The 56,228-nt window shown below is 63.4% G+C and carries 59 protein-coding genes (2 of these 59 cut by a window edge); 44 read left to right on the top strand and 15 right to left on the bottom strand.

Annotated elements, in window-relative coordinates; genetic code table 11:
• The 3 genes in view from FQP90_RS16915 to FQP90_RS16905 are tightly spaced (at most 1 nt apart) and all read right to left on the bottom strand, a layout consistent with a single transcriptional unit that may run on beyond the window.
• Positions 1–224 carry the 5' end (the start) of a carbohydrate ABC transporter permease gene (locus FQP90_RS16915; protein ID WP_439898659.1) on the bottom strand. The gene continues 682 nt to the left of window position 1, outside the view, so only the first 224 of its 906 coding nucleotides appear in the window; its start codon is at positions 222–224; the stop codon falls past the left edge of the window.
• A gap of 1 nt (position 225) precedes the next feature.
• Positions 226–1,155 carry a carbohydrate ABC transporter permease gene (locus FQP90_RS16910; RefSeq protein ID WP_144652231.1) on the bottom strand — a complete coding sequence of 310 codons (930 nt, stop codon included), beginning with the start codon at positions 1,153–1,155 and terminating at the stop codon, positions 226–228.
• A complete protein-coding gene (locus FQP90_RS16905; protein ID WP_144652230.1) occupies positions 1,152–2,477 on the bottom strand; it encodes an extracellular solute-binding protein in 1,326 nt (441 codons plus the stop codon). Before FQP90_RS16905 ends, FQP90_RS16910 begins: the two co-directional genes overlap by 4 nt.
• Positions 2,478–2,726: 249 nt before the next feature.
• On the opposite strand from FQP90_RS16905, the gene FQP90_RS16900 reads away from it, so the two are divergent.
• Positions 2,727–3,800: a LacI family DNA-binding transcriptional regulator gene (locus FQP90_RS16900; RefSeq protein WP_144652229.1), complete on the top strand. Its 1,074-nt coding sequence runs from the start codon at positions 2,727–2,729 to the stop codon at positions 3,798–3,800.
• Here the strand turns inward: FQP90_RS16900 and FQP90_RS16895 are convergent.
• Positions 3,768–5,228, bottom strand: coding sequence for a lipase maturation factor family protein (locus FQP90_RS16895; RefSeq protein ID WP_144652253.1), 1,461 nt, complete (start codon positions 5,226–5,228; stop codon positions 3,768–3,770). The two genes, FQP90_RS16900 and FQP90_RS16895, sit on opposite strands and share 33 nt — an antisense overlap.
• Before the next feature lie 76 nt (positions 5,229–5,304).
• Between FQP90_RS16895 and dxr the strand changes: the two genes are divergently transcribed.
• The 6 genes from dxr to FQP90_RS16865 all read left to right on the top strand — a co-directional run bounded on the left by dxr (position 5,305) and on the right by FQP90_RS16865 (position 11,063).
• Positions 5,305–6,492: a 1-deoxy-D-xylulose-5-phosphate reductoisomerase gene (dxr, locus tag FQP90_RS16890; RefSeq protein WP_144652228.1), complete on the top strand. Its 1,188-nt coding sequence runs from the start codon at positions 5,305–5,307 to the stop codon at positions 6,490–6,492.
• Positions 6,493–6,525: 33 nt separating this feature from the next.
• On the top strand, positions 6,526–7,857 hold the full coding sequence (locus FQP90_RS16885; RefSeq protein ID WP_144652227.1) for a M50 family metallopeptidase: 1,332 nt from the start codon (positions 6,526–6,528) through the stop codon (positions 7,855–7,857).
• Between the two features lie 43 nt (positions 7,858–7,900).
• Entirely contained in the window at positions 7,901–8,194 is a 294-nt protein-coding gene (locus tag FQP90_RS16880; protein ID WP_144652226.1) for a YciI family protein, read from the top strand.
• Between the two features lie 48 nt (positions 8,195–8,242).
• Complete coding sequence (gene ispG, locus FQP90_RS16875; RefSeq protein WP_011774258.1) at positions 8,243–9,409, top strand: flavodoxin-dependent (E)-4-hydroxy-3-methylbut-2-enyl-diphosphate synthase; 1,167 nt, start codon at positions 8,243–8,245, stop codon at positions 9,407–9,409.
• Positions 9,372–10,250 (top strand): GNAT family N-acetyltransferase, encoded by an 879-nt coding sequence (locus FQP90_RS16870; protein ID WP_144652252.1) that lies wholly within the window; start codon positions 9,372–9,374, stop codon positions 10,248–10,250. Before ispG ends, FQP90_RS16870 begins: the two co-directional genes overlap by 38 nt.
• Before the next feature lie 75 nt (positions 10,251–10,325).
• Positions 10,326–11,063 carry a hypothetical protein gene (locus tag FQP90_RS16865; protein ID WP_144652225.1) on the top strand — a complete coding sequence of 246 codons (738 nt, stop codon included), beginning with the start codon at positions 10,326–10,328 and terminating at the stop codon, positions 11,061–11,063.
• Between the two features lie 60 nt (positions 11,064–11,123).
• Here the strand turns inward: FQP90_RS16865 and FQP90_RS16860 are convergent, their stop codons facing one another.
• From FQP90_RS16860 to FQP90_RS16850, 3 genes are read right to left on the bottom strand one after another with little or no spacing between them, the layout of a single operon-like run.
• Positions 11,124–11,735: a TetR/AcrR family transcriptional regulator gene (locus FQP90_RS16860; protein WP_144652224.1), complete on the bottom strand. Its 612-nt coding sequence runs from the start codon at positions 11,733–11,735 to the stop codon at positions 11,124–11,126.
• On the bottom strand, positions 11,732–12,475 hold the full coding sequence (locus tag FQP90_RS16855; RefSeq protein WP_144652223.1) for an ABC transporter permease: 744 nt from the start codon (positions 12,473–12,475) through the stop codon (positions 11,732–11,734). Before FQP90_RS16855 ends, FQP90_RS16860 begins: the two co-directional genes overlap by 4 nt.
• Positions 12,476–12,483: 8 nt before the next feature.
• Entirely contained in the window at positions 12,484–13,233 is a 750-nt protein-coding gene (locus tag FQP90_RS16850; RefSeq protein ID WP_144652222.1) for an ABC transporter ATP-binding protein, read from the bottom strand.
• Between the two features lie 190 nt (positions 13,234–13,423).
• Here FQP90_RS16850 and FQP90_RS16845 point away from each other — a divergent pair, with 190 nt between their 5' ends.
• The 3 genes from FQP90_RS16845 to FQP90_RS16835 all read left to right on the top strand — a co-directional run bounded on the left by FQP90_RS16845 (position 13,424) and on the right by FQP90_RS16835 (position 16,472).
• Positions 13,424–13,648, top strand: coding sequence for a hypothetical protein (locus FQP90_RS16845; RefSeq protein ID WP_144652251.1), 225 nt, complete (start codon positions 13,424–13,426; stop codon positions 13,646–13,648).
• Between the two features lie 218 nt (positions 13,649–13,866).
• The gene (locus FQP90_RS16840; protein ID WP_144652221.1) at positions 13,867–15,678 is read left to right on the top strand and encodes a proline--tRNA ligase; all 1,812 of its coding nucleotides are present in this window, start codon (positions 13,867–13,869) and stop codon (positions 15,676–15,678) included.
• Positions 15,675–16,472: a sulfite exporter TauE/SafE family protein gene (locus FQP90_RS16835; protein WP_144652220.1), complete on the top strand. Its 798-nt coding sequence runs from the start codon at positions 15,675–15,677 to the stop codon at positions 16,470–16,472. The genes FQP90_RS16840 and FQP90_RS16835 overlap by 4 nt, the downstream gene beginning before the upstream one ends.
• Position 16,473: 1 nt before the next feature.
• On the opposite strand, the gene FQP90_RS16830 is transcribed toward FQP90_RS16835, so the two are convergent.
• From FQP90_RS16830 to FQP90_RS16820, 3 genes are read right to left on the bottom strand one after another with little or no spacing between them, the layout of a single operon-like run.
• Positions 16,474–17,481 carry an aminoglycoside phosphotransferase family protein gene (locus tag FQP90_RS16830; protein ID WP_144652250.1) on the bottom strand — a complete coding sequence of 336 codons (1,008 nt, stop codon included), beginning with the start codon at positions 17,479–17,481 and terminating at the stop codon, positions 16,474–16,476.
• Between the two features lie 49 nt (positions 17,482–17,530).
• Positions 17,531–18,259 (bottom strand): VIT1/CCC1 transporter family protein, encoded by a 729-nt coding sequence (locus tag FQP90_RS16825; RefSeq protein WP_144652219.1) that lies wholly within the window; start codon positions 18,257–18,259, stop codon positions 17,531–17,533.
• Positions 18,260–18,310: 51 nt separating this feature from the next.
• The gene (locus FQP90_RS16820) at positions 18,311–19,429 is read right to left on the bottom strand and encodes a DUF4439 domain-containing protein (RefSeq protein WP_244296813.1); all 1,119 of its coding nucleotides are present in this window, start codon (positions 19,427–19,429) and stop codon (positions 18,311–18,313) included.
• Positions 19,430–19,534: 105 nt separating this feature from the next.
• Here FQP90_RS16820 and rimP point away from each other — a divergent pair, with 105 nt between their 5' ends.
• From rimP to FQP90_RS16790, 6 genes are all read left to right on the top strand, one after another.
• On the top strand, positions 19,535–20,146 hold the full coding sequence (gene rimP / locus FQP90_RS16815) for a ribosome maturation factor RimP (RefSeq protein WP_144652217.1): 612 nt from the start codon (positions 19,535–19,537) through the stop codon (positions 20,144–20,146).
• Complete coding sequence (nusA, locus tag FQP90_RS16810; protein ID WP_144652216.1) at positions 20,146–21,126, top strand: transcription termination factor NusA; 981 nt, start codon at positions 20,146–20,148, stop codon at positions 21,124–21,126. The genes rimP and nusA overlap by 1 nt, the downstream gene beginning before the upstream one ends.
• A gap of 195 nt (positions 21,127–21,321) precedes the next feature.
• On the top strand, positions 21,322–21,663 hold the full coding sequence (locus FQP90_RS16805) for a YlxR family protein (RefSeq protein WP_144652215.1): 342 nt from the start codon (positions 21,322–21,324) through the stop codon (positions 21,661–21,663).
• Positions 21,664–21,815: 152 nt separating this feature from the next.
• Positions 21,816–24,698 carry a translation initiation factor IF-2 gene (infB, locus tag FQP90_RS16800; protein ID WP_144652214.1) on the top strand — a complete coding sequence of 961 codons (2,883 nt, stop codon included), beginning with the start codon at positions 21,816–21,818 and terminating at the stop codon, positions 24,696–24,698.
• A gap of 77 nt (positions 24,699–24,775) precedes the next feature.
• Positions 24,776–25,279 carry a 30S ribosome-binding factor RbfA gene (rbfA, locus tag FQP90_RS16795; protein WP_144652213.1) on the top strand — a complete coding sequence of 168 codons (504 nt, stop codon included), beginning with the start codon at positions 24,776–24,778 and terminating at the stop codon, positions 25,277–25,279.
• Between the two features lie 83 nt (positions 25,280–25,362).
• The gene (locus FQP90_RS16790) at positions 25,363–25,845 is read left to right on the top strand and encodes a nucleoside deaminase (protein ID WP_144652212.1); all 483 of its coding nucleotides are present in this window, start codon (positions 25,363–25,365) and stop codon (positions 25,843–25,845) included.
• An 11-nt stretch (positions 25,846–25,856) separates the two neighbouring features.
• Here the strand turns inward: FQP90_RS16790 and FQP90_RS16785 are convergent, their stop codons facing one another.
• A complete protein-coding gene (locus FQP90_RS16785) occupies positions 25,857–27,017 on the bottom strand; it encodes a pyridoxal phosphate-dependent aminotransferase (RefSeq protein WP_208760031.1) in 1,161 nt (386 codons plus the stop codon).
• A gap of 34 nt (positions 27,018–27,051) precedes the next feature.
• On the opposite strand from FQP90_RS16785, the gene truB reads away from it, so the two are divergent.
• The 8 genes from truB (at position 27,052) to FQP90_RS16745 (ending at position 34,799) form a co-directional block, all read left to right on the top strand.
• The gene (gene truB, locus FQP90_RS16780) at positions 27,052–27,999 is read left to right on the top strand and encodes a tRNA pseudouridine(55) synthase TruB (protein WP_208760030.1); all 948 of its coding nucleotides are present in this window, start codon (positions 27,052–27,054) and stop codon (positions 27,997–27,999) included.
• A 2-nt stretch (positions 28,000–28,001) separates the two neighbouring features.
• Positions 28,002–28,355, top strand: coding sequence for a hypothetical protein (locus FQP90_RS16775; RefSeq protein ID WP_144652209.1), 354 nt, complete (start codon positions 28,002–28,004; stop codon positions 28,353–28,355).
• A gap of 20 nt (positions 28,356–28,375) precedes the next feature.
• Positions 28,376–28,810 carry a hypothetical protein gene (locus FQP90_RS16770; protein WP_244296812.1) on the top strand — a complete coding sequence of 145 codons (435 nt, stop codon included), beginning with the start codon at positions 28,376–28,378 and terminating at the stop codon, positions 28,808–28,810.
• Positions 28,811–28,898: 88 nt separating this feature from the next.
• Entirely contained in the window at positions 28,899–29,882 is a 984-nt protein-coding gene (locus FQP90_RS16765) for a bifunctional riboflavin kinase/FAD synthetase (protein WP_144652207.1), read from the top strand.
• 160 nt (positions 29,883–30,042) lie between these two features.
• Positions 30,043–30,312 (top strand): 30S ribosomal protein S15, encoded by a 270-nt coding sequence (gene rpsO, locus FQP90_RS16760; protein ID WP_144652206.1) that lies wholly within the window; start codon positions 30,043–30,045, stop codon positions 30,310–30,312.
• A 240-nt stretch (positions 30,313–30,552) separates the two neighbouring features.
• Positions 30,553–32,805: a polyribonucleotide nucleotidyltransferase gene (locus tag FQP90_RS16755; protein WP_144652205.1), complete on the top strand. Its 2,253-nt coding sequence runs from the start codon at positions 30,553–30,555 to the stop codon at positions 32,803–32,805.
• Between the two features lie 81 nt (positions 32,806–32,886).
• Positions 32,887–34,230: a M16 family metallopeptidase gene (locus FQP90_RS16750; RefSeq protein ID WP_144652204.1), complete on the top strand. Its 1,344-nt coding sequence runs from the start codon at positions 32,887–32,889 to the stop codon at positions 34,228–34,230.
• A 107-nt stretch (positions 34,231–34,337) separates the two neighbouring features.
• A complete protein-coding gene (locus tag FQP90_RS16745) occupies positions 34,338–34,799 on the top strand; it encodes a DUF1579 family protein (RefSeq protein ID WP_144652203.1) in 462 nt (153 codons plus the stop codon).
• 13 nt (positions 34,800–34,812) lie between these two features.
• Here the strand turns inward: FQP90_RS16745 and FQP90_RS16740 are convergent, their stop codons facing one another.
• Positions 34,813–35,079, bottom strand: coding sequence for a MoaD/ThiS family protein (locus FQP90_RS16740; RefSeq protein WP_144652202.1), 267 nt, complete (start codon positions 35,077–35,079; stop codon positions 34,813–34,815).
• Between the two features lie 4 nt (positions 35,080–35,083).
• Positions 35,084–36,211: a GTP 3',8-cyclase MoaA gene (gene moaA / locus FQP90_RS16735; RefSeq protein WP_208760029.1), complete on the bottom strand. Its 1,128-nt coding sequence runs from the start codon at positions 36,209–36,211 to the stop codon at positions 35,084–35,086.
• Positions 36,212–36,361: 150 nt separating this feature from the next.
• Here moaA and FQP90_RS16730 point away from each other — a divergent pair, with 150 nt between their 5' ends.
• The 9 genes from FQP90_RS16730 to FQP90_RS16690 are packed head-to-tail and all read left to right on the top strand — an operon-like array spanning position 36,362 to position 44,003.
• Positions 36,362–37,108 carry a response regulator transcription factor gene (locus tag FQP90_RS16730; protein WP_144652201.1) on the top strand — a complete coding sequence of 249 codons (747 nt, stop codon included), beginning with the start codon at positions 36,362–36,364 and terminating at the stop codon, positions 37,106–37,108.
• Entirely contained in the window at positions 37,095–38,342 is a 1,248-nt protein-coding gene (locus FQP90_RS16725; protein ID WP_244296811.1) for a sensor histidine kinase, read from the top strand. Before FQP90_RS16730 ends, FQP90_RS16725 begins: the two co-directional genes overlap by 14 nt.
• Before the next feature lie 53 nt (positions 38,343–38,395).
• Entirely contained in the window at positions 38,396–39,943 is a 1,548-nt protein-coding gene (locus FQP90_RS16720) for a molybdopterin-dependent oxidoreductase (protein ID WP_144652248.1), read from the top strand.
• Between the two features lie 58 nt (positions 39,944–40,001).
• Positions 40,002–41,228: a molybdopterin molybdotransferase MoeA gene (locus FQP90_RS16715; protein ID WP_144652200.1), complete on the top strand. Its 1,227-nt coding sequence runs from the start codon at positions 40,002–40,004 to the stop codon at positions 41,226–41,228.
• Positions 41,216–41,761 carry a cyclic pyranopterin monophosphate synthase MoaC gene (gene moaC / locus FQP90_RS16710; protein ID WP_144652199.1) on the top strand — a complete coding sequence of 182 codons (546 nt, stop codon included), beginning with the start codon at positions 41,216–41,218 and terminating at the stop codon, positions 41,759–41,761. Before FQP90_RS16715 ends, moaC begins: the two co-directional genes overlap by 13 nt.
• Positions 41,758–42,255, top strand: coding sequence for a MogA/MoaB family molybdenum cofactor biosynthesis protein (locus tag FQP90_RS16705; RefSeq protein WP_144652198.1), 498 nt, complete (start codon positions 41,758–41,760; stop codon positions 42,253–42,255). Before moaC ends, FQP90_RS16705 begins: the two co-directional genes overlap by 4 nt.
• Complete coding sequence (locus FQP90_RS16700) at positions 42,245–42,700, top strand: molybdenum cofactor biosynthesis protein MoaE (protein WP_144652197.1); 456 nt, start codon at positions 42,245–42,247, stop codon at positions 42,698–42,700. The genes FQP90_RS16705 and FQP90_RS16700 overlap by 11 nt, the downstream gene beginning before the upstream one ends.
• Before the next feature lie 51 nt (positions 42,701–42,751).
• Positions 42,752–43,510 (top strand): 4-hydroxy-tetrahydrodipicolinate reductase, encoded by a 759-nt coding sequence (gene dapB / locus FQP90_RS16695; protein ID WP_144652196.1) that lies wholly within the window; start codon positions 42,752–42,754, stop codon positions 43,508–43,510.
• A 4-nt stretch (positions 43,511–43,514) separates the two neighbouring features.
• On the top strand, positions 43,515–44,003 hold the full coding sequence (locus tag FQP90_RS16690; RefSeq protein ID WP_144652195.1) for a hypothetical protein: 489 nt from the start codon (positions 43,515–43,517) through the stop codon (positions 44,001–44,003).
• Here FQP90_RS16690 and FQP90_RS16685 read toward each other — a convergent pair.
• The gene (locus FQP90_RS16685) at positions 43,979–45,214 is read right to left on the bottom strand and encodes a heparan-alpha-glucosaminide N-acetyltransferase domain-containing protein (protein WP_144652194.1); all 1,236 of its coding nucleotides are present in this window, start codon (positions 45,212–45,214) and stop codon (positions 43,979–43,981) included. The two genes, FQP90_RS16690 and FQP90_RS16685, sit on opposite strands and share 25 nt — an antisense overlap.
• 137 nt (positions 45,215–45,351) lie before the next feature.
• Between FQP90_RS16685 and FQP90_RS16680 the strand changes: the two genes are divergently transcribed.
• The 8 genes from FQP90_RS16680 (at position 45,352) to FQP90_RS16645 (ending at position 53,896) form a co-directional block, all read left to right on the top strand.
• Entirely contained in the window at positions 45,352–45,705 is a 354-nt protein-coding gene (locus tag FQP90_RS16680; protein WP_144652193.1) for a hypothetical protein, read from the top strand.
• A gap of 23 nt (positions 45,706–45,728) precedes the next feature.
• Positions 45,729–46,559: a carbon-nitrogen hydrolase family protein gene (locus FQP90_RS16675; protein ID WP_244296810.1), complete on the top strand. Its 831-nt coding sequence runs from the start codon at positions 45,729–45,731 to the stop codon at positions 46,557–46,559.
• Positions 46,560–46,617: 58 nt separating this feature from the next.
• On the top strand, positions 46,618–47,529 hold the full coding sequence (gene dapA / locus FQP90_RS16670; protein ID WP_144652192.1) for a 4-hydroxy-tetrahydrodipicolinate synthase: 912 nt from the start codon (positions 46,618–46,620) through the stop codon (positions 47,527–47,529).
• A 27-nt stretch (positions 47,530–47,556) separates the two neighbouring features.
• Positions 47,557–49,248 carry a ribonuclease J gene (locus FQP90_RS16665; RefSeq protein WP_144652191.1) on the top strand — a complete coding sequence of 564 codons (1,692 nt, stop codon included), beginning with the start codon at positions 47,557–47,559 and terminating at the stop codon, positions 49,246–49,248.
• A gap of 75 nt (positions 49,249–49,323) precedes the next feature.
• Complete coding sequence (locus FQP90_RS16660; RefSeq protein ID WP_144652190.1) at positions 49,324–52,188, top strand: FtsK/SpoIIIE family DNA translocase; 2,865 nt, start codon at positions 49,324–49,326, stop codon at positions 52,186–52,188.
• A gap of 39 nt (positions 52,189–52,227) precedes the next feature.
• A complete protein-coding gene (gene pgsA / locus FQP90_RS16655; protein ID WP_144652189.1) occupies positions 52,228–52,830 on the top strand; it encodes a CDP-diacylglycerol--glycerol-3-phosphate 3-phosphatidyltransferase in 603 nt (200 codons plus the stop codon).
• Positions 52,827–53,324 (top strand): CinA family protein, encoded by a 498-nt coding sequence (locus FQP90_RS16650; RefSeq protein WP_144652188.1) that lies wholly within the window; start codon positions 52,827–52,829, stop codon positions 53,322–53,324. Before pgsA ends, FQP90_RS16650 begins: the two co-directional genes overlap by 4 nt.
• A gap of 137 nt (positions 53,325–53,461) precedes the next feature.
• On the top strand, positions 53,462–53,896 hold the full coding sequence (locus tag FQP90_RS16645; RefSeq protein WP_024820363.1) for a helix-turn-helix domain-containing protein: 435 nt from the start codon (positions 53,462–53,464) through the stop codon (positions 53,894–53,896).
• A 106-nt stretch (positions 53,897–54,002) separates the two neighbouring features.
• On the opposite strand, the gene FQP90_RS16640 is transcribed toward FQP90_RS16645, so the two are convergent.
• Positions 54,003–54,542, bottom strand: a complete 540-nt coding sequence (locus tag FQP90_RS16640; RefSeq protein WP_144652187.1) for a MarR family winged helix-turn-helix transcriptional regulator — start codon at positions 54,540–54,542, stop codon at positions 54,003–54,005.
• 41 nt (positions 54,543–54,583) lie between these two features.
• On the opposite strand from FQP90_RS16640, the gene FQP90_RS16635 reads away from it, so the two are divergent.
• The 3 genes from FQP90_RS16635 to FQP90_RS16625 form a co-directional block, all read left to right on the top strand.
• Positions 54,584–54,808, top strand: a complete 225-nt coding sequence (locus tag FQP90_RS16635; protein WP_144652186.1) for a DUF3046 domain-containing protein — start codon at positions 54,584–54,586, stop codon at positions 54,806–54,808.
• A 245-nt stretch (positions 54,809–55,053) separates the two neighbouring features.
• Positions 55,054–56,097: a recombinase RecA gene (gene recA / locus FQP90_RS16630; protein WP_144652185.1), complete on the top strand. Its 1,044-nt coding sequence runs from the start codon at positions 55,054–55,056 to the stop codon at positions 56,095–56,097.
• Positions 56,087–56,228 carry the beginning of a regulatory protein RecX gene (locus tag FQP90_RS16625; protein WP_144652184.1) on the top strand. It continues 401 nt past the right edge of the window, so only the first 142 of its 543 coding nucleotides appear in the window; the start codon lies at positions 56,087–56,089; its stop codon lies off the right edge, out of view. The genes recA and FQP90_RS16625 overlap by 11 nt, the downstream gene beginning before the upstream one ends.

Here is a 56,228-nt window from a genome sequence, read left to right as displayed (position 1 = left end):
GGAGCCAAAGGGTTCTGCCCGAAGTACCCTTCGGAGGTCTTCAAGCTGGTGATGACGATGTAATAGACCGGAATGATGATGATGGCCAGCCATATCCAGCCGCCGAGCCCTCCGGGGATGTTCAGCCGCTTGATCCGTGTTCCCAGGGATTGTTTGGCCTTGACTGAATAGGCAGGGTAACCGGCCGGGACGGTGGCCGGATCGCTTTTGAGGACAGTACTCACGTTACATACCTTCCAATTGGCTGCCCTGCTTGTCCTTGCCTCCAAGGCGTTGGAGGAACAAGGCGAGCGCAAGGCCTATGACGACGAGGATGACCGCGATGACGCTTGCCGGCCCCATGAGGTTGGCCCGGAATCCGCGCAGGTACATGTCGAGCGCCAGGATGCGGGTGGAGTTACCAGGGCCGCCGCCTGTGAGGACGAAGATGAGGTCAAAGTAGGTCAACGATCCAACAACCATCAGCGTGGATGAAGTGATGATGGTGTATTTCAGCTGAGGAAGAGTGATGTGGAAGAACTGCTTAATGGTTCCTGCGCCATCGATTTGGGCGGCCTCGTAGAGCGACTTGGGGATCTGCCGCACTCCACCTTGGTAGATGAGCGTGTGGAACGGAACGAACTGCCAGGCGATAACAAAGATGACCAATCCAACAGCCAGTTGCGGTACTCCCAGCCAGTCCTGGGCAAGGAACGGGAGCCCCAGTCCCATGGCCAATCCGAAGTTCGGATCCAACAGGGCCTTGTAGGCGATGGCCACTGCTGCTGAAGAGAGAAGCAGGGGCAGGAAGTACAACACCGCCAAGGCCGCCCTGTAGCGTTGCGTTCCCGCGGTGAAGACGCCCAGTAAGAGACTGATGGGCGTCTGGACAAGCCAGGAAACGATCATGATCATGAAGGTCAGGCCCAGGGAGTTATAGAGTTCGGGGTCGGAAAGCACCGACGTCCAGTTCTCCATGCCGGCCGCACCAATGGCGCCGATGCCGTCCCAATTGGCGAAACTCAGGATCAGTACCCCCACCAGGGGTACAACGGCGAAGACGAGGAAGAAGATCACCGCCGGAAGCGTAAGCCAGGCAAGTGCGGATTTTTGCTGCCCGGTTCCATCGGCATTCCGGGAACCGGTGGTAGCCCTATGAGTCGTTGTAGCGCTCATTTGCCCAGGGTGGCATTCATGTTCTCAGCGAATTGCTGCGGTGTGATCGACTTGAGGAAAAGCTGATCGATGTTGTTCAGCAGGGCCTCGGCAGCAGTCGGGCTCAGTGCCTGGTCCCAGGATTGCTGGAAGTTTGGGGCATTCTTTCCGAGGTCGTAGACGAAGTTCAGGAAGTCCTTATCCGGGGACGACGCCAGTTTGTCTTCGATACCGTTGACGATCGGGACAGAACCGGACTCGATGTAGGCGTCGATGACCGTGTCCGTCATGATGCCGTCCTTGAAGAACTTCTTCGCTGTCTCCTTTTCCGTGTCTGTGGCCTTGGCCGAGATCGACATGTACTGGGCGGGGTTGCCAACGCCATTCTTCGGATCGCCCTTGCCCCCTGGAATCGTGGGGAAGGCGGCGAAGCCCAGCTTTCCGTTTTGGACGAAGTTCTGTCCATCCTTCTTCATGGCCCCGAAAGTCCACGTGCCATGGAGCATCATGGCGGCCTTGCCTGTAAACAACAGCGCCTGGTCCGCCTTCGAATCCGCGGTGATGGAGGAGAAGCCCTTGATAAAGCCATCCGCCGACACGAGTTCCTGGATCTTGGTGCCTGTTTCGATCACGGCCGGATCCATCCAGGCATTGGGTTTGCCGTCGAAAATGGCCTTGAACACTTCCGGCCCACCGATGCGGTCCAAGAGGTACTGCAGCCACATCATGGAGGTCCAGCGCGACTGACCTCCCAAGGAGAATGGTGCTACGCCCATGTCGTTGAACGTCTTCACCAACGACATGACGTCATCCCAGGTTTTCGGGGGCTGGACGCCGGCCTTGTCAAAGAGGTTCTTGTTGTAGAACAAGACGATCGGGGCGATGTACTGATTGGGCAGCGCGTAAATCTTGCCGTTGACCGTGGCTGCGCCGAAGGACGACGGGAAGAACTTGTTCTTGAGGTCCGGGTTGGCGTCAAACCAGCTCGTCAGGTCCTCCACCTGGTTAGCTTCGGCATAGCTCTTCAAAGTGCCGCCACCCCAGCCGTAAATGATGGTAGGTGCCTGTCCGGCGCCAATAGCCGTCTTGATCTTCGTCTTGAACGCGTCGTTCTGGAAGTACGTCACGGCGATCTTGTTGTCGGCATTCGCCGCACCGAAAGCATCGACGGCTTTCTGTATGGTGGTTTGGTTCGGCTCACCGGACAGGAACCACATACTGGCCCCGCCCCCGCTCGCGCTGCCCGGCCCGGAAGTTCCACAGGCAGTTGTTGCCATAGCTGCGAACGGCGTGATGGCTGCGAGAGCTAGAAAGGAACGCCGGGATGATTGGAACTGCTTCATTGCTTCTCCATGTGTAGTCGCCTCATTGAGCACGTCGCAGTGCTCATGTCCTAAATGGTGGCCATTCGCGAAAAATGTCGAAATATTTCGGAGAGTCTTTCGGAAGTGCCCACCAAATTTAGCTGTGAGGAGCGTCACCGTCAAGCCTTTGGGCGGCGTATGCTGCAGAACTTAGGAGGCGGCATTGACCGCGCCCATCGGAATGCTGCACACTGAACGGGTCCGAAATATTTCGAAAGCAGGTGCATTGTGGATCGACTCAGCCGCCCGTCCAAGCTCACCTTGGCCGCGGTTGCCGCAGAGGTTGGCGTCTCGGCGCCCACCGTGTCCAAGGTGGTCAACGGTCGCGAAGACGTTGCTGAAGCCACCCGCGCCCGGGTCTTGGCGGCACTCCAGCGGACCGGCTACAAATCGCCGCTGCAACGCAAGAGCATCCCGGAGCACCGTGCCGTGGAAGTGGTATTCGATTCCTTGAATTCGGCCTACGGAGTGGAAGTCCTCAACGGAGTGATGGAACACGCGGCCGTGTCCGAAATGGAAGTCATCCTCTCCATCACCGGGCGCCAGGCGGCTTCACCGCTGGGACCCGAGGAACGGGCGCAGCGGATGATCGACGAGGGCCGCGCCGGCATGATCGTCGTGACGTCAGCTTTCGGATCCGCGCAACTGGAGGCATTCAAGCGCCGCCAAATTCCCATCGTGGTGGTGGACCCGCTGAACCCGCCGCCTGCAGACGTCTTCAGCGTTGGCGCCAGCAATTGGGCGGGCGGCAAGGCCGCGGCCTCGCACTTGTTGGAGCTGGGGCATCGGAAGATCGCCTACATGGGCGGTCCGTCCACGGCCGAGTGCAGCCAAGCCCGACTTCACGGGTACATGGCCGCCTTAATGGCGGGGGGAGTCACCGTGGAGGACGAGTACATTTCCTCAGGTCCTTTCAAACCCGAGAACGGCGTGCGTGCCATGAAGGCCCTGCTGGCGCTGGATGATCCGCCCACGGCGATCTTTGCCGGCAGCGACAGCATCGCCCTCGGTGTCCTCGCTGAAGCGCGGCGCCAGGATGTTCGGATTCCCGAGGAAATGAGCCTGGTGGGGTTCGACGGCACCCACCAAGCTGAGGAATCCGTGCCGCCCCTCACGTCCGTGTCGCAGCCCCTGCAAGAGATGGGTCGTTCCGCACTGAGCTTCATCCTCCGGCAGAAAAATGGCGAGGAAATCGACTCACGACGAGTGGAACTGGCAACGCACCTCGTCGTCCGCGAGTCCACCGCACCTCCGCGGGCGTCCACACCGCTAGGGGAGTCGCCGCCGTCGAGGGCTGAGTGACACCGGCGGGATGGCGTCATACAGCAGGACCCGCACCCACCGCTCGCCTGTTTCGCGGAACTCCGCGCGGCTTGCGAAACGGTACAGGTAGCTGCGCGCGCGGACCCAACGCGGGCGTTCGCCGTCGAACGGGTCCTGGCGAAGCAGCCGCAGCGTTGGCTGGTCGGCCTCCAGCAGTCTGTTCAGGAAGGTGTAGAACCAGTCCTCATGGACGGTCCGCAGTGGCAGGAACCACATCAACCAATCCAGTCGGAGGTGGTACGGCGCCCATTGCCGTGGGAGACGCCGAACGTCGCCGGGCTTGCCCTTGAACCCGTACTCCAGCCACCTATCATCCGGCGCGTCGGCTTCCTCCTCCAGAGTCCCTTCCACCACGATTTCGATGCGCTGCTTGGTCACCGTCCCGAACGCACCGTAGGCGTTGACCAGACGCCAACGGTTGAAACTGGCGTTCATGAGCTGCTGGCTCGAGAACAGGTTGAGGAGCGGGCGATAGCTGAGCATCAGTAACAGAACGGTGATAAGCACGACGACGGCGAGCCACCACAGCGGCGTTTCGGCACCTGCGTGCCACTCAAGTGGGATGAACGGGAAGACGGCGTGCGCCACGGGGTCGCTTACAGCTGCGAAAGACAAGATGATCGCCACCCAGTTCAGCCACGCGAAGTTCCCGGTACCCACCAGCCACAGCTGGGTAACAATGATGATTCCCGCAGCGATGCTGGCCAACGGCTGCGGCGCGAACAGGAAGAACGGAACCACCAGCTGGGCGAAGTGATTGCCCACCACCTCCACCCTGTGCAGCGGCCGGGGCAAGAGGTGGGCTTGCCTGCTGAGCGGGCCGGGCATCGGCTGCGTCTCGTGGTGGTAGAACATCGCCGTCAGGTCGCGCCACTCACGGCCGCCCCGGATCTTGATCATGCCCGCACCGAACTCAAGCCGGAACACCAGCCACGCGATCAAGAGCAAGATGGTGGTGGGCGGGGGAGCCTGGTTCGAGCCAAGGAACGCCACCGTAAACCCCGCTTCGAGGAGCAGGATCTCCCAGCCAAAACCGTAGAACGTTTGGCCGACGTTGACGATGGACATGTAGAGCAGCCAGAGGGCGAGGAACGCCAGCATGGGAAGCCATGGCGGTCCCAGTTGGGGTAAGCCAGCCACGATGGTGGCGGCGATACCGATCCCGGCCCAGCACACGGCTCCGAGGAGCGCATCAGAATATCGCCACCTGAAGAGTGTGGGCCTGGCCAATCGTCGGGCCACGTCGAGGAAGGCCGGCACGGGCAACAGACCGCGCTCTCCGAGCAGTGCGGGGAATTGGTTCATGGTGGAGAGGAAGGCAACCAGATACAGCGCCGCAATGCCGCGCTGCAGGACCTGCCGGGCGAATTCGTAGTCCCGCGCATCAAACCAGGACAGCCACTCCACGGTTCCACGGTACGCCTGTGCTGCCTGCTCCCGTATGGTGTTCGCCGCCTTCGGCACTGGCTGGGATACTTAAGCAATGCAGCCGCGCAAGATCGTCATCCTCGGGTCCACCGGTTCCATCGGCACACAGGCGATTGACGTCGTCGATGCCGCCCCGCACCGTTTCGCGGTGGTGGCCCTGAGTGCCGGCGGCGGAAACCTTGAACTCCTGGCGAAGCAGGCCGTCCATACCCGTGCCCAGGCGGTTGGAATTGCCTCCGGTGACCCGGGAACCCTGCAGCAGTTGATTGCCGGCGCGGCCGCCCAAGCCGGCGTGCCCAACTTCGCCCCGCAGATCTTCGTCGGCCCGGAAGCCTCCACGCAGATCGCGGCCATTGAGTGCGACGTCGTCCTGAACGGCATCACCGGGTCCATCGGCCTGGCACCTACGCTGGCCGCGCTCCGTACGGGAGCCACACTGGCCCTGGCTAACAAAGAATCACTGATTGTGGGCGGTGCCCTGGTCAAAGCCGCCGCAGGCCCCGGACAGATAGTTCCGGTTGACTCCGAACACTCTGCCATCGCCCAGTGCCTAAGGTCCGGTACGGAGCAGGAAGTGGAGAAGCTCATCCTGACCGCTTCAGGCGGTCCTTTCCGCGGCCGCACACGCGAGCAGCTTTACGATGTGAAGCCGCAGGAAGCGCTGGCCCACCCCACCTGGGACATGGGGCTCATGGTCACCACCAACTCGGCAACCCTGGTCAACAAGGGCCTTGAAGTGATCGAGGCACACCTGCTGTTCGATGTTCCCCTGGACAGGATCGAGGTAGTGGTCCACCCGCAATCCGTGGTCCATTCCATGGTCCAGTTCGTGGACGGTTCCATCATTGCCCAAGCGTCGCCCCCGGACATGAGGCTGCCCATAGCGCTTGGCTTGGGGTGGCCGGACCGCGTCCCGCATGCCGCGCAAGCCTGCGACTGGACCCAAGCCACCAGTTGGACCTTCGAACCATTGGACACCGTGGCGTTTCCCGCAGTGGACCTAGCAAAGGACGCAGCCAAGCAGGGCAGTACGTTCCCGGCCGTCTTCAACGCCGCCAATGAGGAAGCCGTGGAAGCCTTCCACGCTGGCCGCATTCGCTTCACGGACATCGTGGATACCGTTGAGTCCGTCCTCAGCGAACATTCAGGCTCTTCTGAGCTAACAGTGGAGTCCGTGCTGGATGCTGAGAAGTGGGCACGCGGCCGAACCCACGATCGTTTAGCCACCAGCAGCGCCCTGTAGCTCACACACCCTTACGGAAGCAGTCCCACCGGCATGAGTCCCGTCCTTCTCTTCATCCTCGGAGTCGTCTTCGTCGCGATCGGCGTAGCCGTCTCCATCGCCCTGCACGAGGTCGGCCACCTGGTTCCCGCGAAGCTCTTCAAAGTTCGCGTGACCAAATACATGATTGGCTTTGGACCCACCATCTGGTCCAAGAAAAAGGGCGAAACGGAATACGGCTTCAAAGCCCTCCCGTTGGGTGGCTATGTGTCCATGATCGGCATGTATCCGCCCAACAAGGAAGACGGAGCAGTTCGCCCCTCAAGCACGGGCATGTTCCAGACCTTGGCTACGGAAGCCCGTTCCATGGCCCACGAAGAAGTTGGTCCCGGAGATGAAAACCGGGTCTTCTACAAGCTTCCTGTGTGGAAAAAGATCATCATCATGCTCGGTGGTCCCGCCATGAACATGGTGATCGGGCTGATCCTGCTGGCGGTCCTGCTGATGGGCTTCGGAACAGCGCAGGCAACCACCACCATCGCCGACGTCTCCAAATGCCAGGTGGCCGCGGGTGAAACCGTCGACCCGGACTCCGCTGATTGCAAGCTCACTCCAGCCGCCGCCGCAGGACTTCAACCGAACGACACCATCACCTCCTTTGACGGCAAGGCCGTCACCAGTTGGGACGAGCTGACCAGTTGGATCCGGGCCTCCGCCGGCAAGGACGTACCCATCATCGTGGAGCGGAACGGTTCGCGGGTGGAGGCAACTGTCACGCCCGTGCTCTCTTCCCGGCCCGTCGTAGGGTCCGATGGCCGGCAGGCCCAGGACGCCAATGGAGTTTTGCAGTACCAGGAAGTCGGCTTCCTCGGCATCGGTGCCCAAAGCGCTTTGGTTCCCCAACCGGCGTCGGCCGTCCTTCCCATGGCAGGAGAGAACATCAAGCAGATTTCCGGTGTGATCTTCAACCTGCCCGCCCGAGTGGTCGGCGTGGCGAAGGCAGCCTTCAGTGAGGAGCCCCGCGACCCCAACGGCCCTATCAGCGTGGTGGGAGTCGGCCGGGTTGCCGGCGAAGTCGCGGCCATGGAGGAGGTTCCGCTGCAGGCGCGCATCGCAACGTTGGTTGGATTGCTCGCTGGGCTCAATTTCGCCCTCGCCATCTTCAACCTCATCCCACTCTTACCGCTCGACGGCGGACACGTGGCCGGTGCGCTGTACGAAGGGGCACGACGCCAGCTGGCAAAGCTGCGTGGGAAGCCAGACCCTGGCGCGTTCGACATCGCGAAACTTCTTCCGGCAACGTACGTGGTCGCAGCCCTCCTCATGGCCATGGGTGCACTCCTGATTTACGCAGATATCGTCAAGCCCGTGAACATTTTTGGTTGACCCATGAACATTTTCGGCGGAGCGGGCGGGATAGGCTAGCTCCATGACTGTTTTCGCTGTTGAGTACGTGTACGTCGCCGATTCCGGCGCCCTCCGCGACGAAGCCCGCCCCGCACACCGCGCTTGGCTCGCCGAACTGGCTGAGGAAGGCAAGTTGCTTGCCAGCGGCCCCTACGGTGATGGAGCGGGCGCCCTGTTGATCTTCAAGTCCGCTGACGAAGCTGAACTCAACGATCTCCTCAAGCAGGATCCGTTTGCTGAAGCTGGAGTCATCGCCGGAATCCGCACCACGGAATGGGCCCCCATCATCGGCGTCCTGGCTGCCCACGCATCCTAATCCGGGCGTCCTCCACCACATCGATCCACCCCAACCCAAGGAGTCCACGTGACCTCGGTCAGCCTGGGAATGCCAGCAGCCCCACCCCCCGTCCTTGCCCCGCGCCGTAAGACGCGGCAAATCAAGGTTGGGTCCGTTGGCGTTGGTTCCGACTCACCCATCAGCGTTCAGTCCATGACCACCACCCCCACCACGGACATCAACGCCACCCTTCAGCAGATCGCCGAGCTGACGGCTTCCGGCTGTGACATCGTGCGCGTTGCCTGCCCGTCCGCGGACGATGCCGAGGCCTTGCCCATCATCGCCCGCAAGTCCCAGATCCCCGTGATCGCCGACATCCACTTCCAGCCGAAGTACGTCTTCGCTGCCATTGAGGCCGGATGCGCCGCGGTCCGCGTCAACCCGGGCAACATCCGTAAGTTTGACGACCAGGTCAAGGAGATCGCTGCTGCGGCCCGGGACCACGGCACGTCCATCCGCATCGGCGTCAATGCAGGTTCCCTGGAGCCTGGCATCATGAAAAAGTACGGCAAGGCCACGCCTGAGGCACTGGTTGAATCAGCAGTGTGGGAAGCCTCCCTCTTCGAAGAGCACGGTTTCCACGACTTCAAGATCTCGGTCAAGCACAACGACCCCGTGATCATGGTGGCCGCCTACGAGATGCTCGCCGAGAAAGGCGACTGGCCCCTGCACCTCGGCGTGACCGAGGCCGGCCCCGCCTTCCAAGGCACCATCAAGTCGGCTACGGCCTTCGGTGCGCTCCTGTCCCGCGGCATCGGCGACACCATCCGCGTTTCCCTCTCGGCTCCGCCCGTGGAGGAAATCAAGGTGGGCAACCAGATCCTGCAGTCGCTCAACCTGCGCCCGCGCAAGCTCGAAATTGTTTCCTGCCCGTCCTGCGGCCGCGCGCAGGTGGACGTCTACACGCTCGCTGAGCAGGTAACCGCAGGCCTCGAGGGCATGGAGATTCCGCTCCGCGTTGCCGTCATGGGCTGCGTCGTCAACGGACCCGGAGAAGCCCGCGAAGCGGACCTCGGTGTGGCCTCCGGAAACGGCAAGGGCCAAATCTTCGTGAAGGGCGAAGTCATCAAGACTGTGCCTGAAAGCGAAATTGTTGAGACACTGATCGAAGAGGCCATGCGCATCGCCGAAGAGATGGGGGAGGCCGATGGCGAAGATGCTGTCAAGGGTAGCCCCGTGGTTAGCGTCTCGTAACGAGAACGGCTTGGGAGTCAGGGTGCTCGGCAATGCCGACACCCTGGCTCTCCGCGCGCTTGCAAGCGAAGACCTGGTTGCCAACGTCTTCATCCTTGCGCACCTGGACAGCACTGGGACGGCTGCGCCCACCAGCGGCGGTGCGAGCGTGTTCGGCGTGTTCGACGACGGGACGCTCCTGGGTGCCTGCTGGGCCGGAGCCAACCTGGTCCCTGTGCAGCTCGATCCCGGACTGGCAGGCTACATAGCCACTGCGGCCCATCAAACAGGACGCCGGTACGCCTCCATTTTTGGGCCGGCCGACACGGTCCTGGCCCTCTACTCCAGGTTTGAGCAGTTGGGCCACCTTGCCCACGAGGTCCGTTCCCGCCAGCCCCTCCTCACCATCTCCGATGGACCGGTGATTGGCGCCAACCCCGACCTGACCTTTGGCACCATGAAGGACTTCGATCGGATCCTCCCCGCCTGCGCTGCCATGTTCGAGGAAGAGGTTGGCTACTCGCCTTTCCTTGGGGGCCAGGAGTTCTACAGCAGGCGCGTCGCGGGCCTCATCCGCCAGGGCCACTCCATGGTCCACGTCGATGCCTCCGGCACGGTGGTCTTTAAAGCGGAGTTGGGCGCAGTCACCCAGGACGTTACGCAGGTCCAGGGTGTGTGGATGAATCCGGCATTGCGTGGACGAGGCCAAAGCGCCGGCTACATGGCCGCCGTCGTCAATCTTTCAAGGACCTTCGCGCCGGTAACCAGCCTGTACGTCAACGACTACAACGCAAAAGCCCGAGCCACCTACGAACGGGTGGGCTTTGAACAAGTGGGCACCTTCGCGACGGTCTTGTTTTAGGTCGCTGGCCGCGACTTGTAGTCTTGTCTCGGTTGGCGCACGCCACCACACCACTCAACCTTCCCTGGGGAACAAATGAATAAGAATGCGCTGCGCGGAATTGGAGCCGCTGCACTGCTGGTTATGGGGCTCACGGCTTGTGTCGGGCCGGCTGCGTCAACTGAGGCCGCCTCGGCTCCTGCAAGCGAAACGGCGACGGCGACACCCACGCCGACCCCCACCGCGGCTAAGCAGTACACCGCAGAGGAGCTCACGGCTATTGCGTTGCAGTTGCGCGACGTCAACGGGCTGAAATTGTCCGTTATGTCCATTGCCGATGCGAGTGGAGTGGAACAGCAGAGCCGGGCGATGTTTGAAGGCGCTGTCATCGAACCGGCTGAGTGCAAGGAACTGATGCTGGCAAGCTTGCTCCCCACGGACAATGTGAAAGGTGTTGTAGGGACAAGCCTCGATACCTCCACTGGCTCATCCACCGGCGTCACATTGTCTTCCGGGGTCGACGAGGAACTTATCAAGGCAGACTTCGCCACGCAGGATCAAATCAGCGATTGCTCCGGGATGACAATGACGATGGGGGAAACGACAGTGACCCTTAAGGCTCGAAAGGTCGAGGCGACCGTGTCCACTCCGCTCTCCATGGCGATGCGGACCGACTCTGTCCTCGCCGACGGGCGAAAGCAATCCATGATCATGGTCCGGGGTGCAAAAGATGGCATCGTGATCACCGGTTTGGCTTACGGAGGCAAGACCGAGGAAGAGGCGATTGCCCGGGCGGTGGATCTCGTCAACCAAGCTGCGGCACTGATCAAGTAGCAGCCCAACTGACTCGCCGTTGTGGTTGTTCCCAGCGCTGGGAACAACCACAACTGCCAGCTACTTGAGGGAGTCCAGGTCTCCGGTGATGTAGCGCTGGATTGTCGGTGCCACCAGGCGGACCACGTCGTCCTGGCTGGCGGAGGCCAACGGGTCGAGCCGGATCACGTATCTGGCAAGGATGAGGCCAACCGTCTGTGAGGCTACGAGGTTGCCACGCAGCAGCACCTGCTCGTCGGGGCCGGACACGCCCGCCATGACCCGGGACAGTATGGCCCTGGAAACTACTTCCCGCATCATTCCACTCTTCGCTTTTGACCCGATCGTTCCGCGGGCGAAGGCCACTAAACCGTGCTGCGCCGGGCCCTCCCACAAGGTGAGGACAGCCCGGACGATCGCTTCAGCCCTCACTGACGGGTCCATCATTTCGACGCCGGCCAGTACTTCGGCGGGGTCCGCCGGCAATTCGACACTGGAGGCAAAAAGCTCGTCCTTGCCCTTGAAAAAGTGATGCACCATGGCAGGATCAACGGCGGCTTCCCGAGCCACTTGCCGCAGGCTTGTCCCCTCGAACCCCTTTTCGGCGAACAGTTTCCGTGCCGCGGCGAGGATGGCCTCCCGGGAGTGGTCTCCCGCGCTGCGGCGTCCGCGCCGTATCTGCGGAAGGCTCATCGGGTCTGCCGGCGAAGTGTCAGCGCTGCCAAGACCAGCACCCCTACTACGATGCCGCCCATCATCAGGCTGTCCTGCCACATTGTTGCCGTGGCTTCGGCATTCCCGGCGATCTCCTTCAGCGCATCCACGGAGAACGACAATGGCAGGACGCTTGATACGGCTTGGAGGACCTCATTCATGTCGTCCCGGGCAACGAACAGGCCGCACAGCAGGATCTGCGGGACCACCACCACGGGCATGAACTGCACCGCTTGGAACTCGGTGCGGGCGAACGCCGAACACAACAACCCCAGGGCGACACCCAGGACGGCGTTGATGACTGCGATCATCACCACGAAACCTGGACTTCCTTTGATGTCGAGATCGAAAATCCAGTACGCCACAGCCGTTGCCACCAAGGACTGCAGGGCAGCCATGATGGAGAATGCCAGCGCGTAGCCGAACAGTAGGTCGGCCTTGTGGATGGGTGTAGTCAGGAGGCGTTCCAGGGTCCCGGACGTCCGCTCGCGCAGCATGGTGATGGACGTGACCAGGAACATCACGACGAAGGGGAAGATGGCCAGCATCATCAGGCCGACGCGGTCGAACGTTCGCGGGAATCCCGGCGGCAGTGTTTCATTCTCGAAAAGGAAGTAGACGGCTGTCAGCAGCAGCGCCGGGACAACCAGGATGAGTGCGACGCTGCGGTGATCGTGCCGCAGCTGGCCCAGGACCCGTGCGGTGGTTGCGAGTGTCATCCGGAGGTTCATGATGCCACCTGGCTTTCTTCCTGGCCGTGGTCGGCGGCTTTGATGATGGTGAGGAAGGCCCGCTCCAGGTCGTCGCTGCCGCCACGTTCGGCCAACTCGGCAGGGGAGAGCTGCGCCAGGAGCAAGCCTTCCCTGAGAAGCAACAGCGACGAGCAGTGGGAAGCCTCCTCCATGACGTGGCTGGAGATCAGCAGCGTTGTTCCAGCTCGCGCCATGGCGGCGAAGCGCTCCCACAGTTCGGCACGCAGCACGGGATCGAGCCCCACAGTGGGCTCGTCCAAGACCAGCACTGTGGGATGCGCTACCAGGGCGCAAGCCAGCGACACGCGGCTGAATTGCCCACCGGACAAGTCGGCGGCTTTCTGCTGCGCAAACGCTTGAAGCCCGACGGCGGCAATCGCCTCGGCCGCGTCTGCCGGCGTCGCGCCGTGCATGGCTCCGAAGTACCGGACGTTTGCTTCGACGCTGAGGTCACCGTAGACGCTGGCGCCTTGGGTGACGTATCCGACGTCGTGCCTGAGCGGTGCGCTGCCTGCAGGGCGGCCCAGTACGCTCAGGGTGCCCTGGGTAATCCGCTGGACCCCGACGATGGCCCGCATGAGGGTGGTCTTGCCGCTGCCGGAAGGCCCCAGCAGGCCTGTGATCCTGCCGGCTTCAACCGTGAAGTCGAGGCCGCGGAGGATGCTGGTTCGACCTCGGGTGACATGGAGCCCCGCTGCCTCGACAGCCGTTGGATGAGGGGACATGAACGCCTCCGGTTCGCCACTAATTCACCAGGTGATGAATTAAAAGTAGGTCCGTTGCAAGCCAGGGGTCAAGGGCCGGGCGACACGCGGTCAGGCTCAGCGAATCCTTGAAAATGTGTCGGCGATCACATAGGTTCGTCCCTAACCGTGTCGTTGGGGCGCGGGTGATCGAAAAAGGGGAATCGTGACCATGGCAGTTGGCGTTGATCTTTCCAAAGCACTTGACAAGGCGTTTGAAGACAAAACCCTGAAGGAAATTCTGGATTCATCTCCGGCCGCGTTGGCAGGTGTTACGGATGCCACCGCCAAAGCACTGAAGGATTCACTAGGAATCGACACCATCCGCGAGCTCGGTAGCAATAAGTACTTCGCAGTCGCAGGCGTACTCGTCGCCCTGGAGGGCAAGACGAAGTAGTCCCCGGACAGAGCCTGCGGCCGGCCGGCCGCTGAGCCACGCCATTGCAGGATGACCAGCCCATTGCGGCCAGGGGCTTCCAGACGTGACGGCGTGGCTCTTCTGTGTCCGGGACTGGCTTCGCCCTCGCAGTGCCCGTTCAAGGCGCAGGGTCGTCAGCCGGTAGATTAGTAGGCAGTTGTTTTTGCCACATCTGCCATAGAAACGGATACGAACCCGTGGTCCTTCGTCTTTCCCAGCTGTTCCTGCGCACTCTGCGTGAAGATCCCGTCGACGCCGAGGTCGCCAGCCACAAGCTCTTGGTGCGTGCCGGCTATATCCGCCGCGCAGCACCTGGCATCTATACGTGGCTCCCGCTGGGCCTGAGCGTCCTGCGCAAGGTGGAGGACATCATCCGCCAGGAAATGTCCGCCATCGGAGCCCAGGAAGTCCACTTCCCGGCGTTGCTCCCGCGCGAACCCTACGAGGCCACCAACCGCTGGACCGAGTACGGCGAAGGCCTGTTCCGCCTCCAGGACCGCAAGGGCGCGGACTACCTCCTTGCCCCCACGCACGAGGAAATGTTCACGCTGCTGGTGAAGGACCTGTACTCCTCGTACAAGGACCTGCCGCTGAGCCTCTACCAGATCCAGAACAAATACCGCGATGAGGCCCGTCCCCGGGCAGGCCTCCTCCGCGGCCGCGAGTTCATCATGAAGGATTCCTACTCCTTCGACGTTGACGACGCCGGCTTGGACGCCAGCTACGCCGCCCACCGTGCTGCGTACCTGAAGATCTTCGAACGCCTGGGCCTGGAAGTCATTCCCGTTGCCGCGACGGCTGGTGCCATGGGAGGTTCCAAGAGCGAGGAATTCCTGTTCCCCACCGAAATCGGCGAGGACACGTTCGTTCGCTCGGCCGGCGGCTACTACGCCAACGTCGAGGCCGTCACTACGGTGGTTCCGGCGGAGATCGACTTCACCAATGCTCCCGCAGCGGAGGTCCTGGACACGCCCAACACCCCCACCATCGATACTCTGGTGGACGCAGCCAACCAGCTGGCTCCCCGCAGCGAGTCCGACGGCGGCGCCTGGACTGCCGCAGACACGCTCAAGAACGTCGTTCTCGCCGTCACGCTGCCCACCGGTGAGCGCCAGATCGTAGTCATCGGCGTACCGGGTGACCGCGCCGTGGACCTCAAGCGCGTGGAAGCCAACATCGGTTCCCACCTGCCGATCGCCGGCGAGATCGGCCTCGAAGCTGCCAACGAAGAGGATCTCAAAAAGCTGCCCTGGCTGGTCAAGGGCTACATCGGCCCCGGCCTGTCGCTGGACCAGCCTGTGCTGGGTCTTGAGGGCTCCTCCAAGGTGCTGTTCCTCGTGGATCCCCGAGTGGTTTCCGGCACCAGCTGGGTCACCGGCGCCAACGCTGAGGGCAAGCACGTCTTTGGGCTGGTCGCAGGGCGGGACTTCTCTTGGGACGGCGTTATTGAGAGCACCGAAGTGCGCGCGGGCGATCCCGCACCGGACGGCTCGGGACCCTTGGAGACTGCACGTGGCATTGAAATGGGCCACATCTTCCAGCTTGGCCGCAAGTATGCCGAAGCCCTGGACCTGAAGGTCCTGGACCAGAACGGCAAGCAGGTAGTGGTCACCATGGGCTCCTACGGCGTTGGCGTGACACGTGCTGTCGCTGCCCTGGCTGAAGCCAACCACGACGACCGCGGCATCGTGTGGCCTCGCTCGGTTGCTCCGGCAGACGTCCACGTGGTGGCTGTCGGTCGTGGCGACGAGATCTTCGAAGCTGCGGAGAGGCTTTCCGCCGAGCTCGAAGCTGCAGGCCTGGACGTCATCTTCGATGACCGCCCCAAGGTCTCACCCGGTGTGAAGTTCGGCGATGCCGAGCTGGTCGGCGTGCCCACCATCCTGGCCGTTGGCCGGGGACTCGTGGACGGCGTCGTGGAGATCAAGGACCGCCGCAGTGGCGAAGCTGAGAACATTTCGGTGGACAAGGCCGTGGACTACGTGGTCAACGCCGTCCGTACCCGGTGATATCCGGCTTCGAATCGATCCAGCTCACCACTCTCATCCTGATTGTGGTGGCTGGATTCGCAGCCGGTTGGGTTGACGCCGTCGTTGGGGGCGGGGGACTGATCCAGCTCCCCGCCCTGCTGCTGGTCCCGGGGATCACGCCCGTCCAGGCGTTGGCTACCAACAAAATGGGATCCATCTTCGGGACCACCACCAGTGCTGTCACCTACTATCGACGCGTCGGACCGGACCTTAGGACGGCCATACCCATGGCGGTCATCGCGTTGGCCGGCAGCTTTGGCGGAGCCATACTGGCGGCCTCGCTTCCGGCCAGCGTTTTCAAGCCGATCATCGTGCTTGCGCTGATCGCCGTCGCAATCTTCACCGCGTTGCGCCCCAATGCCGGTGAGCTGACGGCGCTCCGCCACGACGGCCACAAGCACTACGTTGTGGCGTGCTTGATCGGCGCCGTCATCGGTTTCTATGACGGTTTGATCGGCCCCGGAACGGGGTCGTTCCTGATTATCGCCTTGGTTTCGGCCATGGGCTACGCCTTCCTCGAGGCCAGTGCCAAGGCCAAGATCGTCAACATGGCCACGAACGCCGGTGCCTTGATCTTCTTCCTGCCGCACGGCTCCCTGCTGTGGGGCGTGGGTCTGGTGCTCGGCTTGGCCAACATGGCTGGTGGCTACCTAGGCGCCAGGACCGCCGTCGCCAAGGGAAGCAGCTTTGTGCGCATCGTTTTCCTGCTGGTGGTGGCCGCCCTGATCATCAAGCTCGGCATGGACGTGTGGAACGAGAACTTCGCATCGTAGGTTAGAGAATCGCATCGCCCGGTTCGGGAAGCTCGTGCGCCGGAGGCAAGTCGTCCAGTGTCCTGCCGGCAAGAGTGCTGGCAATCCAGAGGGAACGGGCGAGGTCGCCGCCGTGCCTGGGTTTTGCGGCATACCACAAAGCGTTTTCCACCTCTCGCGCAATGCTCCACTGCCGGGCAGCCTCGGGGTCCAGGCCGGCGGCACGGCTGAAATCGTGGCAACGCTCGCGCAGCCCGGTGGCAGGGTTGCTTCGTGGTAATTCCCTGATGCGGTTCCACAGGATGGGGGCCACAGCGAACTCTGCCTCACCCACCTGCGGTTGCGGATCGATGGCGAGGTAGGCGCCGCGGCCGGGATGGTCGTCAGCCCAGGTGCCAAGGATGTTCATGAAGTGGAGGTCCGTGTGGACCAGTACGTCCTTACCGGCACGCCGACCCACCGCACCGCGGGTTTGGCATACCTCCAAGGCCGCTTCCAGCAACCACCTGGGGAAAGGCCGCTCCAGTCGCTCCCATTCTGCAGGCAGCTCATCGCTCCAACGTTCGGCAGTCGCCGCAACGTGGTCGAAACCCAGCCACTCAGGCCGGTCATCCGGGGCAATGGACAGCTCGCGCATGATGGCGCCCCACACGTCCCTGGCCTCATCCAGCGGCGCGTCCTGAAGCCAACGGCTGGCGTCCAGGCGTTCGAGGAGCATGGAGCAGCTCGCGGCATCGGCAGCCAGCAGCCGGACTGCTCCCCGGCCGCCCCAGAGCGCGAGGGCGTGCCGCTCAACGAGCGCTTCCTCGTGGGGGTAGGCGATCTTCAGGGCAGCCGACCGGCCACCCTGAAGGACGGGAACCACCAAAGCCCCATGACCGTTCCAGGGCTCGGCGCCTGGCGCCAAGTCCACTGACAACTGCCAACGGTCCAGGGCCTCGGAAATGAGTCCCGGGAGGCTCGCCAACCAATCCCTGCCCGCGGAGTCGCGGTTGTATCGGGCGTGGAGGTCGCCCGGAATAGGAATCATCGCGTGAAGGGTCACGCGATCAGCCTAACTCCGCCGCAACTCCTGCCCCCTAGAAAACGCCGCTCGCGCCCAAGAGGGTTCCGATCGAGAACGTCGCCGCCAAGGCCAGGGCACCGCCCAACACCACCCGGGCTGCGGCTCGGAACCTCGGCGCACCGCCGATCCAGGCTCCCACCGCACCGGTGATGGCCAAGGAAAGAAGGACGGCGATGAAAGTCAGGGGCACACGCATTCCCGGCGGCGGCAAGAGGATTGCCAGCATGGGAAGTGCCGCGCCCACAGTGAACGCCACCGCGGAAGCCACAGCTGCGTTCCAGGGGCTGACGATGTCGTCTTCTTGGATGTTCAGTTCTGCGGACAGATGGGCAGCCAAGGCATCGTGCGCAGTCAATTCCTCTGCGACGGTCCGCGCGGTCCTGGGGCTGAGCCCCTTGGACTCGTAAATGGCGGCGAGCTCGTTGAGTTCATCCTCCGGCTGCTCGGCCAGTTCGCGGCGTTCCTTTTCGATCAACGCTTTCTGGGAGTCGCTTTGGCTGCTGACGGACACATATTCGCCCAAGGCCATGGAGATCGCGCCGCCCACCAAACCAGCGGTTCCGGCGGCGAGAATGCTGCCCGTGTTGGTTGTCGCTCCTGCGACGCCAACCACGATGGCAGCGACGGACACTATGCCGTCGTTGGCGCCAAGGACTCCTGCCCGCAACCAGTTCAAGCGGTGTGCCAGGTCGTCCCGGTGGGGTTCGTTCTCATGCAGGGTGGCAGTTTCTGTGGAGGCCATGATCCAAGCCAAGCACCGGGGGGCGTCCTTTGCCAGCATGGGCAGGCTGTCCTACCTGCTGCCGGGCTTGCTTCCGGTGGCGGTGCCGGGAGTGGAACCGGGTGTCGGCAGGGGAGGCAAGTTGCCGGCGTCGAGCTCTATACCGGGCAGGGCTGGAACGTCGGCACCCCACGCCGTGCTTCGGCGGGCAGCTGCCAGCAGTCCATCGATGGCCCAATCCCTCGTATCGCCTGTTCCCAAGGCCACAAGATCTCCGAAGCCAGGCAGGGATGAAGACTCAAGTGCACCCAGAAAGGAGGCCGGGTCCTGGGCGAACTTCCCGGGCAGCCGGTAACCTGCCTCGGAGGCGGGGACTTCCGTGCAGCTGGCCCGGGTCAGTGCTTCGGCTTGTTGGAGCATCTGCTCATGCACTTGGAGGTACCGGGCAGCGGTGGCCGTGTTGTCCAGTCGCCTGACCGCCACTTGGTAGACATAGACTGCCTCCTGCTGCGCCCGGACCGAAGCCGCCAGCGCTGTACCCGTGGTGGCGGCCGCTGCGTCGGGAATGGGGGTTGTGGAGGGACACGCGGTTGCCGATGTCCCAGCTGCAGGAACGCTGCTGCCTGAAGGGCCCTTGCTGGTTGAATACGGCGTCTGTTTCGGCGCGGGCAGCTGCCACGCGGCCGCCAGCTCTTCGGCCTCCAGCAGCTGAGCGGATCCGACGGCGGCGAGCAAACGGGCGATACCGCCGTCGGCCTCGCGGGCGTCGTCGAGGCGCTTCTGTCCACTGCCGGCCAAAGCCGTGACCAGGGCGGCACGGGTGGGCTTCGCGTTCGGTGTTCCGTCCGCGGGCGGTTCGAGTGGGGTACTTGACCTGCTGGGGGAGGTGTCGGCGGGGTCCAAGAGCGCGCGTGCATGGGTTGTCAGCAATGTCACAGCCTTTTCCAGCCCGGCCTTTCCTGTGTCCGGAACTGAGGCCTCGGCCAAGGCAGCAGCCGATTCACTCAGCTGCAAGGTGTCTTCGAAGGCGTGGGCGCGGGCGGATTCGGAGAAGGGGATAGCCGGGGGAGTCCCGGAATCACGCGGAATAAGGACAACGCCGGTGCCTGCCACGAGCAGCGCCACCACGGAAACGAGCACGAGTCTGCCCCACGCCGGTGTTCGCTGTTTTTCGCTTGTCTGCTCGTCCACAACACACCATGGTGTCACGTGGGCGGGGAACTCCGTGCACCAAGTTCCCGCGAAAATCGTTAGGCTAGTAGTCACAACAACATCTATCGGGAGGCGGCGGGCAACGTGAGTGACTCGGAAGCCACGACTTCAACAGACCGTTCTGATTCGAACTCAACGGCCACCATCCACAACCCGGAAGAGAGCAGGCTTAAGGCGCTGCTCCAACCGGCCGTCCTTGCCAGCAGGCTCTACCTTGAGGATGTTTCCATCCACGTAGCCGGTTCACACCGCACGGTCCACGTTGTCGTGGACCTGCCGCAGGAGGAGACCGGCGGCGTCAGCCTCGACGCCATCGCCGACGTCTCCCGCGGGCTGTCCGATATTCTGGACAACGATCCCCATGATGACGGCCGTCCGTACGACCTTGAGGTTTCCTCTCCGGGAGTCGGCCGCCCCCTGACGGAACCGCGCCACTGGCACCGCGCCCGCGGACGCATGGTCAGGGTCAATGTCATCCAGGGCGACAACCTCTTGGGCCGGATCGCTTCCGTTGGTGACCACGACGTGACGCTCATCCCCGAGCACGAGGTCAAAAAGGGAATGAAGCCCAAGCAGGGCGACCCCATCACTATTCCTTTCGACAGGATCCGCCAAGGAAAAGTCGAGATTGAATTCAGCCACCTCCACGAGGCTGCGCTGGAAGACGAGCACAACGGACCTTCCGAGGAGGCCTAATGGATATTGACATGAGCGCACTGAGACTCCTGGAGCGTGAGCGTGAAATCCCGCTGGATCTCCTGATTCCCACCATCGAGCAAGCACTGTTGGTGGCGTACCACAAGACGCCCGGCGCCTTTGAGAAGGCTCGCGCCGAACTGGACCGCAAGAGCGGGCACGTGACCATCTGGGCCACTGAAATCGATGACGACGGCGAGCCGATCGGCGAGTTCGAAGACACTCCGGCCGGTTTCGGTCGAATCGCTGCCAGCACTGCCCGCCAGATCATCCTGCAGCGCCTGCGCGATGTTGAGGACGACAACGTGCTGGGCGAGTTCAAGGGCCGCGAAGGCGAACTCGTGGCAGGCATGATCCAGCAGGGCAACAACCCGCACATGATCCAGGTCAACCTGGGAGCTGTTGAGGCACTGCTGCCGCCGCCCGAACAGGTTCCCGGAGAGAAGTACCTCCACGGAAGCCGCCTGCGCGCGTTCGTGGTGGATGTCCACCGCGGTGCCAAGGGTCCGTCCATCACGCTGTCCCGTTCACACCCCGGGCTGGTCCGGAAGTTGTTCGAAATGGAAGTGCCCGAGATCGCGGACCACTCCGTGGAGATCGTGGCACTTGCCCGCGAGGCCGGCCACCGTACCAAGATTGCCGTCAAGGCAAACACCCCGGGCGTCAACGCCAAGGGTGCTTGCATCGGTGAAATGGGTTCGCGTGTCCGCGCAGTCATGACGGAACTCAATGACGAAAAGATCGACATCGTCGACTTCAGCGACGACCCCGCGACCTTCATCGCCAACTCGTTGTCGCCGTCGAGAGTGAATTCCGTCACTATCACGGATGAAGCAACCCGTTCGGCCCGCGTCGTCGTGCCGGACTACCAGCTGTCGCTGGCCATCGGCAAGGAAGGCCAGAACGCGCGGCTTGCAGCCAAGCTGACCGGGTGGCGCATCGATATCGTCTCGGACGCCGCTCCAGTCAAGACCGACTAGCGGTTCAACCGGCGGCCCATGCCGCCGGTTTGGCGCCGCGCTGGCGGCGTTCCTGGTTTCGGGAGTACCGGGCCGGGGGCTAGACTAGATGGAACCGGGCTTACGTCCGGTATCCGCGCGCTTTGGCGTGCCTCAGCTGCGTGTGCAGGTCAGGGGCCGTCGGGCGCCAGTAGCGTAAGGCAGGTTGGACACATCGTGGCTGAACTGCTCGATCATGGCCTTGGGCCTGTTCGCACGTGCATCGGATGCCGGAAACAAGGTTCCCGGTCCGAGCTTGTCCGGCTCGTCGCCCAAGGCAACGGTTCATCCGCTGTCCTGGTGGATGTTCGACGCCGGATGGCCGGCAGGGGTGCGTGGCTGCACCCCAGCGAAAAGTGCTTGGCATTGGCAATCAAGCGGCGCGCTTTCGGAAGGGCCCTCGCGGGCGCTGCCGAAACGGGCGCCGTTGAACGTTACCTGATGCCGGGTACGCCACTCGTGGAGGCCCAGGCCCCCACGGGAAAACCGTCCAAACCTGAAAGCGGGTCAGAAAACTGATGGAAACCCGATGAGTTCCCAGCGATGAGTGCGTAACGATGACAACTTTGTTGCGCTCTGCAATGGGCCTTTCACTCGCGCAAGCGGCGAAGGCCCGCAGTAAGAAGTAGACGGTTCGTGCCTGGCTCGGTGCGGACCGAGACAGGAGAAATGTGGCCAAGGTCCGCGTACATGAGCTCGCCAAAGAGCTCGGTATTACTTCCAAAGATGCAGTAACCAAACTGCAGGAATTGGGCGAATTCGTTCGCTCCGCCTCTTCCACCATTGAGGCCCCCGTCGTGAAGAAGCTTCGCGACGCCTACCCGGGTGCCGGCGCTGCAAAGTCCGCCGCGCCCGCAGCCGCTCCCGCGGCAACCCGCCCCGCAGCATCCCGTCCGGCCGCTCCGGCTCCCGGACCTGCAGCACCGAAGGCTCCGGCCCCCGCAGCCCCCGCTCCGGCAGCTCCGGCTCCCGCAGCACAGGCACCTGCGGCACAGGCACCTGCGGCACAGGCACCTGCAGCACCCGCTGCTCCCGCCGCGTCCACGCCGGTTTCCGCGAAGCCCGGTGCCCGCCCTGCTCCCAAGGCAGAGACTCCGGCTCCGGCGCGTCAAGGTGGCCAGGCGCCGCGTCCGGGCGGTCCTCGTCCGGGCAACAACCCGTTTGCTACGTCCCAGGGCATGCCCCGCGGCCGTGGCGGCGATGGAGACCGTCCGCCGCGTCCGGGTAACAACCCGTTCGCACCGTCCCAGGGCATGCCCCGAGGCGAACGCCGCAACGACGGCGAACGCCCCGGTGGTCCCCGTCCCGCAGCCGGTGCAGGCGGACCCCGTCCCGCAGCAGGCACCGGTGGTCCCCGTCCGGGCGCTCCGCGTCCCGGCGCGCCCCGTCCGGGTGCTCCGCGCCCCGCCGGTGGTCCAGGCGGCGGAAACCGTCCTACTCCGGGCATGATGCCCAACCGCACTGAGCGTCCGGCTCCGGGTGGCGCAGGCCGTCCCGGTGGCGCAGGCCGTCCCGGCGGCGGACCGGGTCGTCCCGGTGGCGCACCAGGTGCAGGTACCGGTGGCGGAGCTCCCGCCGGCGGTGGCTTTGGCAAGGGTGGCCGCGGTCGCGGTGGCACCCAGGGTGCCTTCGGCAAGGGCGGCGCCGGTCGTGGCAAGCAGCGCAAGTCGAAGCGTGCAAAGCGCCAGGAACTGGAGCAGATGAGTGCTCCGTCGCTGGGTGGCGTATCGGTACCCCGCGGCGATGGCGAGACCATCATCCGCCTGCGTCGCGGCTCGTCCATCACGGACTTTGCCGAGAAGATCGATGCGAACCCCGCATCGCTCGTGACCGTGCTGTTCCACCTCGGTGAGATGGCTACGGCTACGCAGTCCCTCGACGAGGACACCTTTGGTTTGCTTGGCGCCGAACTTGGCTACAAGCTCCAGGTTGTTTCGCCGGAAGATGAAGAGCGCGAACTGCTCGACCAGTTCGACATCAACATCCAGGACGAACTCGATGCCGAAGGCGACGACGTCCTCGAAGCCCGCGCACCGGTTGTCACGGTCATGGGTCACGTTGACCACGGTAAGACCCGCCTGCTCGACGCCATCCGCAACTCCAATGTTGTGGCCGGCGAGCATGGTGGTATCACCCAGCACATCGGTGCTTACCAGATCAGCCACGTCCACGAGGGCACGGCCCGCGACATCACCTTCATTGACACCCCCGGTCACGAGGCCTTCACGGCCATGCGTGCACGTGGTGCCAAGGTCACTGACATCGCGATCCTGGTTGTCGCAGCCGACGACGGCGTTATGCCCCAGACGGTGGAAGCGCTCAACCACGCACAGGCAGCAAACGTGCCGATCGTCGTCGCAGTGAACAAGATCGACAAGGAAGGCGCCAACCCTGACAAGGTCAAGGGCCAGCTGACCGAGTACGGCCTGGTTCCCGAAGAATACGGTGGCGACACCATGTTCGTTGAGGTCTCTGCCCGCCAGAACCTCAACATCGACGAACTGATCGACGCAGTCCTGCTGACGGCCGATGCCGCCCTGGACCTGCGTGCCAACCCGGACAAGGACGCTCGAGGCATTGCCATCGAAGCGAACCTGGATAAGGGCCGCGGTGCGGTTGCTACCGTCCTCGTCCAGTCCGGTACCTTGGCTGTCGGCGACACGATCGTTGCCGGTACGGCCCACGGCCGTGTCCGTGCCATGTTCGACGAGAACGGTGAGGCACTCGATGTCGCACTGCCGTCCCGCCCCGTCCAGGTCCTCGGCCTGTCCAACGTGCCGCGTGCAGGTGACACCTTCCTGGTGACCCCGGACGAGCGTACGGCCCGCCAGATCGCTGAGAAGCGTGAAGCTGCCGACCGCAACGCCGCACTGGCCAAGCGTCGCAAGCGCATCAGCCTGGAAGACTTCGACCAGGCCGTTGCCGAAGGCAAGATCGACACCCTCAACCTCATCCTCAAGGGTGACGTGTCCGGTGCCGTGGAAGCCCTCGAAGACGCCTTGCTCAAGATCGACGTCGGAGACGACGACGTTCAGCTCCGCGTCATCCACCGCGGTGTGGGTGCCATCACGCAGAACGACGTCAACCTGGCAACGGTGGACAACGCCATCATCATCGGCTTCAACGTCAAGCCGGCCGAGCGTGTTGCAGAACTGGCTGACCGTGAAGGCGTGGACATGCGCTTCTACTCGGTCATCTACGCAGCAATCGATGACATCGAAATGGCCCTCAAGGGCATGCTCAAGCCGGAGTTCGAAGAAGTCCAGCTTGGTACTGCCGAGGTACGCGAAGTCTTCCGTTCTTCCAAGTTCGGTAACATCGCCGGCTCGATCGTCCGCACGGGCATCATCCGCCGTAACACCAAGGCACGTGTCAGCCGCGACGGCAAGGTCATCGGTGACAACCTCACCGTTGAGACGCTCAAGCGCTTCAAGGATGACGCCACCGAAGTCCGCACCGACTTCGAGTGTGGTATCGGTCTTGGCTCCTTCAACGACATCACTGAAGGCGACATCATCGAGACCTTCGAGATGCGCGAAAAGCCGCGCGTCTAGGTTCCGTTTGGAACGGGTCCGTCGGGTAGCCCCGGCGGACCCGTTCCGTACCCGTTTCTACTTTCCAGGAGGAAGTCATGGCTGATCCCGCACGCGCTGCCAAGCTGGCACAGCGGATAAAGGTCGTCGTCGCTGAGGCCCTCGGACGCCGGGTCAAGGATCCGCGCGTCGAGTCCATCACGGTCACCGACGCCCGCGTCACCAACGACCTTCAGCACGCCACCATCTACTACACCGTGTTTGGTGACGACATCGCCCACGCAGACGCTGCCAGGGCCTTGGAGAAGGCCAAAGGTGTGCTGCGGCAGGAAGTTGGCCGCAACATCACTGTTCGGCTCACTCCGACGCTCGAATTCGTAGCTGACCAGATTCCGGTCAACGCCTCGAACCTTGAGGAACTGCTGCGTGAAGCCAAGCGTCGCGATGCAGAGGTAGCCGCATTGGCTGCCAGCGCCAAGCACGCAGGCGAAGCAGACCCCTACAAGGGTGATGCCCCGGAGGACATCGACGAGGACGACTTCGACGAAGAGGACACTGACCTCTCCGGCGACAACGAACTCGACGAAGACGCCAACCGCTAGAACCTCAAGTTTTTGTACAGCTCATGCCCCTAAGACTGCGTTTTAGGGGCATGAGCTGTACTCAAACTCGTTAGGATCAGAGCATGTCGGCGCACAGTGCTCACCAGCGTGAGGAATACCTGAACCGGGCCATCAGGCTCGCCGTGCAAAACGTCTCCGACGGCGGCGGCCCTTTCGGTGCCGTCGTGGTCACCCCGGACGGAACCGTCCATGAGGGAGTCAACCGGGTGACCCGGGACCACGACCCCACGGCACATGCCGAGGTGGTGGCGATCCGCAGGGCAGCTGCGGCCATCGGGAAGTTCGACCTCTCCGGATCCGTCCTCTATGCCAGCTGTGAGCCCTGCCCACTGTGCCTTTCAGCCACGCTCTGGGCAAGGATCGGGCGGGTCTACTTTGCAGCTGACAGGCATGGCGCTGCGAGGGCAGGGTTCGACGACGCCTTGTTCTACGAATATTTCAGTGGTGACAGGCCCGAGCTTCTTCCCGTGGAGCATGCCGAGCTGGCCGCGTCCGACGAGCCGTTCGAGGCGTGGCGGAACCACGCACGGCGTACGGCTTACTAGGGCCGGCCCGCCTAAACCCCAGCTCGCGCCGGGAGGCGATTGACGCCGTCGAGCAGGTCATCCTGCCCGCCGCAGAGGGCAATCCTGATCCAGTCCTCGCCGATGGACCCGAACGCAGTACCCGGCGCGAACGACACGCCGGAATCGGCCAGGAATTTACGCACCCAGGCGCGGACGTCCCCTCCGCTCAGGTGCGAGACGTCGGCCCACAGGTAGAAGGCTCCCTGCGCTCCGAGGTACGGGATTCCCTTGGTTGCAAGCACCGCCGACGCTGCATCCCGATTGCTCCGATAGTGGTCGCGCGCCCTGGCCACGTAGTCCTGTGGGCCGGTCAGTGCGGCCAGCGCGGCATATTGCGAGGGCGAAGCGACGCAGGACACGATGGACTCCATGACGTTGTTCATCTTCTGCTCCAGCCCCGGCGGGCAGACCAACGCGCCGATGCGAAGGCCCGTGAGCCCATACGTCTTGGAGAGTGTCAGGGACGTGAAGACCCTCGCTTGGCCCGGAACGACGCTGTCAAAGCGGGCAGGACTGACATGGGGTACATCGAACGTAAACGCCTCGTAGCACTCGTCGGAGATGATCCAGAGGTCGTGGCGGACAGCCAGGTCAACCAAATCCCGGACAGCATCTTCGCTGATGACGGCGCCCAAGGGATTGGACGGCGAGTTCAGCATCAGGACCTTGGTCCGCGAGGTGATGAGGGCCTCGATGTCCTCGATATGTGGCTGGAAGTCGTTGTGCGGATACAGCGGATACTGCACGGGAACAGCGTGCAGGAGCCGGCTGGTCATCGCGAACGTGGGGTACCCGGGGTTCGGAGTGAGGATTTCGTCGCCGGGGGAGAGGAGCAGGCTCATGGCGAAATGCAGGCCCTGCTGGGCGCCGTCCACCACATAGACCCGTTCAGCACCAATGTCCACGCCCTGCTGCTCCCGGAAGCGGGCAGCAAAAGCTTTGCGGAGGGCAGGAATCCCGGCATTCGGTGTGTAGTTGGTCTCATCCCGGTCCAGGCAGTCGATGCCGGCGTCCAGGACATGGCGCGGCAGCGCAAAGCCCGGTTCCCCGATGCTGAGGACGATAGCTCCGGGGGTGGACCACGCGGCTTCGGTGATTTCGCGGATCTGGTTCACGGGTACGTCGCGGACGTGCGCGGCAAGCTCAGGCATGGGAGCCATCCTAGCCACCCATATACTGGTAAGCGTGCTTTCTGGACTGGTAATCGTTGACAAACCGCAGGGATGGACCAGCCATGATGTGGTTGGCCGGATGCGGCGGCTGGCCGGTACCCGGAAAGTGGGTCACGCAGGCACGCTTGATCCCATGGCTACCGGTGTTCTGGTGCTCGGCATCAACAAGGCAACCCGCTTGCTGACGTACATCGTGGGCACGTCCAAGACGTATACCGCCACCATCAGGCTCGGCGAAAGCACCATCACGGACGACGCCGAAGGCGAGGTCACGGAGGCCCGCAGCGCGGCGGATGTCACCGACGACGCCATCGCAGCCGGCGTTGCCGCGTTGACCGGTCCCATCCAGCAGGTGCCCAGCAGCGTCAGCGCCATCAAAGTCAACGGCGAACGTTCCTACGCCCGCGTCCGCTCCGGCGAAGAAGTTAAGCTCGCTGCCCGCCCGGTCACCATCCACCGCTTCGACTTCCACTCCATCAACCGAGTGGACGGCGGCAGGGTAGTGGACGTTGATGTCACTGTGGAGTGTTCTTCCGGAACGTACATCAGGGCCTTGGCCCGTGACCTCGGCAACGACTTGGGCGTCGGCGGCCATCTTACGGCCCTGCGCAGGACCCAGGTGGGTCCGTACACCCTTGACCAAGCCCGCACCCTCGAGGAACTGGCTGAAGAGCTCGAAGTTCTGGACATGTCACTGGCCGCACGCGCCCTCATGCCCAACAGGGAACTGAGCGACGAAGAGACAACCGAGATCTCCTTTGGGCGCCGCATTGCTGCCGGCCCCGGGGCAGGCACGCCGGGCGCGGCCACGGCTGACAATCCTGCCGCAGCGTTTGCGCCGTCGGGGGAGCTGGTAGCGCTGCTGGCAGATACCGGGACCTTCGCAAAACCCGTCCTGGTTTTTGCCCCGGGCACAGGACCGGGGTCGGGGACAGACGCAGGAACAGGACAGGCAAAGTAGGTATGGACGGATACTTTTACGCCATCCTGATCGTCGGATTGGTGTCCACGATCATGTGCATCGTGGCCGGTTTGATGAAGAAGGCCCCAAATGACCCCACGATCTTCTCCGTGCTCGCCGTGGAGCTGGTGCTGGTGGTGTATTTGGTGGGATCGATCGTCCGTGTTGCCATGGGTGAGCAAATTGCCGGTGAGGCGTGGGAGTTCTGGGGCTACTTGATCACAGCCCTCATGATCCCGTTGGGTGCCGTCTACTGGGCGATCCTTGAACGCACGCGCTGGAGCAACTTTGTCCTGGCCGCCGTGGGCGTCACCGTGCTTGTCATGGCCGCCCGCATGAACCAGATCTGGTACTGACCTTGAAGGAAGAACACAACGTGACTGGAACCGAGACAAACTCTGCGAGCCAGCAGCCGCAGCAGAAGGACACCCGCAACACGGGTCCGGGTCGCCTGCTCATCGCGGTGTACGCCGTGTTCGCGCTTTCGGCGACTGCCCGTGCCGGCTACCAGATTGCCACCAAGTTTGCCGAAGCTCCGCTGGCGCACATCCTGTCGGCGTTCGCCGCCGTCGTCTATATCGTGGCCACCATTTCCCTGGCCAAGCCGGGCCGCACCTGGTTCAAGGTTTCGGTGGCAGCCGTGCTCACGGAGCTCATTGGCGTTCTGGTGGTTGGCGCAATCAGCCTCTTTGACCCGGTCGCGTTCCCGCATGACACCGTGTGGTCGCTGTTCGGGCGTGGCTATGGCTTCGTGCCGCTGGTGCTGCCGATCCTTGGACTCCTGTGGCTGAACAAACGCCGGCCGTCCTGAGCCGGGCACCCTTGCGGGTAACCTTAGAATGTTCCGGCGCCGGGAGGTTGCCGGGCGGAACGAATATCTGCAGTAAAAGGCGAGGTTGATGGTCCACATCTGGAACGATCCCACTGAAGTCCCCAAGGACTTCGGACCTACTGTCGTTACCATCGGGAACTTCGACGGCGTCCATCGCGGACACCAACATGTTCTCGCCCAACTGACGGGCAGCGCCAAGCGTCATAACATCCCCTCGGTGGCCGTGACCTTCGATCCCCATCCTGCCCAGGTGCACCGACCGGACTCCGCTCCGGAGCTGATCATGGGACTCCAGGACAAACTCGATGCCCTGGCCGACACCGGTGTGGATGCCGTGCTGGTCATGAAGTACACCCTGGACCTCGCCGCCATGACGCCTGTGGAGTTTGTCCAGGACGTTCTTCTCGACGGACTTCATGCCGCACACCTGGTGGTGGGCCACGATCTCCGCTTCGGAGCCGGCAATGCCGGCGACGTCGTCACCATGCAGGAATTGGGCAATCAACTCGGGTTTGGGGTTGAGGTTGTCAACGAGTACGGCGCGGGGGGATTTCCGGTCCACGACGACGGCGACGCCGACCGCCGCTGTTCCTCCACCTGGGTGCGGGAAGCCTTGTCCGAAGGCGACGTGGTGACTGCAGCCGCAGTGCTTGGCCGCCCGCACCGCATGCGCGGCGAAGTGGTCCATGGCGCTGCGCGCGGCAGAGACCTCGGGTTTCCCACTGCGAATCTCTCCCACGACTCCACGGGGTACGTCCCTGCGGACGGCATCTATGCGGGATGGCTGATCGACCAGGCCGGAACGCGGTGGCCCGCCGCCATTTCGGTTGGTTCCAACCCCACCTTCGACGGCGTCAGCCGGCAAGTGGAAGCTCACGTCATTGACCGCCCGGAGGAGGACGTGGAGGACTTCAACCTCTATGGCCAGACCGTGGCTGTCGAATTCACCCAGCGCCTCCGGGGCATGGTGGCCTACCGTGGACCCGAGGCATTGGTGGAGCAAATGTGCCTTGACGTTGCCCAAGCCCACGAGCTGTTGACCGCCCGTTAGCCGGTATTTCGACAACACCGCTGACGTGCCGGTAAACTGATGAGTGGATCCGGCTGCAGTCCGTGGCGGCTGGACCTGTTTTTGTGTGCGGCAACGTACCAAGGGCAACCCGTCAGCGAGGCGCTGCACCGGGAGGCACGGCACAACTCTAGGAGTTCACGTGGCACTTGACGCCGCTGTAAAGCAGTCCATCATCAAGGAATACGCAACCTCTGAAGGCGACACCGGTTCGCCCGAGGTTCAGGTTGCAGTCCTGACTCAGCGGATCAAGGATCTGACTGAGCACATGAAGGAGCACAAGCACGACTTCCACACCCAGCGCGGTCTGCTGGCCATGGTTGGTCGTCGCAAGCGCATGCTTTCCTACCTGAAGAACACTGACATTGCCCGCTACCGTTCGCTCATCGAGCGTCTCGGCCTGCGCCGCTAGTCTGCCTTGAGGGCGGCCCCCTCGTTTGCGGGGCGGGCCGCCTTCTTCACCAACAACTAAAAACAGGAATCAACCGCATCGCGCATTCGCGGTCCTCGGTAGTGATTCCCGGGAAGGCCATCTGTGACGATGGCGCCCGTGGATCTCGATCGATGACCGGGTGTCGTACAGGCCAGGAAAAAAGAAGAGGCCTGGGTTGATGCGGCGGACTTCCGCTAACAGAAACGGAGGTGACTCTCTATGGAGGGTCCCGAAATCCAGTTCTCCGAAGCCATCATCGACAACGGCCGTTTTGGCAAGCGCGTCATTCGCTTCGAAACCGGTCGCCTTGCCAAGCAGGCAGCCGGCGCTTCGATGGTCTACATCGACGAAGACACCGCACTGCTCTCCGCCACCACCGCAGGCAAGCAGCCGCGCGAGGGCTTCGACTTCTTCCCCCTGACGGTGGACGTTGAAGAGCGTATGTACGCCGCAGGCCGTATCCCGGGCTCGTTCTTCCGCCGCGAAGGCCGTCCCTCCACGGAAGCCATCCTGGCTTGCCGCCTCATGGACCGCCCGCTGCGTCCGGCCTTCGTTAAGGGCCTGCGCAACGAAGTCCAGATCGTCGTCACCGTTCTGGCCATCAACCCGGATGAGCTCTACGACGTCGTTGCCATCAACGCATCCTCGATGTCCACGCAGCTTTCCGGCCTTCCGTTCTCCGGTCCGATCGGCGGCGTCCGCGTTGCCCTGATCGCCGACGAGCAGGGTTCGCAGTGGGTTGCTTTCCCCAAGCACTCCCAGCTTGAGAACGCCGTATTCAACATGGTTGTTGCAGGCCGCATTGCCGGTGACGATGTCGCCATCATGATGGTTGAAGCCGAAGCCACGGACAACTCCTGGAACCTCATCAAGGAACAGGGCGCAACCGCCCCCACCGAAGAGGTTGTATCCGAGGGCCTGGAGGCTGCCAAGCCGTTCATCAAGGCTCTCTGCGAAGCACAGGCAGACCTGGCAGCCCGCGCTGCCAAGCCCACCGTTGAGTTCCCGGTCTTCCTCGATTACCAGGACGATGTCTACGCCGCTGTTGAAGCTGCTGCTGCTGACAAGCTGGCTGCTGTCTTCCAGATCGCTGACAAGCAGGAGCGCGACAACGCCTCCGACGAGCTCAAGGACGAAGTCCTTGGCGCCCTTGCCGGCACCTTTGAGGGTCGCGAGAAGGAACTGTCCGCGGCATTCCGCTCGGTCACCAAGCACGTTGTCCGCCAGCGCATCCTGAAGGACCAGGTCCGTATCGACGGCCGTGGCCTGACGGACATCCGCCAGCTGACCGCTGAGGTCGAGGTTCTTCCCCGCGTTCACGGTTCCGCCATCTTCGAGCGCGGCGAAACCCAGATCATGGGCGTCACCACGCTGAACATGCTCAAGATGGAACAGCAGATCGACTCGTTGTCGCCGGTAACGCGCAAGCGCTACATGCACAACTACAACTTCCCGCCGTACTCCACCGGCGAGACCGGCCGCGTCGGTTCCCCGAAGCGCCGCGAAATCGGCCACGGTGCCCTTGCAGAGCGCGCCTTGGTTCCGGTTCTGCCGACCCGCGAAGAGTTCCCTTACGCCATCCGCCAGGTATCCGAGGCCCTCGGTTCCAACGGTTCGACGTCCATGGGTTCAGTCTGTGCGTCGACGCTCTCCATGCTCAACGCTGGTGTGCCGCTGAAGGCAGCTGTTGCAGGTATCGCCATGGGCTTGGTGTCCGACCAGGTTGACGGCCAGACCCGCTACGCCGCACTGACCGACATCCTCGGCGCCGAAGATGCCTTCGGCGACATGGACTTCAAGGTTGCCGGTACATCCGAGTTCGTCACGGCCATCCAGCTGGACACCAAGCTCGACGGCATCCCCGCTTCCGTGCTGGCAGCAGCCCTGAAGCAGGCCCGCGAAGCACGCCTCCACATCCTCGAGGTCATCAACGCAGCGATCGACACCCCGGACGAGCTCTCCGAGTTCGCACCGCGTGTCATCGCCGTGAAGATTCCCGTGGACAAGATCGGCGAGGTCATCGGCCCCAAGGGCAAGATGATCAACCAGATCCAGGAAGACACGGGCGCGGACATCTCCATTGAAGATGACGGCACGGTCTACATCGGCGCCACCAACGGTCCGTCTGCAGACGCAGCACGTTCCGCCATCAACGCCATCGCCAACCCGCAGGTCCCGGAAATCGGTGAGCGCTACCTGGGAACGGTCGTCAAGACCACCACCTTCGGCGCCTTCGTTTCCCTTACCCCGGGCAAGGACGGCCTGCTGCACATCTCCGAGCTCCGCAAGCTGGCCAATGGCAAGCGCGTGGACAACGTTGATGACGTCGTCTCCGTTGGCCAGAAGGTCCAGGTCGAGATCACCAAGATCGACGACCGTGGAAAGCTCTCCCTCTCCCCGGTTGTTGCCGAGGAAGAAGGCGCAGCTTCCGAGGACGCTCCGGCCGAGGCCGTTGTAGAGTCCGCAGAGTAGTCTGTTAGCAGTACACCCGGCGGGGCCGGTGGGCTTGAAAAAGCTCCACCGGCCCTTCCGGCCTTAACCCGAAAGGCCTTAATGACTGTCGTACCCTTGCCGCTGGAACAGACGCTTCCCGGTGGCGAATTGATCCATGGCGCCGAAGGCGGATCCGTGGTCCGCCGCTCTGTCCTGCCCGGCGGCGTGCGCGTCCTGACCGAGGCCATGCCCGGTCAGCGGTCGGCGACCATCGGGTTCTGGGTTGCAGTCGGCTCGCGCGACGAAGCGGACGGCCAGCACGGTTCCACACACTTCCTTGAGCACCTGTTGTTCAAGGGCACCAAGAGGCGCACAGCCTTGGAGATCGCCTCGGCCTTTGACGAAGTCGGCGGTGAGTCCAACGCCGCAACGGCAAAGGAAAGCACGTGCTATTTCGCCCGGGTGCTGGACACAGACCTTCCCATGGCCATCGATGTCATTGCGGACATGATCACCGGCGCGGTCCTTGATCCTGCGGAATTGGAGCAGGAGCGAGACGTCATCCTCGAGGAAATCGCTATGGACAGCGATGACCCAACCGACGTCGCGCATGAAAAATTCGTGGCGGCCGTCCTCGGCAACCACCCACTGGCCCGCCCCATTGGGGGAACCCCGGATGCCATCAAGGCCGTGGCAAGGGATTCGGTGTGGGAGCACTACCAGCGCTACTACCGCCCTGAAGAACTCGTCATCACCGCCGCCGGTGGCTTGGACCACGATGTTGTCTGCGAGCTGGTGCTTGATGCGTTGGAGGCTGCCGGCTGGCAACTGGACGCTGAAGCGGCTCCGGTGAAGCGCCGCGGGACCGACCGGGCCGTCATCACCGGCACGTCGGGCCTCCACGTGGTCAAGCGCCCCGTGGAGCAGGCCAACATCATCATGGGTTGCCCCACCATCGTTGCCACCGACGATCGCCGTTTTGTCATGAGCGTGCTCAACGCTGTTCTCGGCGGAGGAATGTCCTCCAGGCTGTTCCAGGAGATCCGGGAGAAGCGCGGCCTGGTGTACTCCACGTATTCCTTCACGGCCGCTTATGCAGACGCCGGATACTTTGGAATGTACGCCGGATGCACGCCGTCGAAGGTCCGGCAGGTGCTGGAGCTCCTCGGCGTGGAACTGGACAAACTCGCCAAGGATGGGATCACCGAGGAAGAGCTCAGGAAGGCCGTGGGCCAGCTCAGCGGCGGGATTGTTCTTGCGCTAGAGGACACGGGGTCTCGGATGTCACGCTTGGGCCGGGCAGAGCTGGTATCCGGAGAATTCCAGGACATCGACGAAACCCTGGCACGCATCCAGGCCGTGACAGTGGAAGACGTTCAGGACCTTGCGCGCGAACTCGCTGCAGCTCCCCGGACCATCACAGTGGTGGGTCCGTTCGAGGAAACCGAGACCTTCGGCCTCTGAGAACTTCCAACCACCCGTTACGTCCCTAGGCTCTGGACGCACGCACTCTCAACAGGGCAGCATGATCACACGGTGATGATGCTGCCCTGTTCGACATTGGAGACGTGATGGAACTGCCCTCAAGCGGCCAGGCTGCGGAGATACTGCGGGACTTCATCGGTCACTGGCGGGGCATCACGGAGATCGCCGCATCGCCGTGGGGATCTGCTCGGACGGCTGAGGCAGAGGTGGTGTTCACCAAGGCCGCCGGCGGATACGCGGTGGTTCAGAGCTACCGGCACCGTGAAGCCGACGGCGCACATTTTGAGGGCCACGGCATGTTCACCGTGGACCGTGACCATGGAGAGACGCTCTGGTACTACGTGGACAGCATGGGCAGGCCACCGGCCAGCCCAGTCCGCGGGACGTGGACTGCCGGCACGTTGACTCTGGATCGGCGAACGACTGACGGGGTTGCCAGGCATACGTTCCGTGTGGAGGACGGCGTCCTGGTGCACACGGCCGATGTGCGGCTCGAAGGGACTGCCGGGTTCAGCCCCCTGCTGAAGAGCGTCTTCCGGAGGGTGTGACCTGGGTGCGGTCCTAGCCTCCGGCGAAAGGCGGCAGGACGTCGATCACGTCGTCCGCTCCAAGTGGCGCCGCACGATCCCGAACGGCTACCTCGTTGCGCAGGAAACTGCTCCGCGCAACGATCCGGGCAAGCGGCGGCGTGCCTTCGGGAGGTGAAGGACGTTCGACGGCGAGGGCGGCCTCCAGCAGGCCCTCCAGGCTGGTGCCTGCCGGAAGTGCGTGGAACTCTTCCTCGACGCCTGCGGCCGCGCGTGCGGCAGCGAAGTAACGGACGAGCAAACTTTCAGCCTCCGATTGCGCTCATGCTGCGGTCCGGCTGGACGAAGTCCGCCGCGCCGAGACCCGTGTGGTCCATGCCGTGGGCTTTGGGTTTGACCCACATGGCGTCCTGCCAGCGCTCCGCAAGTTCGGCGTCCGTGGCTCCTTCGCGGAGGAGTCCGAGGAGGTCGAATTCCTCGCGCGAGAACAGGCAGCTCATGATCTTGCCCTCGGCGGTGATGCGGGTTCGGCGGCAGTCGGAGCAAAACGGCTCAGTGACCGACGCAATGATGCCAACTGTACCGAGGACCGGACCGGAGGCGACGCCTGTTGCCGTGTCCCGGCGTCGCACTTCAAAGCGTTCGGCGGGGGCGCCGTCGCGCTCCCGGGGGTCCGGGCCCAGAACGAAGTCGCGGGACAATAATTCGCGGATCTCCGCGGCCGTGATCATGTTGCGGCGGGTCCAGCCGTGGTCGGCGTCGAGCGGCATCTGCTCGATGAAGCGGAGTTCGTAGCCGCGGTCCAGAGCCCAAGCAAGGAGGTCCGGGGACTCGGCGTCGTTGATGCCGCGCATGAGCACGGCGTTGAGCTTGACTGGACCCAGGCCGGCAGCCCAGGCAGCATCCACGCCGGCGAGGACCCTGTCCAGGAAAGGGCGCCGGGTGAGCTTGGTGAATGTCTCCTCGTGCAGGGAATCCAGGGAAACGTTGATCCGGGTCAGGCCGGCGGCCTTCAAGGCGGCAGCTTTTTTGTCCAGGCCTACACCATTGGTGGTCATGGAGATCGGGAGATCCGGGTGGTCGGCGCGGATGCCGGCGATGATGTCCACCAGATCGGCGCGTACCAGGGGCTCCCCGCCGGTGAGCCGCAGTTCCCGCACGCCCAGGGCGTTGACACCGATGCGCACCAACCGGACGATCTCATCGCCGGTCATGACCGCCTGCTTGGAAAGCCACTCCAGGCCTTCGGCAGGCATGCAGTACGTGCACCGCAGATTGCACTTGTCCGTGAGGGACAACCGCATGTCCGTGGCTCGTCGGCCATAGCGGTCCCACAACCCGGCGGGCGTGCCGGCAGGCCGCGGCGGCGGTACTGCCGCGCTACTTTGGGTACCTCCCGAAGGGGGCACCGGCATGCCCAACTGAACACTCATAAATTCAGGCTACGCCACCCCGGCTGGATTGGTGACACCGGTTACAGTCACACAGTTTCCCCGCGCCCCACTTCTTACAAATTCCATACGCTTGTGCCCGGGGTGCCCGTATCGGGTGCCGAGGACCACCAGCAAACCTATGCTGAAAGCGTGACCACACATACGGCATCATCAGCGGAGCCAGGGAACCGTCGCATCCTCCTGGTCGAGGACGAGCAGACCATCGCCGATGTTGTTCGCGACTATCTTTTGAAGGCGGGTTTCCAGGTGGACATGGCCGGCGATGGCTTCAGTGCCCTGAAAGTTGCCGCGGCGCGTCGCCCGGACCTTGTAATCCTTGATCGTATGCTGCCGGGCTTGGACGGCGTGGAGGTGTGCCGGCGACTCCGCCAAACCATGAGCGTGCCGGTCATTATGGTCACCGCCCTGGGAACCGAGGATGACAGGATCCTGGGCTTGGAAGTAGGCGCGGACGATTACGTCACCAAACCGTTCTCGCCCCGGGAACTGGTCCTCCGGGTCAAGTCCGTGCTGCGCCGGAGCATCAAGGAATTCACGCCGGAACCTCCGGTGGAAGCGGCCGGACTCGAACTTGATCCCGCGTCCCGGACGGTGGGCCACCGCGGCGTGCCACTTTCCCTGACTGTCCGCGAGTTCGACCTCCTGGCTTTCCTGATGCGGAGACCCAACCAGGTTTTCAGCAGGGAGGATCTCATCAAGGCGGTCTGGGGCTGGGACTTCGGTGACCTCTCCACGGTCACCGTCCATGTCAGGCGCCTCCGGGAGAAGATCGAGGCCAATCCCACCAAGCCCGAACTGCTCAAGACCGTCTGGGGCGTTGGCTACCGGTTCGATGACAGCTCCGAGGGGAAGAAGGCCGACCATGGAGGGCAGTGAGCTGTGGACCATCCTGGCGTGGGTCCTTTTCTGGGCGATGCTCATTGGCGCTGCAACGCTGCTGCTTCTGCGGGTTCTTCGCCGGGCCTCCGTGCTCGCGCAAATCTGCTTGGTGGTGGTGGCCACGGTTGCCGTTCTGGTGGCGGGGATGGTCAGTGCCTTCAACGCGATGTTCATCTCCGCCCGGGACCTCGAAGTCATGTGGTACATCCTTGCCATGGCATCAGCCGTTGCGGTTGCGCTGTCCCTCATGCTGGGCGCGGGAGTGTCCCGGAACGCTGCCCGGCTGGTGGATGCTGCCCGGCGTCTTGGCCGGGGCGAAACGTTGGACCACACCATCGCGGAGGTCAAGGGGGCCGCCCCCGCCATGACCTCCGAACTTGCCGAACTCGCCCAGGAACTTGAGGCAAGCAGCCGCAGCCTGGCCGAATCCCGGGAACGCGAAGCGGCCATTGAAACTGCGCGACGTGAACTCGTTTCGTGGATTTCCCATGACCTCCGCACACCCCTGGCCAGTATGCGCGCCATGACCGAAGCCCTTGAGGACGGCATGGCATCCGACGTGCGCGGCTACTACCGGAAAATCATCGGGCAGACGGAACAGATGACCGCCATGGTCAACGACCTCCTGGAACTGTCCAAGATCCAGGCCGGCAGTCTCCGCCTGCGTGCCGAACCGCTGGACCTCTACGACCTCGTCAGCGATGCGCTCTCCGATCTGGCCCCCTTGGCCGCGAAGCGCGGCATCAGGCTCGACGGCGGTGGGGACCGTGAGTGCATGGCCGTTGCCGACGGGCCAAGCCTTGCCCGGGCTGTGCGGAACGTCCTGCTCAACGCCATTCTCTACAGCCGGCCGGACTCCGATGTCAGGATCAGCGTCGGACGGGAGGGCAGCAACGCAGTGATCGCCGTACGCGACCACTGTGGCGGCATTCCGGAGGAGGACCTCCCGCACTTGTTTGAAACCGGCTGGCAGAAAGACCCTTCACGGGGCACACGGGAAGCGCTGCAGGGGAGTTACAGCGGCGCCGGCATCGGACTCAGCATGGTGGCGGGCATTGTGAAGGCCCACGGCGGTTCGGTCACGGTCAACAACGTCGACGGCGGTTGCCGCTTTGCACTGTCACTTCCGGCTGGATCACTCCCGCCGGACGCACTGGCCCCGCCGGATGCACTGGTGGGAGAAAGCCCTCCGACTGCTTCAGCCACTAACCGCCTTGGAGGCACATCATGAGTACGCCCACAGGCAGCACCACCACAGCCAGGCCCACCACAAGAAGGCCCACCATGCACAGGCCTGTTCTTTGGGCTGCTGGCTCGGGCTTGGCGGCAGGGGCGGCAGGAATCGCTGCGGGAGAGCTGGCTGCAGGTCTTCTCAGCCCGTTGGTTTCACCCGTCACGGCGCTTGGTGGTGCCGTGATCGACGCCGTGCCGCCGGGGGTCAAGGACCTGGCAGTGCAACTGTTCGGTACGGCCGACAAGATCGTTCTGCTTGCCTCCATCGGAATCGTCGCCGGGATACTTGCGGCGCTGGCAGGGGCCCTGGAACGTCGCCGGACGGGTCTGGGGCTGGCACTGGCGGGACTGGCCGGCGCGGCGGGACTGACCGCCGTCATGACCCGTGCGCAAGCCGGGCCGCAGGCCGCGCTGGCACCCATCGTCGGAGCGGTTGCCACCATGCTGCTGCTGCGAATGCTGATCCGAAGGCTCGCCACGTGGGCGCCGTCTGATGAAATGTCGGCCGAGCGGGGGAGCGAACCCGCACCATTGGCGCGGCGCAGCTTCCTGAACGCCGTGGCGGGAACCTCCTTGGCAGCTGCGGTCGCCGGGACAGTGACTGCCGTGCTCACGCGCGCCACGGCGGTGGCCTCGGGGTTCCGGGGCTCCATGACGCTTCCGGAGCCTGCAACGCCGCCCCAGGCAATCCCCGCCGGGGCAAGCTTGTCCGTGGAGGGCATCAGTCCCTTGGTGACCCCCAATGACGACTTCTACCGGATCGATACCGCCCTGACGGTCCCGGCGATTGACCCGCCCGCCTGGAAACTGAAGGTAACCGGAATGGTGGACCGGGAGATCGAGCTGGACTTTGCCACGCTCTTGGCCAAGCCCATGACGGAGCGGCACATCACCATCGCCTGCGTGTCCAACAACGTGGGCGGCGACCTCATAGGCAATGCCCTGTGGCTCGGCTGGCCCGTCAGGGAACTCCTCGCGATGGCCGGGCCCAAAGCGGGGGCAGACATGGTGCTCTCCACCAGCAATGACGGCTGGACGGCCAGTACCCCTTTGGAGGCACTGACTGACAGTAGGGACGCGCTGCTGGCAGTGGGCATGAATGGCGAGCCGCTGCCGTTGGAACACGGCTTCCCGGTACGGATGATCGTGCCCGGCCTCTACGGATTCGTCTCCGCCACCAAATGGCTCACAGAGCTCAAGGTCACCCGCTTCGCCGACGACACCGCCTATTGGACACCCCGTGGCTGGAGCGACCACGGACCCATCAAGACGCAGTCGCGCATCGATGTTCCCCGCAGCGGACGGACAGTCCAGCCCGGAACGGTTCAGTTTGGTGGAGTGGCGTGGGCGCAGCATCGTGGCATCGAGCGGGTGGAGCTTCGCGTCAACCGCGGTCCCTGGCGGAAGGCAACGCTTGGCAGCGCGATTTCCGCCGATACCTGGTACCAATGGCAGCTCGGAATCGACCTCACCCAAGGCGACTACGAAGTCCAAGTACGGGCCACTGATGCCACCGGCGAACCCCAGACCGAAGACAAGGCTCCCGTAGCCCCGGATGGCGCCACGGGGTACCACACCATCAGCGTGAAGGTGGGCTGAGGACCTACTCTGAGTACGTTCGGGTTTTTCCCGGAAGCCAACGTGTCCCTACAGGAGGATGTCCGTGCCCAGATCTGTAGCAGCCCATCGCCAGGCAGTGGTGGAACTGCTGACCGGCGCCACCGCAGCCAGGGCAAGCCATCGCCTGCCGCTTCTGGAAGCCTTGGGAGGCGCGCTCGCCGTGGACGTTCATGCACCCATCCCGCTGCCGCCGTTCGACAATTCCCAAATGGACGGCTTTGCCGTCCGCTCCAAGGACATTCCCGACGCCGGTGCGGAGCTCTGGGTAGCGGCGCCGGTTCCGGCGGGTGCCGCGCCGGCAGCACTGAGGCCAGGCTTTGCCGCCCCGATCATGACCGGGGCCATGATTCCGGAGGGCGCCGACGCCGTCGTACCTATCGAGAAGGCCACCCCTGACACCTTCCCGGACGCCACAGCCCGGGACGCGGTTGTTGATCTTCCTGCCGTCGCTCCTGGCACGTATGTGCGGAACCGCGGCAGCGACATCGAAGAGGGGGCGCTGGCCCTGCCGTCAGGCACCCTGCTGGGACCTGCGCAGCTTGGCCTGCTGGCGGCGCTGGGCATGACAACAGTCGAAGTGCGTCAGCCTCTCCGGGTTCTCCTGGTAACCACCGGCGACGAGGTGGTGGAGCCGGGGGAGGAACTTACTGCCGGGAAGATCTTCGATTCCAACGGGACTCTCCTGGAAGCATCCATGCGCCAAGCCGGCCTGGCTGTGGTCCGTGCGGGTATTTCCGACGACGACCCCACCAGCCTGGTGACGGTCCTTCGCAGCCATACCGACCCCGCGGACAACCCGGTTGACGTCATCGTGACTACCGGCGGTGTGAGCAAGGGGGCCTATGAAGTGGTCCGCCAAGCAATGTCCGGCCACCCCGTGGATTTCCTGCCTGTGGCCATGCAACCGGGTGGACCGCAGGGCCTGGGCACCTTCAATGACGTGCCGTTCCTTGGCTTTCCCGGGAATCCCGTGAGCTGCCTGGTTTCCTTCGAGATGTTCCTCCGGCCCGCCCTTTCGGAGGTCCTGGGGGCTCCGGCGCCGCGGCCCGTCCGGAATTTAAGCTTGGCGGAGCCGGTAACCTCCCCCCAGGGAAAGCACCAAGTCCGACGCGGAACCGTGGAGCCTGATGGCTCGGTCCGGATGGAAGGCGGCCCCGGCTCCCATCTGGTCCACGCGTTGGCCCGCTCCAACGCTTTGGTGCAGATCCCCGGGGACGTCACGGAACTCGACGAAGGAGCCGAAGTGGAAGTATGGATGCTGTGAACCAAAATCCCGATACTTCCGGTGGACTGACCCACCTCAGGCAGGACGGCACCGCGCAGATGGTGGATGTCTCTGCAAAGGCGGTCACCACCCGCGAAGCCACCGCCACAGCTACCGTCCGCAGCACGCCCAACGTACTGGCCTTGCTGGGGGCCGGTGAGCTGCCCAAGGGTGATGCGCTGGCCGTAGCGCGGGTCGCCGGGATCATGGCGGCAAAGAAGACCCCTGAGCTGATCCCGCTCTGCCATCCGTTGCCGATCTCCAAAGTCACCGTGGACTTCGAGCTTGGCGTCGACTCCGTAGGAGTACTGGCCACCGTGAAGACCCGCGGCGTGACCGGCGTCGAAATGGAAGCGCTGACCGCCGCGTCCGTAGCGGCCCTGAGCGTATACGACATGATCAAAGCCGTGGACAAACATGCAGTGCTGACCGACATTCGCGTTCTTGCCAAGAGTGGTGGAAAGAGCGGCGACTGGGCAGTGTCCAGTGACGCAGTGTCCGGCGAGGCAACCCCAACGGAGGCGGGCGCATGAGCGCATGCGAGCCGAACGCGCAGCGGAAGGCCGGCGTCGTCATTGCGTCAACGCGCGCGGCGGCAGGGATCTACACCGACGAGACGGGTCCGATCATTCTTGACTGGCTCAAGGAGCACGGCTTCGACACCTTCCCCACCATGGTGGTCCCGGACGGCGAACCCGTAGGCGCTGCGTTGCGGGCACTCCTGACGCAGGAACCCGCCGTGGTCATTACCAGCGGCGGAACGGGCCTTAGCCCGGATGACCGCACGCCGGAGATGACGTTGCCGCTCCTCGAACGCGAAATTCCGGGGATCATGGAGGGCATCCGGCGTGCGGGTACCGCCAAGACCCCCATGGCCATGCTGAGCCGTGGCCACGCCGGAGCTGCGGGAAAGACGTTTATCATCAACCTGCCCGGTTCTCCCAAGGGTGTCATGGACGGACTGGCTGTCCTGGATCCCGTGATTGGGCACCTCTGCGAACAATTGGAAGGAAGCCATGGGCACTGAAACGGACTTCGAAGTTGTGAGCGCTGTCCTAAGCGCCGAGCCCATTTCCGTTGATCAGGCCATCAGGGCTGTTGAATCGGACACAGCCGGAGCCGTGGTCAGCTTCAGTGGCGTGGTCCGCAACCACGACGGTGGCAAGGCCGTGGACCGGCTGAGCTACAGCGCGCATCCAACAGCCCACCAGATCATGTCGGACGTCGTGGCGCAGCTGGTCGCCGAGCACTCGGGCGAAGCCGCCCAGCCTGTCCGCATCTGGGCTGCCCACAGGATCGGCATGCTGGAGATCGGTGATCCAGCGCTGGTGTGTGCCGTAGCCGCTGCCCACCGTGGCCAGGCGTTCGCGGTTTGTTCGGAGCTGGTGGACAGGATCAAAGAGCAGGTCCCCATTTGGAAGGAACAGTTCTTCACGGACGGCACCGTGGAGTGGGTGGGGGCGGGGGAGTAGGCGTCAGTCACGGTTCCTGCCGGGGCCCGGCCCGGCGGTAGGGTTAAAGGCATGACCGAACAACTTGCTGTTGCAGTGCTGGGCGCCAACGGGCGTATGGGAATTGAAGCCGTTAAGGCTGTTGAAGCAGCCCACGACATGAAGCTGGTAGCGGCTCTTGGCCGCGGCGATTCCCTGGAGAAACTGCTCGACGCCGGTGCGCAGTATGTTGTTGACCTCACCGTCCCGGACATCACGGAGACCAACGTCCGGTTCGCAGTCGAACACGGCATCCACGCCGTTGTAGGCACCACCGGTTGGGATGCCAACAGGCTGGAGTCACTGCGTGCGCTGTTGGAGGAGAAGCCGGACACCGGTGTCCTGATCGCCCCGAACTTTGCCCTTGGATCCGTGCTGGCGTCCGCGTTCGCTGCCAAGGCCTCGCAGTATTTCGAGTCCGTGGAAATCATCGAACTGCACCATCCCAACAAGGTGGATGCGCCCTCAGGTACGGCAGTGCGCACAGCGCAGTTGATTGCTGAGGCCCGCCAGGAAGCTGGTGTGCCTGCCAGCCCGGATGCCACCGAAACGTCGTTGGACGGTGCACGTGGCTGCGACGTGGAGGGGGTTCGTGTGCACAGTGTCCGCCTGCGCGGCCTGGTGGCCCACCAGGAAGTACTCTTCGGTGGTCCCGGCGAGCAGCTGACGCTGCGCCACGATTCCTTCGACCGCGCTTCCTTCATGCCCGGCGTCCTGCTGGGGCTGCGCAAAGTCGCGGCCAACCCGGGCCTCACAGTGGGCTTGGACGGCTACTTGGACCTGGGTCTCTAGGGCCATGGGCAACTTCTGGACCGCCTTGAAGAAAAACCGCACCAAAATCTGGGTCGGTGCCATCACCCTGTTGCTGGTGCTGTACCTGGTGGTGTCAGTGCAGCGCTCGTTCCTGCTGCTCGGTGACCCCAACCTGGTAGCCAAGGGCATCGGAGCGGCCTATCTGGTCCTGCCCATGGTCGGCGCATGGGCCCTCATCCGCGAACTGCTCTTTGGTGCCCGGACCGAGCAGATGGCCAAGGTTCTGGAAGCCGAAGGCGGGCTTCCCGAAGACACCCTGCCCCGCACTCCCGGCGGGCGGATTGTCCGTGCTGCCGCCGATGCCGAGTTTGAGAAGTACCGCGCCGAAGCTGAGGCCGCGCCGGAGGATTGGCGCTCCTGGTTCCGCCTCAGCTGCGCCTACGATGCCTCAGGAGACCGCAAGCGTGCCCGTGCTTCCATGCGCGATGCCGTGAAGCTCTTCCGTTCTCAGCCCACAGCTGCGGGACGATAGCTGCCCAGCTTGGACGCTGTGTGGGCTACCCATTCAAGTGGTCCACGACGTCGCAGCAACGCAAAGCAGACGCCAATGGCCACGGCTGCCAGTGCCTGTGTCCAGTACATGCCCTCGTCGGTCCAACCGGCGGGCAGGGGCTGGTTGGTGAATCCGGATACCACCCAGACGTGGGCTGAGTAGAGAGTCAGCGTCATGGCGCCAGGCCCGCTGAGGACCATCAGGAAGTTAATCTTGATGCGTTCAGCCAGTGTGCCGAGCATCAGGAAAAGACCCACGACGCCGGCCGCGACACCTCCGGTGTGCAACAGGTCAAGCGTGGTTCCGGCATGCGGGGCTGCCGTGGCCAACCACCACCACGAATCAACCTGCTGCAGTCCGGTGAGATTCACTTGGAGCATGCTGTCCAGCGGGTATCCACGCGTGGCAGGGAGCGCCTCCAACGCTGCCCGGCCTCCCCAGGCTTCCATGGCGAGGATGCCGACGATTTTCGCCACTGTTGCCACTGCGGTTCCGCATACCAGCAACAGGACCTGTACCTTCGCCGTCGTCAGTGCCAGACGACCGATCACCAGCCCGATCAGCAAATACGAGATCCACTGGAACACGGGGTAGTAGCCCGTGAAGAACAGATCGGCCAGCAGCCGTCCGGGCGTCCCCAGGTCATCGCTGTTGGGATTGTGGCCAAGTTGCAGGGGAGGGTTCGCGTCGAGCAGTAACGGCCGGACCAAAGAGGCCAGCACCGGGGACACCAGGACCCACCCGAGCGACCAGAGGCAGAGTGCCCTAAGCCTCAAGCCGAGGAACGGCAGGATGCACAGGAACAGGACTGCGTAGTGCACCAGGATCACGGCGACGTTGACGTCCAGGCCTCCAAGCGTGAGTCCGACGACGGCAATCACCAAAGCGCGCATGGCCACGCCGCCCCTGGCCGCCCAGAGTTCCATGCCGCTCTTGGGTTCCTGCTTTCCCGTGCTCAGCGCCAACCCGATGCCGGCAAGGACAGCGAACAACGCCGCGGACCGTCCGGAGAAGACCAAGCCCACGAATGTTGGCTCCCATTGTGGTGACGGCCCGAACGTCGGCAACAGGTGGGTAGACATCATGCCCAGCAAAGCTGCCCCACGCGCGGCGTCGATGCCGCTGAGCCTGGACGAGACCGCGCCATTCCCGGGGACTTTGCGGGGTGGTGCCGTCTCTTGCGAAGTCATGCTGAGATGGTCTCATAGGCAGCTGTGAGGGTACGGGTCCCCGCCTTGGTTGGCAGCCGTCGACCACGGGCCATCCTGAGGCCGCTGCGGGGGACACGAACCTTGTGTTCGAATATATGTTCGAATACCATGGCGTCATGAACGATGTTCCGAAACCGCTGGAGGGCCTTCAAGGACCAATGAAGGCGATGAGTCCCGGTGTGGTTGACTTCCTTTTCCGGCAGTTGGTGGCCGGTGAGCCTCCCGAGGATACACAATGGCAGCGCGAAGGCACTGTCCTGGCCGAGCAAGCGCCAGGGGCAGAACTCGCCCGACGACTCTCCGAAACGGACCTGGAGTCCCTGACGCCGCTCGAACTTTTTGAGTTTGTCCGCGCTTCCCAGCGGCTGGTTGCCTGGGCGGAGCACCTCAAAGAGCGTGCGGTCGCACACTACTGCTCCGAGGAGCCCGAGAGGACTCAGGGGTCTGCTCGCACTCACGGGCCTGCGTGACAGCTGCAGCATAGGATGGCCGGGTGACCCATGCACCGCAAGCAGTCGAAGAAGCTCCGGGCTCAGCAACGCTGCTGGCCGCCGTCGTTCAGTACCAGGCCCTGACGGCCGGTGCCGGGGAAGAGACTGTCGCGGCAAATGTCGAAGCCCACGTGGACCTCGTGGAGCGTGCACAGTCAGAAGGCTCGCGCTTGGTTTTGTTTCCGGAACTCTCCCTGACTGGGTATGAACTCAACACTCTGACCACCTCGGGGACGGCTGGCTCGACCGGTCCCTGGCTGAACGCCCACGACCCCAGGCTCCAGCCGCTGCAGGAAGCTTGTGCCCGCACCAAGACAACAGCCATCGTCGGAGCGGCCTGGAGGGAGGCGGATTCCACTCCCCGGCTGGCATCTCTCGTCGTTGGCCCCGGGGGATCCGTTCGTCCGATCTTCAAGACGCATCTGCATGGAGCAGAGCGCAAGATCTTCGTCCCGGGTAACGGCCCAGGAATGGTCACCGTTGACGGGTGGCGCATCGCGCTCGCAGTCTGCGCTGACGCAGCACATCCCGCCCATGCGGCCGCTGCCTCCGAGGCGAAAGCGGACGTTTATGCGGTATCGGCGTTGTATACGCTCGGCGAGGAGCTACGGCTTGGACTTCACATGGGTGCCCGCTCCATGGATCACCGAATATTCGGGCTCTTGGCGAACCTGGGCGGGAAAACGCCGTTGGGTGCATCGTGCGGGCTCAGCGGTGCCTGGGGCCCGGATGGTGCGTCGCTGGCGCAAGTGAAGGGCGTTGGCACGGAAACAGTCGTGGCAAAGTTGGAGTGGTCGGGCCTCCATCGCTTCCGGAGGGGCGCCGGAGAATGAGGACCATCACGCGGAACCCATTCTTGTAACAAGCCTTTGACAGGGTAACGTTTTTCTTATGTCTGACTTGCGCGCCTCCATCCCCGCCCTTGGTACCCTGCTGACCGCCATGGTCACCCCGTTCACCGAGGACGGCAAGGTGGACTACGACCAAGCCGCAGCACTTGCAGAGAAGCTCGTTCAGGATGGCTGCGACGGACTCGTGGTGACAGGCACCACTGGAGAGACGTCCACGCTCACGGATGACGAAAACCTGGGCATGTTCCGTGCCGTCAAAGAAGCCGTCGGTGGCAAGGCTGCCATCATCGCCGGAACCGGTACCAATGACACCGCCCACTCCGTGCACCTCTCACAGCGCGCAGCGGAGGTTGGCGTCGATGGTCTCCTGATCGTCACCCCTTACTACAACAAGCCCAGCCAGGCCGGCGTCCGCGCTCATTTTGAGACGATCGCCTCGGCCACGGACCTTCCCGTCATGCTCTATGACATTCCGGGCCGTTCCTCCATTGCGATCGCTCCCGAAACCATGATCAGCCTGGCCCAACACCAGAACATCGTGGCCGTCAAGGACGCCAAAGCGGATTTCGCTGCTGCCACTCGGGTCATGGCCGAAACGGACCTCGTCTTCTACTCCGGTGACGACGGACTCACCCTCCAGTGGATGGCACTCGGAGCCGTCGGTCTGGTGGGTGTGACCACCCATGTGGCTACGCGCCGCTTCCGCGAGCTGATCGACGCCGTCAACGCCAACGACCTCGCTACGGCGAGGGCCATCAATTTTGAACTGGAACCCGTGGTTCGTGGAACCATGACGCGTGTCCAAGGCGCAGTAGCCGCCAAGCAGATTCTCAAGTGGCAGGGAGTCCTGCCCAACTCGGTTGTCCGTTTGCCCCTCGTGGAGCCGGACGCGGCCGAGATCGAAATCATCCGCGGGGATTTGGCGGAAGCCGGAATGGACTTCAACGTCTAGGACGCTTCCGCCGGAAAGTAGCAAAACATGACCCAAACCGCCCTTCCCGGACTGGTTACTCCGCCTAAACTGCCGAAAGGCACGCTGCGGATTGTTCCGCTCGGTGGACTGGGAGAAATTGGCCGCAACATGGCGGTTTTCGAAATCGACGGCAAGCTTCTGGTCGTTGACTGTGGCGTGCTCTTCCCTGAGGAGACCCAGCCCGGCGTCGATTTGATCCTGCCCGATTTCTCCTACATAGAGGACCGGCTCCAAGACGTCGTTGGCGTCGTGCTGACCCACGGGCACGAGGACCACATTGGCGCGGTTCCCTACCTGCTGCGCCTCAAAGCCGATATCCCGCTGATCGGATCCCAGCTCACCCTTGCCCTGGTGGAAGCAAAGCTCCAGGAACACCGGATCAAGCCCTACACGCTGACCGTCACCGAGGGCCAGGTGGAGCAGTTCGGTCCGTTCGAGTGCGAGTTCGTGGCTGTCAACCACTCCATTCCGGACGCCCTGGCAGTCTTTATCCGTACCGAGGGCGGCAACGTTCTGCACACGGGCGACTTCAAGATGGATCAGCTGCCGCTCGACGGCCGTATCACGGACCTTCGGCACTTCGCCCGCTTGGGAGAAGAAGGCGTAGACCTCTTCATGGCCGACTCCACCAACGCCGATGTGCCTGGCTTCACCACGGCAGAGAAGGAAATCGGGCCCACCCTGGACCGGTTGTTCGGGCAGGCGAAGAAGCGCATCATCGTCGCTTCCTTCTCGTCCCACGTCCACCGCGTCCAGCAGGTCCTCGATGCTGCTGCCAAGCACAGCCGCAAGGTGGCTTTCGTTGGCCGATCCATGGTGCGTAACATGGCCATCGCCGCCAAGCTTGGGTACCTGGACGTGCCTGAAGGCATTTTGGTGGACATCAAGAACATCGACAACTTGCCGGACGACCGCGTGGTCCTCATGTCCACCGGATCGCAGGGTGAGCCCATGGCAGCCCTCTCGCGCATGGCCAATGGTGATCACCGTGTGATTGTTGGCCAGGGCGATACCGTGATCCTGGCCTCCAGCCTCATTCCGGGCAACGAGAATGCCGTGTTCCGCATCATCAACGGTCTCCTGAAGCTGGGCGCCGACGTGATCCACAAGGGGACCGCGAAGGTTCACGTGTCAGGACATGCCGCGGCGGGCGAGTTGCTCTACTGCTACAACATCCTTGAGCCGCTGAACGCCATGCCCGTGCACGGTGAAACCCGGCACTTGATCGCCAACGGCAACATTGCCCTGGAATCAGGAGTGCCGTCGGAAGGCATCATCCTGAGCGACAACGGCACGGTCATCGACCTCAAGGACCACAAGGCGAACGTCGTTGGTCAGGTAGAGGTCGGATTCGTGTACGTGGACGGCTCCAGCGTGGGCGAGATCACCGACGCCGACCTCAAGGACCGTCGCGTCCTGGGGGATGAGGGATTCATTTCCGTTATCACGGTCATCAGCCGTACCACGGGCAAGATCGTGTCCGGCCCGGAGATCCATGCCCGCGGCGTGGCCGAGGATGATTCGGTTTTTGATGAGATCATTCCCAAGATCAACGCCGCACTCGAGGACGCTGTGCTTAATCACACAGACCACACCAACCACCAGTTGCAGCAAGTGGTCCGCAGGATCATCGGCACGTGGGTCAACCGGAAGCTGCGCCGGCGCCCCATGATCATCCCAGTGGTCTTGGAAGCGTAGCCAGCCAGCAACATGAATGCCCAAGGGGGCCTGAAATCCGCGGATTTCAGGCCCCCTTGGGGTACCGTGGCACTTATGGCGACCCGTACTACCTCCACGCCACGAGGCAGCTCAAACAATAAAACCGGCGGCACAGGCCGGGGCGGAGCTGCATCCAAAAGCAGCGCTGCGGCGGCCAAGGGCGGCAGGGCAAGCACTGCCCGCACCAAGCAAGCAGCCGCCGTCGAGCCCCAAGCTCCGCTGCCGCTCCGAATGCTGTCCGGAGCGTGGCAGGGGATCGGCCACGTCGTGGGCGCCGGAGTCAGGCGAATCGGCCACGACGTCAGCGACCTCGATCCCGCTGACCGACGGGATGGCGCGGCCCTCTTCAACTTGGTCCTGGGCATTGGCATTGCAACCTTCGCATGGTGGGGCCTCACCGGTTGGCTTCCCGACGCCGTGTACAGCGTGGTCAACGGGACGTTCGGCTGGATGTCACTGATCCTGCCGTTCATGCTCTTCATTTGTGCTTTCCGTTTGTTCCGGAAACCACAGGATGGCCGGGGGAACAACCGCGTAGGCATCGGTTTCATGATCATGACCCTTGCCGGTTCGGCGTTGGCCCATGTCATTGGCGGCATGCCCACGGTGGCGGATGGCTTCGACGGATTGCGCAAGGCCGGTGGAATGCTCGGCTTCCTTGCTTCCGCCCCGCTGGCCGCAATTCACGCAGCTGTTCCAGTGATTGTGTACGGATTGCTCGCGTTCGTCTCGCTGCTGATCGTGACGGCCACCCCCTTTGGTGCCATTCCCGCCCGGATCCGCGGCGCCTATGAGCACCTCATGGGCGTCGATCTCATGGACGGCTCCGGCAAAGACACCCACGACCGCAGCTATCTCTACGAGAACGATGCTGCCGCCAAGCCCAAGAAGAAGAAGCGCATGCGCCTCTTCGGCAAGGACGAGGAAACCGACGCCGGCCTGGAAGGTTACGTCGGAGACGAGGCTTTCGAGCACGCCATTGTCGACGACGACGAAACTCCCGGCCCGTCCGCACCGCGCGTTCCGCCGGGGGTGCGTCGCCCCACCCAGGCGGAGATCGCCGTCGGGAAGATCAAGGCGGCCCAAGGCCTGGCCGGTGCCACTCCCGGGATCGACAACCCCACCGAAGCCATTCCGGTCCTGACGCCCGAGATGACTGCGCCTACGGCCGCCCAGGTGCCCGCCCGTCCCGCGACACCACCGCCGCCACCTACGCCCATTCCACAGCGCACGGAGCAGTTGTCCCTCGCAGGCGATGTCACCTACACCTTGCCGGCCTCCGACTACCTCACGCCGGGCTCCATTCCGAAGGAGCGCACGGAGGCGAATGACGCCGTCGTCGCCGCTCTGACGGACACCCTCACACAGTTCAATGTCGACGCCGCAGTAACAGGCTTCAGCCGTGGTCCTACGGTGACCCGCTACGAAATTGAGTTGTCTCCGGGCACCAAGGTGGAGCGCGTCACGGCGCTCTCAAAGAACATCTCGTACGCCGTTGCCTCCAGCGATGTCCGCATCCTGAGTCCCATTCCCGGCAAGTCCGCCATCGGTATCGAGATTCCCAACACGGACCGTGAAACGGTCTCGTTGGGCGACGTCCTGCGGAGCCAGAATGCCCGCCGCACAGACCACCCTATGGTCATGGGCGTCGGCAAGGATGTTGAAGGCGGCTACGTGGTGGCCAACCTGGCCAAGATGCCCCACCTGCTCGTGGCCGGTGCCACCGGCGCTGGTAAGTCGAGCTTCGTGAACTCCATGATCACGTCCATCCTCATGCGTGCCACGCCGGATGAGGTCCGTATGGTCATGGTGGACCCCAAGCGCGTGGAACTCACGGCCTACGAGGGCGTACCGCACCTCATTACGCCCATTATCACCAACCCCAAGAAGGCCGCCGAGGCCTTGCAATGGGTGGTTCGCGAAATGGACGCCCGCTATGACGACCTCGCCAACTATGGCTACAAGCACATCGACGACTTCAACAAAGCAGTCAGGGCAGGCAAAGTGGTGCCTCCGGTTGACTCCAAGCGCATCATCAAGCCTTACCCGTATCTCTTGGTGATTGTGGACGAACTCGCCGACCTCATGATGGTGGCCCCGCGCGACGTCGAAGACTCCATCGTCCGCATCACCCAGCTCGCCCGCGCCGCGGGCATCCACCTGGTCCTGGCCACGCAGCGCCCCTCAGTGGATGTCGTGACCGGCCTGATCAAGGCGAACGTTCCGTCCCGTATGGCCTTCGCCACATCGTCCGTCACCGACTCCCGCGTGGTGTTGGATCAACCGGGTGCGGAAAAGCTCATCGGCCAGGGTGACGCCTTGTTCCTGCCGATGGGTGCTTCGAAGGCCATGCGCGTCCAAGGAGCCTGGGTCACCGAGTCCGAGATCCACAAGGTGGTTGAGCACGTCAAGGGACAGCTGCAGGCCGTGTACCGCGATGACGTTGCTGCCGAGGCGCCGAAGAAGCAGATCGACGACGACATTGGAGACGACCTCGAAGTCCTTCTGCAGGCCACCGAATTGGTGGTCACAACGCAGTTCGGATCGACGTCGATGCTGCAGCGCAAGCTGCGCGTTGGCTTCGCGAAGGCCGGGCGCCTCATGGATCTTCTCGAATCCCGAGGCGTGGTGGGTCCTTCCGAAGGCTCCAAGGCCCGCGACGTCCTGGTCAAACCGGACGACCTCGCTGCCGTACTCGCTGCCATGAAGGGCCAGGAGTCACCCGTTTCGCCCGACGCGCAGACCGCGGCCCTGAGCGACAACGCCAACGCGAACATCGCCGTCGGCGGCTACGCGGAGGATCTCGTCGCAGCGGACCTGGACAACCGTACCCAGGCAATCGAGTACTACGACGGTGCCGATACCCCGAATGACGACGACGAAGGCGGCGAGGACGCCTGGTCGCTCACAGGGCGCTAGCTTCAAAGACGGGCGCCTCAAAGACGGTAGCCTAGAGGGGTGACTACAGCCGAGGGTGATAACGCCACGTCCAGAAGTTCCGACGTCTGGAACCTGCCCAACATCCTCACGATGCTCCGCATCGTCCTGGTTCCGTTCTTTGTGTGGTTCCTTCTCGCCGACAACGGCGAGTACGGCATCTGGCGCTGGGCCGCTGTGGTTGCCTTCGCTGTGGCGATTTACACGGATAAGCTCGACGGCGACATCGCCCGCGCGCGGGGGCTCATCACCAACTTCGGCAAGATCGCCGACCCCATTGCCGACAAACTGCTCATCGGTTCCGCGCTGGTGCTTCTGTCCATCCTGGGGGAGCTGCCTTGGTGGGTCACAATCCTCATCCTGGTACGCGAGTGGGGCATTACCGCCCTGCGTTTCGTTGTTATCCGCTATGGCGTCATGCCGGCCTCCCGCGGTGGAAAACTGAAGACAGTGGTCCAAACCGTGGCAATCTTCCTGTACCTACTGCCGCTGAAGGCGGTTGCCCCCTGGATGGGCGATATCGCCTTCTGGGTCATGATGGTGGCCCTTGCCATTACGCTGTGGACCGGCGTCGAATATGTCGTTCAGGCGCTCAAGCTCCGAGCAGCGGGCCGTCGCGCATGACGGCCGGTGCCGCGGTAACGGCGACGGCGGCTGTCGCGGCCGCGATCGGGAAGAACCTCACGGTGGCCACGGCTGAGTCACTGACAGCAGGGATGGTGGCCGCAACACTGGCCAACACCCCGGGTGCATCCGGAATGCTGCAGGGTGGCGTCATCGCGTATCAGAACTCGGTCAAAGCGGGCGTCCTAGGCGTTTCGGCGGAACTTCTTGCCGCTGTCGGCTCCGTGGACGGCGCCGTTGCCGAAGCCATGGCTGATGGCGCGCGGCGAGCGTGCGGTGCCGACGTCGGAATCTCCACCACCGGTGTGGCCGGACCAGAGCCGCACGATGGCAAAACGGTGGGAACCGTCTTTATTGGCGTCGCCAGCGACGCGGGCGTGGCCTCGTTCCAATACCTCTTTTCGGGTGATCGGCAATCCATCCGTGAACAAGCCTGCGAGGCGGCCTTGGAGCGGCTGATTGTGGCGGTCAGTGACGTTGGTTACCGTTCGTAAAGTAGTCGGGAACAAAAACTGATTGCCAATAGTTGTGTCATTGTGTCGCTTCGGAAGAGCCGGGGCGCCTAGGATGTAGAAACCAACCCGGTCCGCCAGCCAGCGAACCGGATGAACGAGGGAGCAAGGCGATACAGATGGTAAAGCAGCCCGTATCCGTGAACGGCGTTGTCCGCTGGAAGGATGTGGGCTTGGCTGATCAGACACAGAGCGAACAGAAGGAGCGCAAAATGGTCGTACTACGCCACGAGATCGGTGATGTACTGCGCGATGTCCGCCAGCGTCAGGGCCGTACCCTCCGCGAGGTTTCGCACAGCGCCCGCGTCTCACTTGGTTACTTGAGTGAAGTTGAACGCGGCCAGAAGGAGGCTTCTTCCGAGCTCCTGTCCTCTATCTGCACAGCCCTGGATGTTCCGTTGTCCCACATGCTTCGCGAAGTCAGCGACCGCGTGGCCGTCGCAGAAGGTGTCGCAGTCCCGGACACCGTTCCGCAGGAATTCTCCCAGCGCTACGGTCGGGATCTTGACCTTACGGACGACTTCCCGCAGGGAATGCTCTCCGGAGCGCGGTAACCGTTCGCCGGATTGATGTGAAGGGAGGTCCCCAGCCTGAGGCTGGGGACCTCCCTTTGTTTAACGCTTCGACTGGTGGTTGCCTGGTGGTGGCCGCAGGCGCCGCTCAAAGGCCCGCGGGTTTGTCCTGAACATCAGCTCCGGGGTCCTTCACATTGAGCACGCCGTCGCCATAGATGGCGTTGAGCCGGCCCATGTAATCGGCCAGCGTCTGGACGTCCTCCAACGGCCATTCACCGAGGCGTTCGCGGAACACCTGCCTGCGGGCGTCCTGAACCAGATGCATCTTTTCCTCGCCCTTGTCCGTCAGCCGGATGGACTGGGCCCTGCCGTCCTGGGGATCGGCTTCCTTGTAGACAAGGCCGATACTCTCGAGGAACGCGATCTGGCGGCTCACGGACGGCTTGCCGACGCCAATGCAGGTGGCCAGATCCGTGAGGCGGATGGGCCCTTCCCTGCGGATCACGGTGAGAAGCCCGTAGGCGGCCGGTTCCATGTCAGGATGCACCTGGCGGGACAACTGGTGCGAGATCGAGCGCGCGCGGCGCCAGAGCAGGCTCAGCTGGTGTTCCACCTGCTGGAGGGCGTCATCAACGGCGTCGCCTGACACGGCCGGATCCGGCGTGCTCTGGAGAGGATTGCTCATGGCAACCATTCTAGAGTCCGGTGCCATGAGAGACTTCATCCGTGAGGGCAAGTGACTTTTGGCGATTGATGGACGACGAGTTTGGAGCGGGCTACTCCCGAGTCCTGGCCACTTCCCTGGTACTTGCCGGTGTTGGTGGGCGGACGGCCGTGGAAGCTTTGGCCGCTGGATATCATCCGCGTGAGGTTTGGCTGGCGGTGTGCGAGGTCCAGGATGTTCCTCCAGAACGCAGGCTCGGCCGTGACATCAAGCCTGCGTCAAGCTGAAGCCTGTCGCGGCTACTGCTGCCGCGGGCGGTGACACGCCGCGCCGTTGTTCGAATATCTGTTCGGATGGGGATATGCTCCTGTGAGAGGAAAATTGATCCCGGAGACGCATTCCAGAGCAACCGGTTATCCACATAGTCGGAACCGGCTTCTAAAAATGTCAGGGCAAGGTAATAGCGTCTGACATGACAGGAAAGCGGCCTTTCGGGCCACTCCACAGCGAGAAAGCATCAGAGGTGTGAACCATGGCGGCAACCCCGGATCGTGAGAAGGCGCTTGAAGCAGCGCTTGCCCAGATCGACAAGCAGTTCGGCAAAGGCTCCATCATGCGCTTGGGTGACGACACCCGCGCACCCATCGAGGTCATTCCAACCGGCTCCATTGCATTGGATGTCGCCCTTGGCATTGGCGGCCTGCCCCGTGGCCGCGTCGTGGAAATCTATGGTCCGGAATCATCAGGTAAGACCACCGTTGCGCTGCACGCCGTAGCCAACGCACAGCGCGCTGGCGGCATTGCGGCCTTCATTGATGCTGAGCACGCCCTGGACCCGGACTACGCCGCCAAGCTCGGCGTGGACACCGATGCCCTCCTCGTCTCCCAGCCGGATACCGGCGAGCAGGCCCTGGAAATCATGGACATGCTGGTGGGCTCCGGCTCCTTGGACATCGTCGTCATTGACTCCGTGGCCGCCTTGGTACCCCGCGCTGAAATCGAAGGCGAAATGGGCGACTCCCACGTTGGTCTGCAGGCCCGACTCATGAGCCAGGCCCTGCGTAAAATCACTGGCCGCCTGAGTCAGACCAAGACCACCGCAATTTTCATCAACCAGTTGCGTGAAAAGATCGGTGTGTTCTTCGGATCCCCGGAAACCACCACCGGTGGTAAGGCCTTGAAGTTCTACGCCTCAGTACGCATTGACGTTCGCCGTATCCAGACCTTGAAGGAGGGTGCCGACTCCGTCGGTAACCGGACCAAGGCAAAGATCGTCAAGAACAAGATGGCCCCGCCCTTCAAGATCGCCGAATTCGACATCATCTACGGTCAGGGCATCTCCCGTGAGGGCGGCATCATCGACATGGGCGTTGAGCACGGCATCATCAAGAAGTCGGGCTCGTGGTTCACGTACGACGGCGATCAGCTCGGCCAGGGCATGGAGAACTCGCGGAGGTTCCTGCGGGATAATCCTGAGCTCGCCCAGGAACTGGAGCGTCTGATCAAGGAGAAGCTTGGCGTGGGCGTCATCAAGCCGGAGGAAGACTCTCCGAAGCTGAAGGCCGTTGACGGCTAGGAGAGGGCCGGACCCCGACTCCTCCGTCGCCTCTGATCCCGAGCCGGACCCCGAGTCCGTGGCGCGCGCCATCGTCCTCAGGCAGCTGACGATGGCGCCGCGGAGTCGGTTGCAGTTGGCCCGCAAGCTTG

The organism is Paenarthrobacter nitroguajacolicus, assembly GCF_007786235.1.
Taxonomy (GTDB): Bacteria; Actinomycetota; Actinomycetes; order Actinomycetales; family Micrococcaceae; genus Arthrobacter; species Arthrobacter nitroguajacolicus_A.
This window is presented reverse-complemented; position numbering and strand designations above follow the sequence as displayed.

Bases quoted from the DNA above. Each gene is read 5' to 3' on its own strand.
- FQP90_RS16765 (WP_144652207.1), top strand. From the start codon at position 28,899: ATGGTCCACATCTGGAACGATCCCACTGAAGTCCCCAAGGACTTCGGA.
- FQP90_RS16860 (WP_144652224.1), bottom strand. From the start codon at position 11,735: ATGAGCCTTCCGCAGATACGGCGCGGACGCCGCAGCGCGGGAGACCAC.
- FQP90_RS16790 (WP_144652212.1), top strand. From the start codon at position 25,363: ATGTCGGCGCACAGTGCTCACCAGCGTGAGGAATACCTGAACCGGGCC.
- FQP90_RS16865 (WP_144652225.1), top strand. From the start codon at position 10,326: ATGAATAAGAATGCGCTGCGCGGAATTGGAGCCGCTGCACTGCTGGTT.
- dapA (WP_144652192.1), top strand. From the start codon at position 46,618: ATGTCTGACTTGCGCGCCTCCATCCCCGCCCTTGGTACCCTGCTGACC.
- FQP90_RS16650 (WP_144652188.1), top strand. From the start codon at position 52,827: ATGACGGCCGGTGCCGCGGTAACGGCGACGGCGGCTGTCGCGGCCGCG.
- FQP90_RS16705 (WP_144652198.1), top strand. From the start codon at position 41,758: ATGAGCGCATGCGAGCCGAACGCGCAGCGGAAGGCCGGCGTCGTCATT.
- moaA (WP_208760029.1), bottom strand. From the start codon at position 36,211: ATGAGTGTTCAGTTGGGCATGCCGGTGCCCCCTTCGGGAGGTACCCAA.
- FQP90_RS16755 (WP_144652205.1), top strand. From the start codon at position 30,553: ATGGAGGGTCCCGAAATCCAGTTCTCCGAAGCCATCATCGACAACGGC.
- FQP90_RS16885 (WP_144652227.1), top strand. From the start codon at position 6,526: ATGAGTCCCGTCCTTCTCTTCATCCTCGGAGTCGTCTTCGTCGCGATC.
- FQP90_RS16850 (WP_144652222.1), bottom strand. From the start codon at position 13,233: ATGTCCCCTCATCCAACGGCTGTCGAGGCAGCGGGGCTCCATGTCACC.
- FQP90_RS16830 (WP_144652250.1), bottom strand. From the start codon at position 17,481: ATGATTCCTATTCCGGGCGACCTCCACGCCCGATACAACCGCGACTCC.
- FQP90_RS16870 (WP_144652252.1), top strand. From the start codon at position 9,372: ATGCTGTCAAGGGTAGCCCCGTGGTTAGCGTCTCGTAACGAGAACGGC.
- dxr (WP_144652228.1), top strand. From the start codon at position 5,305: ATGCAGCCGCGCAAGATCGTCATCCTCGGGTCCACCGGTTCCATCGGC.
- FQP90_RS16905 (WP_144652230.1), bottom strand. From the start codon at position 2,477: ATGAAGCAGTTCCAATCATCCCGGCGTTCCTTTCTAGCTCTCGCAGCC.
- rbfA (WP_144652213.1), top strand. From the start codon at position 24,776: ATGGCTGATCCCGCACGCGCTGCCAAGCTGGCACAGCGGATAAAGGTC.
- FQP90_RS16645 (WP_024820363.1), top strand. From the start codon at position 53,462: ATGGTAAAGCAGCCCGTATCCGTGAACGGCGTTGTCCGCTGGAAGGAT.
- FQP90_RS16680 (WP_144652193.1), top strand. From the start codon at position 45,352: ATGAACGATGTTCCGAAACCGCTGGAGGGCCTTCAAGGACCAATGAAG.
- nusA (WP_144652216.1), top strand. From the start codon at position 20,146: ATGGATATTGACATGAGCGCACTGAGACTCCTGGAGCGTGAGCGTGAA.
- FQP90_RS16715 (WP_144652200.1), top strand. From the start codon at position 40,002: ATGTCCGTGCCCAGATCTGTAGCAGCCCATCGCCAGGCAGTGGTGGAA.
- FQP90_RS16720 (WP_144652248.1), top strand. From the start codon at position 38,396: ATGCACAGGCCTGTTCTTTGGGCTGCTGGCTCGGGCTTGGCGGCAGGG.
- FQP90_RS16665 (WP_144652191.1), top strand. From the start codon at position 47,557: ATGACCCAAACCGCCCTTCCCGGACTGGTTACTCCGCCTAAACTGCCG.
- FQP90_RS16745 (WP_144652203.1), top strand. From the start codon at position 34,338: ATGGAACTGCCCTCAAGCGGCCAGGCTGCGGAGATACTGCGGGACTTC.
- FQP90_RS16640 (WP_144652187.1), bottom strand. From the start codon at position 54,542: ATGAGCAATCCTCTCCAGAGCACGCCGGATCCGGCCGTGTCAGGCGAC.
- FQP90_RS16845 (WP_144652251.1), top strand. From the start codon at position 13,424: ATGGCAGTTGGCGTTGATCTTTCCAAAGCACTTGACAAGGCGTTTGAA.
- FQP90_RS16825 (WP_144652219.1), bottom strand. From the start codon at position 18,259: ATGGCCTCCACAGAAACTGCCACCCTGCATGAGAACGAACCCCACCGG.
- FQP90_RS16685 (WP_144652194.1), bottom strand. From the start codon at position 45,214: ATGACTTCGCAAGAGACGGCACCACCCCGCAAAGTCCCCGGGAATGGC.
- FQP90_RS16880 (WP_144652226.1), top strand. From the start codon at position 7,901: ATGACTGTTTTCGCTGTTGAGTACGTGTACGTCGCCGATTCCGGCGCC.
- FQP90_RS16700 (WP_144652197.1), top strand. From the start codon at position 42,245: ATGGGCACTGAAACGGACTTCGAAGTTGTGAGCGCTGTCCTAAGCGCC.
- FQP90_RS16660 (WP_144652190.1), top strand. From the start codon at position 49,324: ATGGCGACCCGTACTACCTCCACGCCACGAGGCAGCTCAAACAATAAA.
- FQP90_RS16855 (WP_144652223.1), bottom strand. From the start codon at position 12,475: ATGACACTCGCAACCACCGCACGGGTCCTGGGCCAGCTGCGGCACGAT.
- FQP90_RS16690 (WP_144652195.1), top strand. From the start codon at position 43,515: ATGGGCAACTTCTGGACCGCCTTGAAGAAAAACCGCACCAAAATCTGG.
- FQP90_RS16725 (WP_244296811.1), top strand. From the start codon at position 37,095: ATGGAGGGCAGTGAGCTGTGGACCATCCTGGCGTGGGTCCTTTTCTGG.
- dapB (WP_144652196.1), top strand. From the start codon at position 42,752: ATGACCGAACAACTTGCTGTTGCAGTGCTGGGCGCCAACGGGCGTATG.
- recA (WP_144652185.1), top strand. From the start codon at position 55,054: ATGGCGGCAACCCCGGATCGTGAGAAGGCGCTTGAAGCAGCGCTTGCC.
- moaC (WP_144652199.1), top strand. From the start codon at position 41,216: ATGGATGCTGTGAACCAAAATCCCGATACTTCCGGTGGACTGACCCAC.
- FQP90_RS16785 (WP_208760031.1), bottom strand. From the start codon at position 27,017: ATGCCTGAGCTTGCCGCGCACGTCCGCGACGTACCCGTGAACCAGATC.
- FQP90_RS16775 (WP_144652209.1), top strand. From the start codon at position 28,002: ATGGACGGATACTTTTACGCCATCCTGATCGTCGGATTGGTGTCCACG.
- FQP90_RS16750 (WP_144652204.1), top strand. From the start codon at position 32,887: ATGACTGTCGTACCCTTGCCGCTGGAACAGACGCTTCCCGGTGGCGAA.
- FQP90_RS16910 (WP_144652231.1), bottom strand. From the start codon at position 1,155: ATGAGCGCTACAACGACTCATAGGGCTACCACCGGTTCCCGGAATGCC.